Here is a 57,671-nt window from a genome sequence, read left to right on the forward strand (position 1 = left end):
TCAAGAAGGGCGTGGTCGTCAATATCGAATCGACCGTGCAGTCGATCCAGCGCGCAGTCGAGGAAGCCGAACTGATGGCAGGCTGCGAAATCAATTCCGTGTTCGCGGGCATCGCCGGCAGCCATGTGCGCAGCCTCAACTCGCATGGCGTGGTTGCGATCCGCGATCGCGAGGTGAGCGCCTGGGATGTGGATCACGTGATCGATGCCGCCAAGGCGGTCGCGATCCCGGCGGACCAGAAGATACTGCATGTGCTGCCGCAGGAATTCATCATCGATGGACAGGAGGGGATCCGCGATCCGATCGCGATGTCCGGCGTGCGACTCGAGGCCAAGGTGCATATCGTGACCGGCGCCGACAGCGCGGCCCAGAACATCGAGAAATGCATCCAGCGTTGCGGGCTTGCGGTCGAGGATGTGGTGCTCGAGCAGCTCGCCTCGAGCTTCGCCGTGCTGACCGACGATGAGAAAGAGCTTGGCGTCGCGCTGGTCGACATCGGCGGCGGCACGACCGACATCGCGGTCTTTGCGCAGGGAGCGATCCGCCACACGGCCGTGATTCCGATTGCCGGCGATCAGGTCACGAACGACATCGCCGTGTCGATGCGTACGCCGACGCAGTACGCCGAGGACATCAAGATCCGTTTCGCGTGCGCGCTGTCGAAGCTCGCCAATCCCGACGAGAGCATCGAAGTGCCGAGCGTCGGCGACCGGCCGGCGCGCCGGCTCGCGCGCCAGACGCTCGCGGAAATCGTCGAGCCACGCTACGAGGAATTGTTCAGCCTCGTGCAGGAGGAACTGCGGCGCAGTGGTTTCGAGGAAGTCATTGCCGCGGGCATCGTCCTGACAGGCGGCAGCGCGCGCATGGAAGGCGCGATCGAGCTCGCCGAAGAGGTATTTCACGTTCCCGTGCGGCTCGGCCTGCCGCAACACGTGCGCGGCCTCGCCGACGTGGCGCGCAATCCGATCTATTCGACTGGCGTGGGGCTCTTGCTCTACGCACGCGACAACGCTTTGCCTGGCGTGCGCACCGGCGCAATCGGTGCTGGCGCCAAGACCATGCTGGACCGCATGAAAAACTGGTTCCAGGGAAATTTCTGAGAAGCTGACAGACGACCTAAAGGAGCATGTATGTTTGAACTGATGGATGCCTACAGCCAGAGCGCTGTAATAAAAGTACTCGGTGTCGGAGGCGGCGGCGGGAACGCCGTCGCGCACATGGTTACCGCCGGCATCGAGGGCGTGGAATTCCTGTGCGTCAACACCGACGCGCAGGCGCTCAAGCACTCGAAGGTCAAGACGGCGTTGCAGATTGGCAGCAATATCACCAAGGGGCTCGGTGCGGGGGCCGATCCCGAGGTGGGCCGCCAATCGGCGCTCGAGGACCGTGATCGCATCATCGAGCTGATCGAAGGCTGCGACATGTTGTTCATCACCGCGGGCATGGGTGGCGGTACGGGAACGGGCGCCGCCCCGGTCGCGGCGCAGATTGCCAAGGAGCTCGGCATTCTGACCGTTGCCGTAGTGACGCGCCCCTTCGAGATGGAGGGCGGCAAACGCGCGCTGATCGCCGATCATGGCATCAACGAACTTTGCAAGCACGTCGATTCGCTGATCACCATCCCGAACCAGAAGCTGCTGACGGTGCTCGGGCCACAGACGACGCTGCTCGACGCCTTCAAGTCCGCCAACCAGGTGTTGCAGGGTGCCGTGCAGGGTATCGCCGAACTGATTACCCGACCGGGTCTCATCAACGTCGATTTTGCCGACGTGCGTACCGTGATGGGCGAGACCGGCATGGCGATGATGGGCTCGGGCTATGCGTCTGGCGAGAATCGCGCGCGCGAAGCCGCCGAGATGGCGGTTTCATCGCCCTTGCTCGAGGACACCAATCTCGCGGGCGCCCATGGCATTCTGGTGAATGTCACGGCGGGCATGGACCTGTCGATCGGCGAGTTCCAGGAAGTGGGCACGGTGGTCAAGCAGTTTGCTTCCGAGGATGCGACCGTCGTGGTCGGCACCGTCATCGATCCGGACCTGTCCAACCAGCTGCGCGTCACGGTGGTCGCAACCGGACTCGGCCGGCCGGTTGCCAAGCAGACGCTGCGCACGGCGCCGCATGCGGAGAGTGCGCGTCGCGACGCCGAGCCGCAGATGCGGGTCGTGCGGCGCACGCCCATGACCTCGAGCGACTATGCACAGCTCGACAAGCCGACGGTGCACCGCAAGCTTGCGGTGGGTGATGGCCTGCGCCCGGATATCGATGCCGACGATGTGCTCGATATTCCGGCTTTCCTGCGACGTCAGGCCGACTGAAGTCGCGGGCAGGCCGGCTGCCTCGGGACCGCGTCAGGGCGCGGTGTCGATGGTCGCTGAACTGGGCCTGTGATACGGTAGCGCCCGATGCGGGATGCGCTGGCGGATGGCGGCTTTGGCTTCGCGCCAAGGTTCATGCTCCTGCCGTGCCGCCGCTCCTGCGAGGGCGCTTTTTTCTGATGGTGCGGTGATGCTCGGCCAGAGAACTCTGAAGAACCCCATTCGTGCGACGGGCGTTGGGCTGCATACCGGCAAGCGCATCGCCATGGTCCTGAAGCCCGCCGCAGTCGACAGCGGCGTTGTGTTCTGTCGCGTCGATCTCGATGAGCCGGTGCAGATCGCGGCGCGCGCCGAGAACGTCGGCGAGACCACCCTCGGTACGACGCTGGTGAGCGATGGCGTCAAGGTCGCTACCGTCGAGCACCTGTTGTCGGCGCTCGCCGGGCTTGGCATCGACAATGTCTGCATCGAGGTCGATGCCGCGGAAGTGCCGATCATGGACGGCAGTGCCGGGCCATTCGTGTTTCTGGTGCAGTCGGCAGGCATCGCCGAACAGGACGTGCCCAAGCGATTCGTGCGCATCAGGCAACCGGTACGAGTCACGGATGGCGACAAGTGGGCGGAGTTCGTGCCGCATGATGGCTTTCGCGTCAATTTCGAGATCGAATTCGACCACCCGGTGTTCGAGCGCCGCTCACAGAGCGCGACCATGGATTTCTCCAGCACCACCTTCCTGCACGAAGTCTCACGCGCCCGTACCTTCGGCTTCATGCGCGACATCGAGGCTCTGCGCGCGCGTAATCTCGCACTGGGCGGCAACCTCGACAACGCAATCGTCCTCGATGACAGCGGCGTGCTGAACGCAGAAGGTCTGCGCTACCGCGACGAGTTCGTCAAACACAAGATTCTCGACGCCATCGGCGATCTGTACCTGTTGGGTCACAGCCTGATCGGCGAATTCAGCGGCTACAAGTCGGGCCACGCCCTGAACAATCGCCTGCTGCGCACCCTGCTGGCCACGCCCACCGCCTGGGAAGAGGTCCAGTTCGAGTCGCCCGACCAGGCGCCTATCTCCTACAGCCGCAATCAGACCGCACCAGCGGCCTGATGGCCGCCAAACTGAACGAAACCTGAACCACCCGTTAAGCTCCTGGTCAGGCAAAGCCCTGCATAGTGGACTCGTAGTCTGGGGTAGAGCCCCGATGAGGACGAGGAGAATTGAAATGAAACGCCTGATGACAATCGCACAGCTGGCCGCGCTCGGCGCTGCCTTGGTGATGGGGTCGGTCGCGATGGCGGACAGCCGTCTCGGTCGCGGTGACAACCGGCTGCATCCGGCCGATGCGCGCCATGGCGATCGTTCGAGCGACAACCGCTCGGGGCGCGAGCATCGCGACCGGCCGCAGTTGCGCAACGAACACCGTGACAACCGCCGGTGGGACGGGCAGCGGGGCAATTCGCGCCCGGACAGCAATCGCGACTGGCGTCGCGATGATCGGCGTCGGGACGACTGGCGTGGCGACGTCCGGCGTGGCGATGATCGGCGTCGGGACGACTGGCGTGACCGCAATAACTCGCGCATGGTGCCGCGCTATGGCTATTACCGCGATTCCGCGCCGCGCTACAACAGTTATTACTACGGTGGCCGATATGACGGTCCGCGGTATCGCGCGGGGCGCTACAACCCACCGCGGGGTTACTACTATCGTCAGTGGCGACGTGGTCAGTACCTGCCCTACGCCTATCGCCACAGCGGCTATTACGTCAATGACTACTACCGGTATGGCCTGTACGCGCCGCCGCGCGGGCACTGCTGGGTGCGCTACGGCAACGATATCTTGCTGACTGCGCTTGCAACGGGCCTCGTGCTCGATGCCATCTACGACTTTTACTACTATTGATTGGTAGGCCGTAGTACAGCGCGCCGGTGCCTTTGTCCGCCGGCGCGCTATTTTTTCCGGCCCCCGCCTGGCGCGATCCTCACCTGCCAGCGCTCGGCGGCGAATTCCCCAAGCAGCGCCTGATCGCTCTCGCCGAGGTCAAGCCGGAGCCTTGCGGCAAATGCTGCGCTGTCGCAATAGAGGGTAAGGCAGCGCTTGTCCAACCTGGCGCCGGTTACATGTGCGGCGAGCACCGGATCGATACGCGCACGGAAGCGTTGCAATAAGTCATTTTGCTTTGCGCCCTGCTGCGCAATTTCCCCCAGTGCGCCGCGCGCATGCGACAGAATGTCGGCGGCCGACGTCGCAACCCTGCGGCCGCGCGCATCCGGCTGCCCAATCTGAGCAGTGCGTTTCTTGTGTCCGGTTTTCAAGTTGTGCATAGTCACGCCGCTAGAGAGTAAAGGTAAACCCGTCGCGAGGCGGGGGCGCAAAACTTCCGGTCCCTTCCGGTCCTGTTACGGAGTGCTATGACAGCGGGGTTGCCGGATCAGGTTAACTACCTGATTCGTAAAGATAAACTCACAAATCCCGGGTGGCGTGCAGCCGCCTGTGCTTTGGCGTCCCGCCGATCTTCTGTTAAACTTCGGAAGTTTGCATCGCCGGAGCGGGCGGAATGAATCTGATCTTGTTTTCCGGCCGCGAAGGGCGGGCTCATCACCTCAACCTGGCGCATCCGCTGACGCTTGCGGCCATCATCCTGCTGGGTTGCGGCATCCTCGCGACCGCATTCCTCCTGGGCGCGCGCTTCGGCGCCGAACCGGGGGCCCTGGCCGCGAATGGCAGCGGCTTTGGCCGCGTCCTCGACGAGCAACGTGCCGAGATTTCAGCTCTTCGCTCCCAGCTCAAGGAGCGCGTCGATGCGCTCGCCGTGCGCATGGGCGAGGTCAATGCCCATATCATCCGCCTCGATGCGCTGGGTCGGCGCCTCACCGAAATGGCCTCCATCGATCCGCGCGAATTCAACTTCGACAGTACGCCACCATCGGGCGGTCCGGAGAGTGAAGATGGCGCCGGCGCTTCGGCCGAGATTCCAGACCTCACGCAAATGCTCGATGACCTCGAGTCGCGGGTGGACCTGCGCTATGCACAGATGTCGGCGCTGCAGAACGTGATTCTCGCGCGCAACCTCAAGGAACAGATCATGCCGGACGGCCGGCCGGTCACCAAGGGTTTCATCTCATCGTATTTCGGCGATCGCCAGGATCCTTTCAGCGGTCACCAGGCCTTCCACAAAGGTGTCGATTTTGCCGGCCAGATTGGTGATGAAGTCGTTGCAGTCGCGGCGGGCATCGTCAGCTGGAGCGGTGAGCGCGCAGGCTACGGCTGGCTCATCGAGATCAACCACGGCAGCGGCTACGTGACGCGCTATGCGCACAACCGACGCAGCCTGGTGACAGTCGGTCAGACCGTGACGCGCGGGCAGCCAATCGCCCTGATGGGCTCAACCGGCCGCTCCACCGGGCCGCACGTGCATTTCGAGGTCCTGAAGGACGGCCGCCAGGTCAATCCCATGACCTTCATAGGGCGCTGAACGATTTTCTAATCCCGCGCTCTATCCTTACAATAATACGTTTGTACACCTGCTCCCCGTGCCGGCGCTGCACCCGCCGGGAGCATGATGAGGCCTGCACCCCGTGTTTCAGTTCCTGACCAGGATTTTTGGTAGCCGTAACGACAGGCTCGTCAAGGGCTATCGCCGCCGGGCCCAGCAGTCGAATGCGCTGCAGGCGGCGACCGAGCGCCTTGCCGACGAGGAGCTGCGCGCCAAGACCGATGAGTTTCGTGCCCGGCTGAAGGAGGGCGCCACGGTCGAGGAGCTCCTGCCCGAGGCGTTCGCGGTTGTTCGTGAGGCGGCGCGACGTACCGTCGGCATGCGCCACTTCGATGTCCAGTTGATCGGCGGCATGGCGCTGCACGAGGGCAAGATCGCCGAGATGCGTACCGGCGAGGGCAAGACGCTGGTGGCGACCTTGCCCGCCTACCTCAATGCATTGGGCGGCGAGGGGGTGCACGTCGTTACCGTCAACGAATATCTCGCCCAGCGTGATGCCGACTGGATGGGACCGGTCTATCGATTCCTCGGCCTGAGTGTCGGTGTCATCCGCAATTCCCAGAACCCGAGCGAGAAGCGCGCCGCCTACGCCTGCGACATCACCTACGGCACCAATAACGAATTCGGTTTCGACTATCTGCGCGACAATCTGGCATTTCGTCTCGAAGACCGCGTGCAGCGAGGCCTCGCCTACGCCATTGTCGATGAAGTCGACTCCATCCTGATCGACGAAGCGCGCACGCCGCTCATCATCTCCGGCCCGGCGGAGGAGAGCACCGAACTCTACGTGCGCATCAACAAGCTCGTGCCGCGTCTTGATCGCCAGCAGCAGGAGGACGGTCCCGGCGATTTTTCGGTGGACGAAAAGCAGCGCCAGGTACACCTGACCGAGGCAGGGCACGAGCGGGTCGAGGCATTGATGCTCGAAGACGGACTGCTGCGCAGCGGCGAGAGCCTGTACGATCCGGCCAACATCCGCCTCATGCACCACCTGAATGCCGCGCTTCGCGCCCATGCGGTCTACAAGCGCGACGTCGAGTACATCGTGCGCAATGGCGAGGTGATCATCGTCGATGAATTCACCGGCCGCACCATGCCGGGCAGGCGCTGGTCCGATGGTCTGCACCAGGCCGTGGAAGCAAAGGAAGGCGTGCGGGTCCGCGAGGAGAACCAGACCGTCGCATCGATCACCTTCCAGAACTACTTCCGGCTCTATCGCAAGCTCTCGGGCATGACCGGCACGGCCGACACGGAAGCGCCGGAGTTCATGCAGATCTACGGACTCGAAGTGGTCGTGATCCCGACCCACAAGCCCATGATCCGCGCCGATCATTCCGACCTCGTGTACCTGACCCAGTCGGACAAGTTCAAGGCGATAGTCGAAGACATTCGCGAGTGCGTCGAACGCAAGCAACCGGTACTGGTCGGTACGACATCGATCGAGACCTCCGAGATGCTGGCGGAAGTCCTGCGCAAGGCGGAAATCGCGCATGAGGTCCTGAACGCGAAACAACATGAGCGCGAGGCGCTGGTCGTCGCACAGGCTGGCCGGCCGGGGGCCGTGACCATCGCCACCAACATGGCGGGTCGCGGCACCGACATCGTGCTCGGCGGCAACCTGGAGGCTGAACTCGCCGGCATCGATGCCGCCGACGATGCCGCGCGTGAGTCGACCCGCACCGCCTGGCAGGTGCGCCACGATGCGGTCATCGCGGCCGGTGGCCTGCACATCATCGGCACTGAGCGCCACGAGTCGCGGCGCATCGATAACCAGCTGCGCGGCCGCTCGGGCCGACAGGGTGATCCCGGCTCCAGCCGCTTCTATCTGTCGATGGAAGACAACCTGATGCGGATCTTCGGCGATCCGAACTTCACCAAGCGATTGCTGGCCATGGCCGGCATGAAAGAAGGCGAAGTGATCGAGAGCCGCATGCTCTCGGGTCGCATCGAAAAGGCGCAGCGCAAGGTCGAATCGCACAACTTCGATATCCGCAAGCAGCTCCTGCTGTTCGACGACGTCGCCAATGACCAGCGCAAGGTCATTTATCAGCAGCGCAGCGAAATCATGGGCAGGGAGGAGTTGTCCGATGCGGTCGCGGGGCTACGCGAGGACGTGCTCACGACGCTCATCGACCAGTATCTGCCGCGCACCGTGGCATCGGCCGACTGGAACCTCGCGGGTCTTGCCGAAGCCGTGCGCAACGACTTCAACGCCGAGGTCGATCCTGCGGGCTGGATCGATGCCGACCCCGAACTCGAGGAGTCGGCTTTGCGCGAGCGGATAATCGCTGCCGTCGCCGCCAGCTACGACCAGAAAGTCGAGCGTGCCGGCGCGCCAACCATGCGCCACATCGAAAAAGAAATCATGCTGCGCACGCTTGACCAGCACTGGCGCGAGCATCTCGGCGCGATGGACTATCTGCGCCAGGGCATACACCTGCGCGGCTATGCACAGAAGGACTATCGCTACGAGTACAAGCGCGAGGCATTCCAGTTGTTCGAGGCAATGCTCGAGCGCGTCAAGTTCGACACCGTCTCGCTCCTTGCGCGCCTCGAAGTGCGCACCGAAGCGGAGATCGAGCGCGAAGAGGCCGAGCGGCGCGACCGGCTGATGCGGGCGCTGCAGACCCGCCATGCCGATGCGCCATCGGCCCTGACGGCACAGCCGCCGGCCGCAGGCGGCGCAGGCGGGGAGCAGACGGCGCCGGAAGTTCCGCCGGCGATGGCCGCGAGTGTTGGCACCTTCGTGCGCGGTGAGCGCAAGGTCGGCCGTAACGAACCCTGTCCCTGCGGGTCAGGCAAAAAGTTCAAACACTGCCACGGCGCGCTGGCGGACACCGGTTGAGCATCGAGCCGGGGCGAGCCTCGCTGCGGGTGGTCGCGGCGGCAATCTTCGACGACAGCGGGCGGATACTCATCTCGCAACGCACGCCGGGCCGCGAACTGGCCGGGCGCTGGGAGTTCCCCGGCGGCAAGGTCGCGGCGGGCGAAAGCGATCCCACGGCCCTCGCCCGCGAACTCGCCGAGGAACTTGGCATCGAGTTGCGAAGCGCGCGCAAAGTGATGGAATTGACCCATCCGTACCCGGACAAGCAGGTGACGCTGGCGTTCTATTCGGTTGCCGACTATCGGGGCGAGGTGAGCGCCCGCGAAGGCCAGGCGCTGCGCTGGCTCGCACCCGCAGAGCTCGATGACTGGGATATCCTCGAGGCGGACCGCCCGTTTGTCCTCGCCTTGCAATCTGCCGCTGGCTCAGCATCATAGCGGGTCCCACGGAGGACTGCGGCGAGAGCATGGCGAACGAATACACCGGAGAGTCTTTTGCGGTGCGAAATCCGCGCAGCGGCGTCGCCGATTACCGCTTCTCGGCACCTGCGGTCGCTGAGCTGCATGTCATTGCCGATGGGCTACGCGCTGCCCAGGTCGAATGGGCAGCGCGACCAGTGGCGGAAAGAATGGCCGTCCTTGATGCCTGGCAAAAGGCGCTTGCGCAGCACGCCGATGCCATCGTGTCGGCGTTGGCGGCGGATACCGGGCGTGGGGCCATCTCGCGTTCGGAGTGCGCGTCGGTTGGCAGCACGATCGAACGCTGCCTGCGCACGGTGCGCGCCCTGCCCGAATTGCCTCAAGACCAGCCGAGCAGCGTGCCAGGCATCAGCTTCGGTGCGCAGCTGGTGCCTTACCCGCTCGTCGGCGTGATCAGTCCATGGAATTTTCCCCTTGCGCTTGCCGTGATCGATGCCATTCCTGCACTGCTCGCGGGCTGTGCCGTGCTCGTGAAGCCTTCGGAAGTCACGCCGCGCTTCGCCGAGCCGCTGATGGCAAGCATTCGTGCCGTGCCAGAACTCGCGGCGGTGCTGTTCGTGCAACCGGGCGGTCGGGAGATGGGCGAGACGCTGGTGGGACTTGCGGACATGATCTGCTTTACGGGCAGCGTGCGCACGGGCCGCATGGTCGCCGAGAATGCCGCGCGAAATTTCATTCCAGCCTGCCTCGAGCTCGGCGGCAATGATCCCGTGATCGTGACCGCGAGCGCCCATGTCGAGTCCGCATCCGACATCGTGCTGCGGGCGAGTTGCCTTGCGACGGGCCAGGCCTGCCAGTCCCTGGAGCGGGTCTACGTCGATCGCACTATCCACGACCAGTTCCTGCAACGGCTCATCGACAAGGCCCGGCAGATCGAAATCAACTGGCCCGATATGACGCGCGGCGTGCTGGGTCCCTTCATCTGGGAGCGCCAGGCAGCCATCGTCGCGGACCAGATTGCCGATGCGACCGGCAAGGGTGCGACCCTCCAATGCGGTGGCAGGATCATCGACCATGGCGGCAAATGGCTCGAACCCACTGTCCTCAGCGGCGTCAATCACAATATGCAGTTGATGCGCGAGGAAACCTTCGGGCCGGTCATGCCCGTAATGGCCTACGATCACATCGAGGAAGCGATCCGCCTCGCCAATGAGGGCAGTTACGGATTGTCGGCAGCCGTAATCGCTGGCAGCCTCGATGAGGCCGGACGGATCGGCCGGCAGATCGATGCCGGCGGCATCAGTCTGAACGATGGCGCGCTCACTGGATTCGTGCATGAAGCGGAGAAGAATTCCTTCAAGCTCTCTGGCCTCGGGCCTTCGCGCATGGGCGCTGCGGGCTATCTGCGCTTCTTTCGCCGCAAGGCCCTGCTGCGCCAACATGGCACCGCGATGTCGCTTGCCGCCATGGCCGAGCAGCCACCGCCGCCGGCATGAGCGCAAGCAGCTTTTTCCAATCACTCGAACGACCACGACGGAACGACGCAAATGGCACAACAACCCAACTTGCCGGATATCAAGATCGCAGCCGAGGATCTCTACCGCGAGGAAGTTTTCACCGACAGGCGTGCCGGGAGCCTGAGGCGCCTGACCCCCGTCAAGATCGACGGCTCGATCGATGCGGAGCGGGCCGTGCTGTTCTCCGGCCAGACTCAATTGCTGACGCCCGCGGGCATACTGCCGCTCGCCTTTGAAATCGACGCCAAGTCCCTCGACGAGGCGGTTCAGAAATTTCCGGCGGCGGTACACGCCGCCATCGAAGATGCCATGGAAGAAGCGCGCGAGATGCGCCGGGAAGCCGCTTCGCGCATCGTCGTGCCTGAAGTCGGCGCTGCCGGCATCGGCCCGGGACCGGGCCCGGCAGGCGGCGGCAAGATCAAGTTCCCGTAAGGCCGGCGCCGCGCCGCGCGGACGCTCTCACCATGGCAGCGTTGTCGCGACGCTGAAGAACAGCTTGCTCTCGGATGAGAACACATCGTCGGGAGTTCCATCGGCGATCGCCAGGTCGCTGCCGTCGATGTACTTGAGCGCGAGATCGAACTTGCCGAAGCTGCGGGCGATTCCGATCGAATAGTCCACGAATTCATCCGGCTGCCAGAACGAGCCGAAGTTGTAGCCGACATGCGCGGTCAATTTCGACTTGGATGTCGGTGCCCGTTCCGAAATCGACATTGCTGCCCCACAGGCTCGCATAGAAACCCGATTCCTGTGACCAGTCGAGGCTCGCCTGCAGCGCCGGGTCCAGCGCCGATTGCGTGATGCCGCGAAAATCGTAATCGCTCGCAAGTGTAAAAGTCGAACTGACTTCGGCCCGTGCTGCCGCGATGGCCAGCATTGCAAGCAGCGGCAACAATTGTCTCGGTTTCATGCAAGCGCTCCTTTGAGTGTTGAGCGCCAGGCAATGCAGTAATCGTGCCAGCGCTGAATCCGCGGGAAATTACGCTGGCGTGAGTGCCGAGTGCACAGCGATGAGGCAGCGCCGATCCCCGGCTGCAACATGGCGGTGCATGTATGCCGTGACGTTTGCCCAATATTGCTGCAAGTCGTTGATTGCACATGAGCTGCCAGTGACTGGCACGCAAGCTGCATAGCGTTGGTGGCAATCCTCGTAATCAACTCCTGCAGTGAGGGGCAATGAAACTCATCGTCGCAATCATCAAACCCTACAAGCTCGACGAATTGCGTGAAGCGCTCGGGCAAGTCGGTGTCACCGGCCTTACGGTCAGCGAGGTCAAGGGGTTCGGCCGTCAGCGCGGCCATACCGAGCTATACCGTGGCGCCGAGTATCAAGTCGACTTCGTGCCGAAGACCAAAGTGGAGATCGCCGTTGACGCGAGCGCGGCGGAGGCAGTGATCGAGGCGATCTGCAATGTCGCGCGGACCGGCAAGGTCGGTGACGGCAAGATTTTCGTCATCGATCTGCAGACCGTGGTGCGCATCCGCACCGGGGAGCAAGGTCGTGACGCACTCTGAAACAACATCGCAACCCATCGCAACTGGAACGCAAAAAATGAAATGTCTCAAGCGACTTCTCACCGTTTACCTGCTGCCCGCACTATCGGGTCTGGTGCTGGCAGGCGTTGCCCGCGCCGACGAGCCGGCGGTAATCGTCGACAAGGGCGACACCGCATGGATGATCGTCGCCACGGTGCTGGTGATCCTCATGACGATCCCGGGCCTTGCGCTCTTTTATGGCGGGATGGTCCGCGCGAAGAACATGCTGTCGGTGCTGATCCAGGTGTTCGTCGTGTTTTCGCTGATCTGCGTGCTTTGGGCCCTTTACGGATATAGCCTCGCTTTCACGGGCACCAATTCCCTGATTGGTTCCTTCGAAAAGATTTTCCTCGCAGGTGTCGGGCCGGCATCGCTCGCGGATACCTTTTCCGAGGGCGTGAAGATTCCGGAGTACATCTTCATCGTATTCCAGGCGACGTTCGCCGCGATCACCTGCGCGCTGATCGTCGGTGCATTCGCGGAGCGAATGAAATTCTGGGCCGTGATCCTGTTCTCGGTGCTGTGGTTCACGTTCAGCTATCTGCCGATCGCGCACATGGTCTGGTACGGCGAGGGCATGCTGTTCAAGCTCGGTGCACTCGACTTCGCCGGTGGCACGGTCGTGCATATCAATGCCGGCGTGGCCGGACTGGCTGGCGCTTATCTGGTCGGCAAACGAGTCGGCTTTGGCCGGGAACCCATGCCGCCGCACTCATTGACCATGACCATGATCGGCGCATCGCTCCTCTGGGTCGGCTGGTTCGGGTTCAATGCCGGCTCCAATCTCGAGGCGAACGCTGGCGCAGCACTCGCATTCATCAACACGCTGGTGGCAACCGGCGCCGCGGCCCTGTCGTGGTTGCTGGGCGAGCAGATTGCCAAGGGCAAGCCATCCATGCTGGGTGCCGCTTCCGGTGCGGTTGCAGGCCTCGTCGCAATCACTCCCGCCTGTGGCACGGTCGGGCCAATGGGCGCCATCGTGCTCGGTCTCGCGGCGGGCCTCGTCTGCCTATGGGGCGTCAATGGACTCAAGCGCCTGCTGGGTGCCGACGATGCGCTCGACGTCTTTGGTGTGCACGGACTCGGCGGCATTTTGGGCGCATTGCTCACCGGTGTGCTCACAGCGCCGTCTTTGGGCGGAACCGGTGGCGCGGATTTCTCGATCGCAGGCCAGTTGACGACCCAGGCGATCGCCGTCGGCGTCACCATACTCTGGAGCGGCGTCGTATCGCTGATCGCCTACAAGATCACCGATGCCATCGTAGGCCTCAGGGTCAGCCACGAAGCCGAGCGTGAGGGCCTCGATACGACCGAACATGGCGAGCGCGCGTACAGCTGACGCGCGAGCGGTGCCGCATGCCTGTCGTTCAGAGATTGCGATCGAAGAAATCGACAATACTGTGATAGGCATGCGGTCCGGTATCGGCGTGGCGCAGCAGACCATGCTTGCTGCCGGGGTAGGGCATGACGAGGAAGGCCTTGTCGAGCCGCTGTAGTTCGGACATCAGCGTCGTGCTGTGGGTGAACAGCACGTTGTCGTCGGCCATGCCGTGCATCAGCAACAGCCGGCCCCGCAGGTTGTTCGCAAAGCTGAGTACATTGCTGTCGCGGTAGCCGTCGGGATTGCCGGCGGGCGTGCCCATGTAGCGCTCGGTGTAGTGCGTGTCGTAGAGCCTCCAGTCGGTGACTGGCGCACCCGCGGCGCCCGCCGCAAACGTATCGGGCGCCTGCATCAGGCACATGAGGGTCATGTAACCGCCGTAACTCCAGCCGAACACGCCGATGCGCTTCGGGTCGACGAAATCCAGGCTGCTCAGAAACTCTGCACCACGCACCTGATCGCGTACTTCGACAGACCCCAGGTGATGAAAACCCGCGGCTTCGAACCGGGTGCCGCGAAAGCCGCTGCCGCGATTGTCGAGCGTGAATACGACATAGCCATGCTGGGCGAGAATCTGGCGGAAGTAGCCTTCGTTGCTGCGCGGGTAGCCGCCCCAGGCGCGACGCACGCGCTGGTAGCCGGGTCCGCCATAGACATCGATGATCGCCGGATAGCGCTTGCCCGGCTGCATGTCGGCCGGTGTCAGCATTTGATAGTGGAGCGTCTGCCCGTCTTCGGCAGTGAGCGTGCCGAACTCGGTCGGTCGGTGGGCATCGGCATAGGGCGCGTAGGGATGCGCGGCATCGAGTTTGTTCTCGATCAATACCGCGAGCTCCCTGCCATCGGCGCGGCGAAGTGCGACGCGGGGCGGCTGGTCGGGGGTGGAAAAGGTATCGAGGAACAGCCCGGCGTTCGGCGACATGGTGACATCGTGCCAGCCGCCTTCCGCAGTGACCCGCCGTGGTTCGGCATCCGGCGTGGCGATGTCGAGTGCGTACAGGTGGCGCTCGACGACGGTGTCCTTGTTGGCCGTGAAATAGATCGTCCGCTCAGCCTGATCGATGCCGCGTATGGTACCGTCCCGGCCGCCGTCGATGACCGTCCACTCGCCACCGGTCAAAGGGCGCAGCAGTTGGCCGCTGTAATCGAACAGGTAAAGATGCTGGAAGCCACTGCGGCTCGAGGCCAGGATGAACTGCCGTCGTCCGGGCAGCAGGGTGAGACTGCGGGTGAGCGGCACCCAGCTGTCGCTGTGCTCGATGAACAGGGTGCGCGCGCGACCATCGCTTGCGCTCACATGCTGCAGTTCGAGTTGACGCTGGTCGCGCGACTGGGTCTGCACGATAAGCCCGCTGCTGTCAGGCAGCCAGTCGACTCTCGCCAGGTATTCGAATGAGGACAGCGCGACGGGCCGCTGTTCGCCGCCATCGATCGCGATCAGTTGCAAAGTCACCGCGGCGTTGGCGGTACCGGCGTAGGGATAGCGTTGCCTGACCACCTTTACGCCATCGGCCATGATCTCGAAGCGCTCGGCTTCCTGCACGGGGCTGTCATCGACGCGGGCGACCGCGATTGTTCGCTCATCAGGTGACCACCAGTAGCCCGTGTCGCGATCCATCTCCTCCTGGGCGATGAACTCGGCCATCCCGAAACTGATGAGGCCGCCGCCGGCGCTGGTGAGCGCCTGCTCCCGTCCTGTCGCCAGGTCGATGATGTACAGGTTCTGCTCACGGATGAAGCTCACGAACCTGCCATGGGGAGAGAAACGCGCGTCGGTTTCGTAGGCTGTCGTGTTGGTGAGCCGGCGCACGGCGCTCGCGGCGGGCCTCGTCAAATCGTACAGATAGAGGTCGCCATTTTGCGGCACAAGCAGCCGCTTGCCATCGGCCGCGAAACTGTAGTCGACAATGCCCGAGAGCGACGATGTCCGCTGGCGCTCGCGACGCTCTGCCTCTTCGGCAGACAACGGAATCGCGGCACCGAAACGATCGGCATCGACCAGCAGCCGATGCCGTCGGCTGGCAATGTCATAAGCCCACAGGTCATAGCGGTCCTTGTCGAGTGCCTTGCCTTTGAGATAGGTGACGAGCCGATTGTCCGGTGAGAAGCGCGCACTGCGCAGGCTCTCACCCGCGAGATCGGGCGCCGCGAACATGCGCGCGATATCGAGTCCCGTTGCGCTCGCGCAGGCGGGAATCAACAACAGGCAGAGCAACTTTGGCAGGTCTTTCATGCGGGCACCTTGGTAAAATCGCGGCGGTGGTAAGCCGCGACAGCGGTCCGGGAGTGTAAAAGATGATTCAGCGCATTCGCCAGTTTGCCGTATGCATGAGTTTCACGCTGCTCGTCGCCGCGGGTTGCGCGAGCCTGCCGCGCACGCGCGGCCTCGACTATCCGCAAACCGCCACCGTCGATCAGTCCGACGACTATCACGGCACCCGGATCAGCGATCCCTATCGCTGGCTCGAGGAACTCCATTCGCCGCAGACTACGGCCTGGGTCAAGGCGCAGAACGCGTTGTCGCAGCCCTGGCTCGAGGCCTTGCCGCAGCGGGCCGCGATCAAGTCGAGCCTCGAGAAGCTCTGGCGATACGAGCGCTACGGCGTGCCGCGCAAGGCGGGCGGCCGCTATTTCTATACCTTCAACGACGGGCACCAGGATCAGGCCGTGCTGTACGTTGCAGACAGCCTCGCTGCGACGCCGCGAGTTCTCTACGACCCGAACAAGGCGCGCGACGATGCCACGATCGCAATCGCGCGTTTCGTGCCGAGTGCAGATGGCCGGATCGTAGCCTATTCCACGTCGGACGGCGGTACCGACTGGGACCTGTGGCATTTCGTTGCGACCGATGATGCCGTGCCCCTGCCGGATGTGCTGCGACAAACCAAGTTCTGGAATCTTTCCTTCGCCGCCGACGGTTCGGGTGTCTACTACAGCCGTTATCCGGCGCTGCCCGACGGGCGCGGCGACGATGGCGGTCGACCGGCCATTTATTTTCACCGCCTGGGGACGGAGCAGTCGAGCGACCGGCTGGTCTATGAGATCACCGATCATCCGACCCGAGTGCCTGACGGGCTGGTTACCGACGATGGACGCTACCTGATCATCAGCGAATTCGACGGCTATGAAACCAATGCCGTGAAGCTGCTGAAGCTTGCGGACGCCAATGCCGCGATCGAGCCGCTCATGAACGACTGGGATGCCTTGTACACCGTGCTCGGTAATGTCGGCGATACGTTCTTCGTGCTGACGACGAACGCTGCGCCGCGGGGCCGCGTCGTCGCCGTGGACGCGGACCGCACCGAGCCGGCGCGATGGCACGCTATCGTTCCTGAAAGCGCCGACAGCATCGAGTCGGCGAGTCTCGTGGGTGGACGGATCATCGTGACCTATGTCCATGATGCCCACAGCGTGGTTCGGGTGTACGACCCGGGTGGAGGCGAGAGCACGGAAGTGGCCCTGCCGGGCCTCGGTTCGGTCGGCGGCTTCAATGGACGCGCGGACGATACGGAAACCTTTTTCTCCTTCGTCGATCATCTGCGCCCCGCCGAAGTGCTGCGTTACGACATCGCAGGCAATACCGTCCTGCCCTATCGCGAACCGCGGCAGATCCTGGACCCTACTCAGTACCAGACGCGCCAGGTGTTCTACGCGAGCCGGGACGGGACCCGGGTGCCGATGTTCATAGTCGAGAAGCGCGGCACCGCAAGTCCTGGCCCGCGTCCGACGCTGCTCTATGGCTATGGCGGATTCAATGTCTCGCTCACCCCCGCCTACAAGCCCTATGTCCTTGCCTGGCTCGAGATGGGCGGCGTCTATGCCGAGGCGAATCTGCGCGGCGGTGGCGAATATGGCGAGGCCTGGCACCAGGCCGGTACGCGCGAGCACAAGCAGAACGTATTCGACGATTTCATCGCTGCGGCCGAGTATCTGCAGCGCGAGAAGATCACCGATCCCCGGCATCTTGCCATCATGGGCCGCAGCAACGGCGGTCTGCTGATCGGCGCCGTTATGCTGCAACGGCCCGAGTTGTTTGCGGCGGCCCTGCCCGGTGTCGGTGTGCTCGACATGTTGCGCTACCAGCTGGCAAGCGCGAATGCCCGCCAATGGTCGAGCGACTTCGGGCTATCGGAAAATCCGGGCGATTTTGGCTATCTGCGCGCCTATTCGCCGCTGCACAATGTCGTTCGCGGTCGCTGCTACCCCGCCACGCTGATCACCACCGCGGATCGTGATGATCGTGTCGTGCCCTGGCACAGCTACAAATTCGCGGCCACATTGCAGCAGGCGCAGGGTTGCAGCCAGCCGGTGTTGATTCGCATCGAAACGCGTGCCGGTCATGGCGCCGGCAAGCCGTTGTGGATGCAGATCGATGACTTCGCCGACCAGCTCGCTTTTGCTGCGCAGGCAACTCACCTCGGTGCGCCACCGGCGCCCTAGCCGCGAATCAGGTAGGTCGTTTCGGCAAGAGAGCTGACGCCGCGCGCCGCAAAGCGCGCTGCGTCGGCGACCTCGGTATCGCGTTCGAGGCGGGTGACTTCGCCGCGTCCGCCGTAGCGGGCCATGATTTCATCCTCGAGCACGGAAAACGGCGGGCCCTGCATCTGCGACTGCTCGTATTCGAGCGTCACCACGAGTCCTGCAAAACCCGGGGCCAGCAATCTCCAGAGGTGCTCGACGTACATGCCGCGCATGTCGGCAGGCAGCGCTATCAGCGCTGCGCGATCGAAAATCGCGGCGACACCCTGCAGCTGCTCGCGTCGCAGGCGAAAGAAGTCGCCCTGCCAGAGTTCGATCTGATTGGCGCGATAGCAGGTCATGTCGCGATCGGCGCGTCGTGTCGGTTGCAGGTTGTTTTCCTCGAAGAACGCGCGCACGGCGATGTCCGAGAGTTCGATGCCGATGACGTGAAAGCCCGCGGCGGCGAGCCACACCATGTCGAGGCTCTTGCCGGCGAGCGGCACGAAAACCTTCGCTCCGGCAGGCAAGGCGAGGCGCGACCAATGTCGTTGCAATGCTGCATGCGGCATGGCCTGGTGAAAACCGATTTCGTTCTGCTGCCACTTGCGCAGCCAGAATTGCGCGTCCATGCAGGTCTAGCCTTCGCTTTCCGGCTCGCCCGCGAAGTCCTCGTTCGCCTCGCCGCTGATGGCGCGCTCTTCGGCGAACCATGCGCCGAGATCGACGAGGCGGCAGCGTTCGCTACAGAACGGCCGCTGCGGGAAGGCATCGCTCCAGGTGATGACCCGGCCGCAATTGGGGCAGGTCAGCTGCACGAGATCAGCCGGAAGCGTACATCGCCCTGGTATTGTCTGGAGCGCTCGCCAAGGCCCTGCCAACACATGAAGCGGATGCTGCATCGGTAGTGGCTGCCGCTCACTTCCGGAAAGAGGCCGAGCTCGCGCGGCACCGCGATGCGAAGCAGCTGCAGGTTGGCGTCGCGGTCGAGATTGATATGAATGACACCTTCGTTGGCGAGCTCCTCGCGCGCGCGGCCATTCTGGCGCACGATCCAGAGCACTTCGGCAATGGCATCGAACAGCGGTCGCAGCAGCGCCAGCCAAGCGCTGAAATCGCGGACACGCTCCTTGGCGGGCTGGTTGAGCCAGAAGTAGTAATCCGGCAAATCGAATTCGCAGGTGCCGCCCGGGATCGCGCTGCGGTGCTTGATCGCCGCGAGGAACTCCGACTCCTTCAGCGGTTGCATGAAATTGGCGCCGAGTTCCAGGAGTTCGTTGCGGATGCGCATGAGATTGGACATCACATCGCGCAATCGCGCGACGTCGACACCTTTCTTGCGCTGATACTCGTTCAGAATCGCGAGCTGACGTTCGAGTTCTTTCATGACATCGGCGCGCGTGTCGCCGCGCGCCGTGATGGCGAGGATTTCCAGAAGCGCGGCGACGGCGGCGCGGCTCGCCCAGTGGCTGTCCTGGCTGTTGTGATGCAGCGCCTGGTTGTAGAGGAAATCGAGCCGCAGGAAGGTGCGATAGCGCTCGTTGAGCGGTTGCTCGAAGATGAAGTCCGATTCGTCCTGGGTCACGTCGCTATTGTGCGTGACAGATGCTGCGCGAGTAAACCTCGTGCTTCAGATCGACGCGTCGCGTTTTGCCGACGCCAGTTGCAGGTATCGCGCATGCAGTTCGGCCACGGCATCGCGTAGCGGCGCAAGCTCGCCGTCATTGACGATCACGTCGTCGGCCAGCGCCAGCCGTTGTTCGCGGCTGGCCTGGGCCGCAAGTATGGCCCTTGCCTGCGGCTCGCTGCTGCCATCGCGCGCCATCAGCCGCCGCAGCTGCAGCTCCTCCGGGCAATCGACTACGAGCACACGATCGGCCTCGCGTCGCCCGCCGGTTTCAGCCAGGAGGGGTATGGCCAGTATGGTGTAGGGAGATTCGGCCGCGGTGAGGCGCGTTCGCATCAATTGCCGGATGGCCGGGTGCGTGATCCTCTCGAGGTCGGCCCGCGCGTTGCTGTCGGCGAAAACGATTGCGCGCAAACGCGGGCGATCGAGAGCGCCGTCGCTGTCGAGAATCCCGCTCCCGAAACGTTTGACGATCGCTGCGAGGGCGGGCTCACCCGGTGCCACGACTTCGCGCGCCAGTTCATCGCTGTCGATGATGACGATACCGAGCGCGGCAAACAGGCGCGATACCGTGGTCTTGCCGCTCGCGATGCCGCCGGTGAGGATGACCGTGTACGGCAAGCCCATCGCAGGGAGGTCAGTGCGCCTGGCCGAAGAGGCCCAGGTACCGGCTGACGAGCTGCGGCCCCACCAGCATGACGATCCAGCCGGCGCCCGCCAGGTAGGGCCCGAAGGCGATCGGCGTACTCTTCTCGCGGCCCTGCACGGCGAGCAGGATGCTGCCGGTGACGGCGCCGACCGCGGCCGAGGCGAGAATGATGGGCAGCAGCATCTGCCAACCCATCCACGCGCCGAGTGCGGCCAGCAGCTTGAAGTCGCCGTAGCCCATCCCCTCCTTGCCAGTGAGCAATTTGAAGAGCTGGTACACGCTCCAGAGCGAGAGGTAACCGGCCGCTGCGCCCATCAGGGCATCGCGCGGCGCGACCGGTATGGCAAAACCACTGCCGGTCAGCGGCCCGATCAGGCTCGCCAGCAGGCCAAGCCACATCAGCGGCAGCGTGAGACTGTCCGGTAGCAGCTGCGTGTCGATATCGATGGCGGTGAGGGCGATCAGGAATGCGCTTACCACCATGGCGGCCATGGCGATCCAGTTGAAGCCGAAGCGCCATGCGACGATCGCGAAGGCCAGTCCCGTGACCAGCTCGATCAGAAAATAGCGCCGACCGATGGCCTTGCCGCACTGGGCGCAGCGCCCGCGCAGCCACAGGTAGCTGAGGAGCGGCACATTATGTACAGCCTTGATGGGCGCCTGGCAGGCCGGGCAGGCTGAGCGCGGCACGATCAGGTTATACGGAGCCGCCGCCTCGGCGGCCTCGGTGCCGCCCATGATCTCCACGCACTGCGCCTTCCAGGCCCGCTCCAGCATGCGCGGCAGGCGGTGGATGACCACGTTCAGGAAACTGCCGATGAGGCAGCCGATCAGCGCGGCCGATGCGACATAAATCCAAGGCGCCGACGCGAACGTGTCCGCGATGCCCAAGGCGTCGTCCTTCGGGTCAGACGACGGCGCCGAGCTTGAAGATCGGCAGGTACATCGCGATCACGAGGCCGCCGACCAGCACGCCCAGGATGGCCATGATCAAAGGCTCCAGGAGGCTCGACATGCTGTCCACGGCATTGTCGACATCCTGTTCGTAGAAGGTCGCGACCTTGCCGGTCATTTCATCGAGCGCGCCCGACTCCTCGCCCACGGCCACCATCTGGATGACCATGTTGGGAAAGAGCGTGGTGTTTTCCATGGCGCGCTGCAATCGCGTACCGGTGGCGACTTCGTCGCGCATCTTGAGCACCGCCGTCTCATAGACGATGTTGCCCGTGGCGCCGGCCACGGACTGCAGGGCTTCGACGAGCGGCACGCCGGCTGCGAACATGGTCGACAGCGTTCGCGCAAAACGCGCGATGGCGGCCTTGTTCAGAATGGGGCCGATGATCGGCACTTTGAGCGCAGCGCGGTCCATGAATTCGCGCATGGCGCGCGACCGTTTCTTGAAATAGAAGAATGCGTATACCGCGCCGCCTGCAACGATTGCAATATAGACGCCGCTGTCTTGCACGAATCGCGAAAGATTGATTACAAACTGTGTGAATGCGGGCAAATCTGCGCCAAATCCTTTGAACAGCGATTCGAACTGGGGAATAACGAATATGAGCAGGATAAGCGTGACGATAATGGCTACGACCATGACCGCTGCAGGATAGAAAAGTGCCTTCTTCACTTTCTTCTTTAGGGCTTCGGTCTTTTCTTTGTAGGTTGCAATCTTGTCGAGCAGGCTTTCCAATGCGCCAGCCTGCTCACCCGCCTCAACGAGATTCACATACAGGTCGTCGAAATAAAGTGGGTGCTTGGCCAGCGCTTCGTGCAACGAGGTGCCCGATTCGACATCGGCTTTCACATCCAGAATGAGCTTCTGCATCGAGGGTTTCTCGACGCCATTGCCTACGATGTCGAAAGCCTGCACGAGTGGAATACCCGCCGCGAGCATGGTTGCGAGCTGGCGGCTGAAGACGGCGATGTCCTCGGGTTTGACCTTTCCGCCCGCTTTGAGTGCCTGTGACTGTTTCTTGATCTTGCTCGGCGCAATGCCCTGGCGCCGAAGGTCCGCACGGAGGGCGGCTTCATCGGGCGCGAGGCTCTTGCCCTTGACGCGATTGCCGCGCTTGTCCATGCCCTCCCAGGTGAAGGGCGTGTCGCGTTTGACGCCGCGGCTTGCAATTGCTGTTGCCATAAATCGCTAGTCCCTATTCGATCGTGACGCTGTTGACTTCATCGAGGCTGGTGACACCGGCCTTCACTTTCTCGAGGCCTGAACGACGCAGATCCCACACGCCCATCTTCGCCGAGGCATCGCTGATGTCGATGGCATTGCCGCCCTGCATGATGATGCGGCCGACGTCCTCGGTGACCGGCATGACCTGATAAAGCCCAGTGCGGCCCTTGTAGCCATCGGTGCAGTTGCCACAGCCCTTGGGGCCGAAGATGCGAAGACCCGCGTCGACGTCTTCCTTGCGGAATCCTTCCTTGATGAGCGCATCGGGCGGGATGTCCATGGGCTGCTTGCAACTGTTGCAGAGGCGCCGTGCCAGACGCTGGGCGATGATGAGGCTGACCGAGGTCGCGATCGCATAGGGTTTGACGCCCATGTCGATCAGGCGCGTGAGTGTCTGCGGCGCATCGTTGGTATGCAAGGTAGACATCACGAGGTGGCCGGTCTGCGCGGCCTTGATGGCGATTTCCGCCGTCTCGAGGTCGCGGATTTCGCCGACCATCACCACGTCCGGGTCCTGGCGCAGGAAGGCGCGCAGCGCCGAGGCAAAGGTGAGGCCCACCTTGGGATTCACATTCACCTGGTTGACGCCGGGCAGCATGATTTCCGCCGGGTCCTCGGCGGTCGAAATATTGGTGTCCTCGCGATTGAGGATATTGAGTCCGGTATAGAGCGAGACCGTCTTGCCGCTACCCGTGGGCCCCGTGACCAGGATCATGCCCTGGGGCTTGTCGAGGTAGCGCAGATAAAGCTCTTTCTGCTGCGGCTCGTAGCCCAGTGAGTCGATGCCCATCATGGCCTGCGAGGCATCGAGGATACGCAGCACGATCTTCTCGCCGAACAGTGTCGGGCAGGTGCTGACGCGAAAATCGATGGACCGGTTTTTCGACAGGCGCATCTTGATGCGCCCGTCCTGCGGGATGCGGCGCTCAGCGATATCGAGACGTGACATGACCTTGAGGCGCGCGGAGATCTTCTGCGTGAGCTGCACCGGTGGCTGGGCGATTTCCTTCAGCACGCCGTCCATGCGAAAGCGCACGCGGAAGCTTTTTTCGTATGGCTCGAAATGTATGTCCGAAGCACCGCGGCGAATGGCATCGAGCAGCACCTTGTTGACGAAGCGGACAATGGGTGCATCTTCGACGTCGTCGCGGCTGACGCCGCCCTCGTCGAGTTGTTCATCGCCTGCCGAGACTTCGAGGCTTTCGAGGTCGATGCCTTCCTCGTCGGAGAGGTTCGGCATCTGCGTGTCGACCTGCTCCAGTGCCTTGTCGAGTGCCTGCTGCAGCTTGTCGTCTTCTACGACAATGGTCTCGACCGCAAAGCCGGTGGCGAATTTGATTTCGTCAATGGCCTGCAGGTTGGTGGGATCCGCCACCGCGACATAGAGCCGCTTGCCGCGACGATAGAGCGGCATCACGCGGTGCTTGGTGAGTAGCTTGTCGCTCACCGAACGCACCACGTCGAGATCCGTCTGGATGGCTTCGAGGTCCATCAGCGGCACGCCGAACTCGGTCGAGGCGGCAATGGCGATGTCGCGCGCTTCGGCGGCGCCGCGCGAGACCAGCTGGGTCACGATGGAGGTACGGCGATCCCTGGCATCATTGATGGCAGCCAGCATGGCGGATTCCTCCACCAGGCCGTCCTGCACCAGGCGCTGCGGCAGGCCGCCGAGCCCTGCGCGCGGCGTCGATAGTGCCAAAGATGCGTTATCGTTCATAGAGTTACGGAAGACAAGCGACCCCGCGGGAACCTCATAGTCTACCCGAGCGCGACCCGTGAGCAATTGTCAAATCTAACGGCTGATGGTCGCATGAAGGCCTGCCTGCCTGCGTGACTCGACTCCCAAAAAACAAAGCCCCTCCAGGGGAGGGGCTTTGGCTCGAAGAATCGAGAGATTCGTCGAATTACGGACGGCAGTTGGCCGGCAGGTACTTGTTTGCAACGGTCGTTGCATTCGCACCCGAGGCACCGGTGGCGGCTTCAACGACACCTGCGCCCGGGGCCGCACGGTTACCGCAGACCCAGACGACGTCGAGGTTCGGGCTGACCAGGGGCTTCAGCGACAGGATCGCGCCGTTGATCGCGGCATTGGCCTGCTTGCCGGCTGCGCTCGCGTACGTGATGTTGATCGTGCCATTGACTACAGCGAGACCGCTGACATATTTGCCTTCGGGCACTTCACCGGCCGCGTGGCCGAGGGTGCCGGCGCCACCGACTATCGCTGTCGGCCAGGTGCCGTTCTGCGCAAAAAACTCGCCAACCTCAGCCTTCATGGACGAGGCAAGGTTCAAGCCTTCAGTAACCTGCGAGCGGATGGTGTAATCCTGGTAGGCCGGAATCGCGATGGCCGCGAGGATGCCGATGATCGCCACGACGATCATCAGTTCGATCAGGGTAAAACCCTTCTGGATGGACTTCATTGACTCACTCCTGAGTGAAAGTTTCAAAAACACAAGCGGCGGTTCGACGCCGGCCCCCAGACTTGAGCAAGTGCCGTGCCAACCGGGTGGCATTTTCGTAACATGTTGATTCAAAAGAACTAAATTAATGACCAAACCGGCATTTGACCTAAAGTCGTGTGCGTCACACGACGTCGCTGACCGTGGCAGGTCAGAAAGTGACCTGCGAGGTCACTCGATGCCGAGCTTCTTGATGCGATAGCGCAGGGCGCGAAAGGTAATGCCGAGCTTCCTGGCCGCCGCCGTCTTGTTGTACCGCGTCTCCTCGAGCGCCCGCACGATGGCATCGCGCTCCATGCTCTCGAGCTGATCGCCGAGTGCGCCTGTGGTTGCGCCGTTGTTGGGGCCACTGTCCTTGGGTGCCGACGGTGTCGCGCCGATGGAAGGCGGCGCCGGTTCGACGGTCTGCGCAGGACGCGGTGCGGCGCGCATCTGGATGTCGCGCGCGTCGATGAAGCCGCCGCTCGCCAGGGTCAGGGCCCGCTCGAGCACGTTCTCCAGTTCGCGCACATTACCCGGGTAAGCGTGCTCAGTGAGGAGCTGCAAAGCCGCCGCGGTCAATTGCGGCGGCTCGACCTCGAGCCGGCGGCATAGCTTCGCGAGTAGCGAGCGGGCGAGTTCGGGTATGTCTTCGCGTCGCTCGCGCAGGGCCGGCACCGCGAGCTCGATGACGTTGATGCGGTAATAAAGGTCTTCGCGGAATCTCCCGGCCGCCACCAGCTCCCCGAGGTGGCGGTGGGTCGCGGACAAGAGGCGCACGTCGATCGGCGTCTCGGTGGTCTCGCCGACCGGCCGCACGGATTTCTCCTGGATGACCCGAAGCAACTTGACCTGCATGTTGAGCGGCAGGTCCGCGACCTCATCGAGAAACAGCGTGCCGCCTTCGGCGCTCTGGATGAGGCCCTTCTTGTCGGTCACGGCGCCGGTAAAACTGCCGCGCTTGTGGCCGAAGAGCTCGCTTTCCATCAGCTCGGAGGGGATGGCGCCGCAGTTGACGGCGATGAACGGCGCCTGGCTGCGTGCGCCCGATTCGTGAATGAGACGCGCGACGAGTTCCTTGCCGGTACCGGACTCGCCGCTGATGTGCACCGGCGCCTGGCTGCGCGCGACGCGCGCGATCATCTCGCGCAGGCGCTGCATCACCGCCGACTGGCCGGTGAGGCGCGGCGCATTGAAGCTGCCGCTGCTGTCGCTCGCCCCACTCAGGCGCAGCGCCGCCGATACCATGCGTCGCAGCGCACCGAGATCGAGCGGCTTGGCGACGAAGTCGAAGGCGCCGGCTTTCAGGGCGCGGACGGCCGTCTCGACATTGCCGTGTGCGGTAATGACGGCAACCGGCACCTGTGGCTGGTGGGTGTCGATCCACTCGACCAGATCGAGTCCGTCGCCGTCGGGCAGGCGCATGTCGGTGAGGCACAGCGCGATGCCCTGGCCCGCAGCGAGCTTCGCCTTGGCGCTGGTGATATCGCCCGCCGCCACCGAGCGGATATTCATGCGCGTCAGCGTGAGCTGTACCAGTTCGACCAGATCGGGCTCGTCGTCTACGACCAGAACGCTGGGGTTTTGCACGGTTGGCTTGGCCTTATCGCGACCAGCGCGACGGATCGGGGAAGACTAGCCGGAACGTGCTGCCGCCGCCACCGCGAGGTTCGTAGAGCAGGGTCGCGCCATTGACCTCGGCGAGCTCACGCGCGATGAACAGGCCGAGACCGGAGCTCTTGGTGCCGCTTGAGAAGAAAGGCTCGAAAATGCGCTCCAGTAGGTCGCCCGCGATGCCTGGCCCGCGATCGCTCACTTCGACAAAGACCCGCGCCGAGCCGCTCACGTAGCCATAGCGCAGATCGAAGGCCGCCTGGCCGCTGCGGTCGACGCCGTACTTCAGGGCATTCTCACCAAGGTTCCAGAGGATCTGGCGCAGCTGCCCAGGATCGGTGCGCAGCTCGATGTCGGCGCTCGGCGTGGTCTCGGGGCCGACCAGCGCGATCTGCGCTGCATCGCATTGCATGGTCTCGGCGAACTCGTTGCGAAAGTCGTTGAGCCACAAGCGCAGCGTGATGCTCTCGGTGGCCGGGAGATTGCGCCGCGACAGGGACAGCACGTTGTCGATGATGTCGCTGACGCGCATGCAGTTGTGCACGACGATGTCGGCGAGGCGGCGGTCACCGTCCGGCAGATCGGGTGATTCGGCGAGCAGCTGGGCCGCGTGTCCGATGGCGCCGACGGGATTGCGGATTTCGTGGGCGATGCTCGCGCTCAGGCGACCCAGCGAGGCAAGCTTCGACTGCTGCACGCGGGTCGCGAGGAGGCTCGTGTCCTCCAGGAACACGATCACCGGACTCGGCCGCTCGCTCCCGAGCGCCGCGAAATGCGGTTCGACGATACGAGCGCCATCGGCGGCAACGAAGGTGCCGGCCGTTTCCTGCGCGGCGCTCTCGCCCGCGCGCCAGGTCGACAGCAGGTACAGCAACTTGGGTGAGGCCTCGCCGAGCAGTGCGCCGGGAAAGGCGTTGCTGTCCCCGAGGATCTGCGCGGCCGACTCGTTGATGAGGCGAATTCGATCTTCGTGGTCGACCACCAGGATGCTCTCGCGCAGGCGTTGCACGATGTACTGCGACAATTGCGCGAGATTCGCGAGGTCCACTTCGCGTTTGCGGACCAGCGCTTCGCTTTGCCGTAGCCGATTGGAGATCGGCCAGACGCTGACGCTGATGAGAAACAGCACGGCGCCGAGCACGCCGGCCGTCGGGTAATCGTGCGAATCGGCGCTGCCCGTCAGCTGGCAGTAGATCTGCTGCAACAGGATCGCCACGGCGGCGATTGCGGCGATGAACAACGCATCGCGCTCGGCAGCGAGCAGCACGGTGGCGCCGATGGGCACCACCAGCAGGATGCCGAGGCCACTTGCGACACCGCCCGAGGCGAACATGATGATCGCGATGGCAATCGAATCGATGCTCGCATGCAGGAACGCGAGTGCGCGCAGGCTCAGCCAGGCACGACCCTTGAGCAGCACCAGGGCAACCCCCACGGCGAAATAGACGGCGAGGGTGGCGACGAACAATCGCGGGTGGGTGTCGCCTACCGTCGGTTGCGGGGAGGTAAACCAGTAGATGGCGTAGAGCGCCGGCGGGATGAGCAGGCGAAACAGATTCAGAAGACCAATAACGCGCCAGGCAAGATCGCTGGGTGCGACTTGCTCGGGATCGGCCATGCGCGTGCGTTTGCTTTGGACCTGCATCAATTGGCGATTTTAGCGGCAGAGCGCGCCGTTTCAGTGGCGCAATCCCGAAGTTTCCGCGAAAATGCCCGGTCTTTATTCGAACGGCGTCACAACGATGAACCTGCACGAGTACCAGTCGAAAGAGATCTTTGCGCGCTACGGTATTCCCGTACCCGCTGGTCGCGTCGCGCGCAGCGAGGCCGAGGCCGGGGATGCCGCCCGCGAACTCGGCGGTTCGCGCTGGGTGGTCAAGGCGCAGGTCCATGCAGGTGGTCGCGGCAAGGCCGGTGGCGTCAAGCTCGCCACGAGTGTCGCCGAAGTCGCCGCGGCAGCGCGCGGCATGCTGGGCGAGCGGCTGGTGACGAAACAGACGGGGGCAGCCGGGCTTCCCATCGATTCGGTCTATGTCGAGAGCGCTTCCGCCATTGCGCGCGAGATCTACCTGTCGCTCACCCTCAACCGCGATCGCAGTCGCATTGCGTTCATTGCATCCGCCGCGGGCGGCATGGACATCGAGGAGGTCGCCGCCAAGTCGCCGCAGCAGATCATCACCATCAATGTGCATCCGGCAGCCGGCCTGCAGGCCTACCAGTGCCGCGACATGGCCTTTGCGCTCGGCTTCACGGCGGCGCAGCAAAAACAGTTCCAGAAAATCGCCATGGCTCTGTATCGCCTCTACCTCGAGTGCGATGCCTCGCTGGTCGAGATCAACCCGCTCATCGTCACGAAGGCGGGCGATGTCATCGCCCTCGATGCCAAGATCAATGTCGATGCCAATGCCATCTTCCGGCAAAAAACCCTCGAAACGCTGCGCGACGTCAACCAGGAAGACCCCATGGAGCGCGAGGCGAGCGAGCACGATCTCAACTACGTATCGCTCGATGGTGACATTGCCTGCATGGTCAATGGCGCGGGTCTTGCCATGGCCACCATGGACCTGATCAAACTGCATGGGGGCGAACCCGCGAATTTCCTCGACGTCGGCGGCGGTGCGACGGCCGAGCGGGTGACCGCGGCGTTCAAGCTCATTCTCTCCAACAGGAAAGTCCGCGCCATCCTGGTCAATATCTTCGGCGGCATCGTGCGCTGCGATCTCATCGCTGCCGGTGTCATCGAAGCGGTCAAGCTGGTGGGTGTTGCCGTACCGGTGGTGGTGCGGCTCGAGGGCACCAATGCCGAGGAAGCGCGCCGCATGCTCAAATCGAGCGGGCTCGCTGTCATGCCTGCAAGTGATCTCACCGATGCCGCGCGCAAAGTCGTCAACGCGGCCAAGCCCTGATTGGACCTGCCATGAGCATACTAGTCGACAAGAAAACCCGCGTCATCTGCCAGGGATTCACCGGCAAGCAGGGCACGTTCCACTCCGAACAATGCATTGCCTACGGCACGCGCCTGGTGGGCGGCGTGACGCCGGGCCGCGGCGGCGAGAAACATCTCGGCGTGCCGGTGTTCGATACCGTGCGTGCGGCAGTTACCGAAACCGGCGCCACAGTGAGCATGATCTACGTGCCCGCGGCCTATGCGGCTGATGCCATCCTGGAGGCGATCGATGGCGGCATCGAACTCGTCGTGTGCATCACCGAGGGCATACCGGTCAACGACATGGTGCGCGTCAAGGCCGTGCTCAATGACTCGCGCGCGCGCCTGATCGGCCCCAATTGCCCCGGCATCATCACGCCGGGCGCCTGCAAGATCGGCATCATGCCGGGCTTCATCCACAAGCCCGGGCGCGTCGGCATCGTCTCGCGCTCCGGTACGCTCACCTATGAAGCGGTCTATCAGACCACGCAGATCGGTCTTGGCCAGAGCACCTGCGTCGGCATCGGTGGCGATCCGGTGCGCGGCATGAATTTCATCGACGTGCTCGAACTGTTCGAAGCCGACGCCGGCACCGACGGCATCATCATGGTCGGCGAGATCGGCGGCGGCGATGAAGAAGCCGCGGCGGCGTTCATCAAGCGCAATGTCAGCAAGCCCGTGGTCGCCTATATCGCAGGCGTCACCGCGCCACCCGGCAAGCGCATGGGCCATGCCGGCGCCATCGTGGCGGGCGGCAAGGGCACGGCCGATGACAAATATCGCGCGCTGAAGGCGGCGGGCGTCAAGACCGTGCGCTCGCCGGCCGAGCTCGGCAGCGCCATGTCGGAGCTGCTCGCGCGGCGGCGCAAGTCGCGCACCAAAGCGAAGACCAGGAACAAGACTCGGGCAAAATCGCGGGCCCGGCCCAGCCCTAAGGTCAAATCAGCCGGCCGCAAGCGCGCGCGCACAGCAGCAACCAGCAAGGGGCGGGCGCGGCGGCGCAGATGAACATCGTCCTGGCGCAATTCGACTTCCTGGTCGGAGATGTGCGCGGCAATGTCGAGAAGATACTTGAGCTTGCGCAACAGGCGCGCGCCCTGCATCGGGCCGACCTCGTCGTCTTCCCCGAGCTCGCTGTTTCGGGCTACCCGCCCGAGGATCTGGTCTTTCATTCGGGATTTCGCCGCCAGGTCGACGAGGGGTTGGCGCGTCTGCGCGCGTCGGCCGGCGACCTGGCCTTGCTGGTGGGCTATCCCGAGTACAGCGGCGAACGCATCTATAACTCCGCGGCACTGATCTACGACGGCGCGATCCAGGCCAATCACCGCAAGTCGCGCCTGCCCAATTACAAGGTGTTCGACGAGGAACGCTACTTCGAAGCGGGCGCGCAACCGACGGTCGTCGATTTTCGCGGCGTGCGTTTGGGCATCCTCATCTGCGAGGACATCTGGGAGCGCGAGCCGGCTCAGCTGGCCTGCGCCGACGGTGCGGAGATCCTGCTGGTCATCAATGCATCCCCCTACGAGATGCGCAAGCAGGCGATGCGCGAAGAGGCCGTGCGCAAGCGTATTGCCGATGTTGGCCGGCCGGTCATCTACCTCAATATGGTGGCGGGCCAGGATGAGCTCATCTTCGATGGCAATTCCTTCGCCATGGATGCTGGAGGCGAGCTCCTGATGCGTGCGCCAGCCTATGCCGAGGGGTTCCATCTGCTGCAGCTCGCACGTCTGTCCGACGGCGTGCAGTTGCGCGCCGGCGTCGTAACGCCCTTGCTGGACGATGTCGCGAGCGTCTACGGCGCTCTCGTGCTCGGTGTGCGCGATTACGTGAACAAGCACGGATTTCCCGGCGTGGTGATGGGATTGTCGGGCGGCATCGACTCGGCGCTGGTGCTCGCGATCGCGGTCGACGCGCTCGGCGCCGAGCGCGTGCATGCCGTGATGATGCCGTCGCGCTACACCGCGGATATCAGCCGCGACGATGCAGCCGCGGAGGCCGAGCGCCTCGGGGTGAAGTACAGCGTGATCGCCATCGAGGGCATGTTCAACGCGACGCTCGAGGCGCTACGCGATGAGTTCGCCGGGCGGGCGCCCGATACCACCGAGGAGAACATCCAGTCGCGTTGCCGCATGCTGATCCTCATGGGCATTTCCAACAAAACCGGCAAGATGCTGCTCACCACGGGCAACAAGAGCGAGATGGCGGTCGGTTACGCCACGCTCTATGGCGACATGGCGGGCGGTTTCGCGCCCATCAAGGACTGCAGCAAACTCCTCGTGTACCGCCTGGCGCGCTACCGCAACACCCTGGGCGAGGTCATTCCACGGCGCGTCATCGACCGGCCGCCGAGCGCCGAGCTGCGTCCCGACCAGAAAGACACCGACTCGTTGCCGCCCTACGAAGTGCTGGATCCCATCCTCGAGGCGTTCATCGAAGAGGATCTGTCGGTCGATGAGATCGGGTCGCGCGGTTTCGAGCGCGCAACCGTCGGGCGGATACTGGATCTGGTCAAGCGCAACGAATACAAGCGTCGCCAGGCACCGCCGGGGGTGCGTGTCAGCCGGCGTGCATTCGGCCGTGACTGGCGCTATCCGATCACCAACGGCTACCGACGCTCGTCGTAATTGCCGCGGCGACCTGGCCTATTGCCAGGGCTTCCACCAGCGTTTTTTCTGCTTGGCCGCGCCGTGCGACTCGAGGCTCTGCTCCCCGAAATTCTCGACATAGACATGTCGGGTCTGTTCGGCGAGCTCGCTGAGGTTCAGCTTCTCGTAGCTTGCAACCAGCACCGCGAGTGCATCCGGTACCGACGGCGCGCCGTCGTAGCGTTCGACCACCTGCTTCGAGCGCTGCGCCGCGGCGACATACGCGCCGCGTTTGAAGTAATACCGCGCGACGTTCAGTTCGTAATCGGCCAGCCGGTTGCGAAGGTAGATCATGCGCTGGCGTGAATCGGCCGCATAGGCGCTGCGGGGGTAGCGTTCGAGTACGGTGCGGAATGCCGCGAAGGCGCGTTCGGCGGTCTGCGGCGGGCGGTTGTTGAGATCGGCGCGGAACAGCCTCTCGAGCGCATTCGGCGTGCGCTCGAAATCGACCAGGCCCTTGATGTACCACGCGTAATCGACACGTGGATGGGTCGGGTTCTCGCGGATGAACTGATCGGCCGCATCGGTGGCGGATTCGCGTTCGTGGCCGCGGTAGTAGGCGTAGATGAGATCGAGCCGCGCCTGGCGCGATTGCGGCGCAAACGGGTAACGTGCCGTGAGCGCCTCATAGATACGGATCGCGTTGTTGAAATCCTGGGAATCGAGCGAACTCTTGGCGCGCGCATAGAGGATCTCGGGGCCGGAGCGCTCCACGGCGTCGGGTGCGCTGCGGCAGGCGGCGAGCGTGAGGGCGGCGAGGCCAATGAGCGCGAGCGTGCGCCAGGCGGGGCTGATCGAAGTCATCTTGCTGACAGGGCTTCCGTTGTAATCTGGCGCGACTCGCGGTCGAATTATACCCAAAGCGCTTATCCAGCATTAGGTCGCAAAGTGACAGAGGAGTTCCCCATTCAGAATGTCGTCACGGTCGGACCGGAGGAGGCCGGCCGACGGCTGGACCAGGTCGCGACGGAGCTGCTGCGGGACTACTCACGCGCACGCGTGCAGGGCTGGATCGACAGCGGCGAATTGACGGTCGACGGCGCAAGCGCAAATCGCAGGCTGCGCCTGCGCGGTGGCGAGGTCCTGCGGCTCGCGGCGCGCTTGCCGGAGGAGGGCGGCGTCGAACCCGAGCGCATGGCCATCGAGGTGCTCTACCAGGACGAGGACCTCATGGTGATCAACAAGGCACCGGGCGTAGTGGTCCACCCGGGCGCCGGCAATCGCCATGGCACCCTGCAGCATGGCCTGCTCGCGCTCGATGCAAAACTCGGCGCCGTGCCGCGCTGTGGCATCGTGCACCGGCTCGACAAGGACACGAGCGGCGTCATGGTGATTGCCCGCAACCTCGCGAGCCACACCGCGCTGGTCGCCGCCCTCGCCGAGCGCGAAATCGAGCGCGAGTATGTCGCGCTGGTGATGGGCGAGCCCACCGCCGGCGGTACGGTCGATGCCGCCATCGCGCGCCACCGCAGCCAGCGCACGCGCATGGCCGTGCGCAGCGACGGCCGCGCCGCCGTGACCCATTTTCGTATCGCCGAGCGTTTCAGGGGATATACCTTGCTGCAGCTGCGGCTCGAGACCGGGCGCACGCACCAGATCCGTGTGCACATGGCGCATATCGGCCATCCGATCATCGGCGATCCGCAATACGGCGGCCGGCGGCGTCTGGCGGCGGGTCTCAGTGCGGCAACGCGCGCGGCGCTTGCCGCTTTCCCGCGCCAGGCCTTGCATGCCGCGCGCATCGCGCTCGCGCAACCGCGCAGCGCCCAGCCGATCGAAGTCACGGCGCCTGTGCCCGCCGACCTTGCGCAACTGCTGCGTCAGCTGCGACGTGAAGCGAATGCAATCGCATGAGCACGGCGCTGCAGTTGCTCACCCCGGACTGGCCACTGCCCAATAACGTGCGGGCCGTCGTGACTGGACGCGAGGGTGGCGTGAGCACGGGCCGCTATGCCTCGCTCAACCTCGGCATGCATGTGGGCGATGAGCCCGCAGCGGTCGCGAGCAATCGCATGCGGCTGCTCGAGCAACTGGGCAGTGGCGTTCGGCCCGTATGGCTCCAGCAGGTCCATGGCCGCAGGGTCGTCACCCTGACCTCGCGCACCGATACGGTCGAGGCCGATGCCGCGGTGAGCTTCGAATCGGGCCTCGCCTGCACGATCATGGTGGCGGACTGTCTGCCGGTATTGTTCGCAACGCGTGACGGCCGCGCGGTCGGCGCGGCCCACGCCGGTTGGCGCGGCCTTGCGGCCGGCGTGATCGAGGCCACGGTCGATGCGATGCGCGCCGATCCGTCGCAGCTCCTCGCCTGGCTCGGCCCCTGCATCTCGGTTGCGCACTTCGAGGTGGGCGAGGAGGTGCGCGCGGCCTTCGTCGGTCGGGACGCGGCCGCCGCAACTGCATTTGTACGCAATGCGCGCGGCCGCTGGCAGTGCGACCTGGCGTCGCTTGCGCGACAGCGGCTCGCGGGACTTGGTATCCTCTCGACAGGCGATGCGGGCCTGTGCAATTACTCGCTGGCTGCGCGTTTTTATTCCCACCGACGTGAGCAACCCACGGGACGCTTTGCTGCCCTCATCTGGCGCACCGACTGAGCCGACAAGATCATGAATACTCTCGGCTGGATCGTTCTCCTGACCGGCGCCGGCGGCGTGGCAAGCGTGCTGCTGGCCGGCGCATTCCTGCTTGCCCCGCACAAGGTGCGCGACCATCTGCTGCCGCATCTGATCAGTTTTGCGACTGGGAGCCTGCTCGGCGCCGCGCTGCTCGGCCTGCTGCCGCATGCCATGATCGCTGCGGGCCAGGGAGCTGCGCACGAAGTCGGCGCCGCCGTACTCGGTGGCTTTGCGCTGTTCTTCGTGCTCGAAAAAATGGTGCTCTGGCGCCATTGCCACATGGATGAGTGCGAATCGCATGGCCCGACGCACGAGCACCGCGCCAAAGCCTCCGGCACGCTGATCCTGGTGGGCGATGGCATCCACAATGCGCTCGATGGCGTGCTGATCGCCGCTGCCTTCCTCACCGATTGGCACCTGGGGCTCGTGACGGCGATCGCCGTGATGACGCACGAGATTCCGCAGGAGGTGGGCGATTTCGCCATCCTGCTGCGCTCGGGCATGTCGCGCACCCGCGCGCTCACCCTGAACGCCCTGAGCGGCCTGACTTCGGTATTGGGTGCCGTCATCGCCTACTACGCGCTCGCCGATGCGCTCCACGTCCTGCCCTATGCCCTGGCAGTCGCCGCCGCGAGCTTCCTCTACGTTGCCGTGGCGGACCTCATCCCGGGACTGCACCGGCATGTCGATCTGCGCTCGAGCAGCGCCCAGGTCGTGCTGATCGCCGCCGGCGTCGCGGTCATATTGTTCGCGGAGCATTACGCCCACGGTTGAGCCCGCGGCGGCTTGATTTTCCGCTCCTCGGGCCCCATGTAGGCTCGAGTCACCTGTGCGCAAGAGCGAAAACCTGCCATGCGACCCGACAAACTGACCAACAAGTTCCAGACGGCGCTGGCCGATGCGCAATCGCTTGCGGTAGGTCGCGACCACCAGTTCATCGAACCGGCCCATGTGCTGGTCGCATTGCTCGACCAGCAGGGTGGCGCCGTACGACCCTTGCTTGCCAATGCAGGCGCCAACGTCGCCAAGCTGCGCACCGAACTCGGCGAGATCCTCGAGCGATTGCCGTCGGTCGGCGGCGGGTCGGCCGGCGAGGTGCATGTCTCGAACGACCTGTCGCGGTTGCTCAATGTCACCGACAAGTTGGCGCAACAGCGCGGCGACCAGTTCATTTCGAGCGAATTGTTCGTGCTCGCGGCCTTCGAGGATCGCGGCAATCTGGCGCGCGTCCTCAAGGACTGCGGCGCGGCCCGTGCCGCCGTCGACAAGGCAATCGAGGCCCTGCGCGGTGGCGAGAAAGTCACCGACAGCAATGCCGAAGAGAATCGGCAGGCGCTCGAGAAATACACCATCGACCTGACCGCACGCGCAAGCTCCGGCAAGCTCGACCCCGTGATCGGTCGCGACGACGAGATTCGCCGCACCGTGCAGGTCCTGCAGCGGCGCACAAAGAACAACCCGGTGTTGATCGGCGAGCCCGGCGTCGGCAAGACCGCCATCGTCGAGGGGCTCGCGCAACGCATCGTGAACGGCGAGGTGCCCGAGGGGCTCAAGAACAAGCGCATCCTTGCGCTCGACATGGGCGCGCTGATTGCCGGCGCGAAGTATCGCGGCGAGTTCGAAGAGCGCCTCAAGGGTGTGCTGAATGATCTCGCCAAGCAGGAAGGGCAGGTCATCCTCTTCGTCGACGAGCTGCATACCATGGTCGGCGCCGGCAAGGCCGAAGGTGCGATGGATGCCGGCAACATGCTGAAGCCTGCGCTGGCGCGCGGCGAACTGCATTGCGTCGGCGCGACGACACTCGACGAATATCGCAAGTACATCGAAAAGGACGCCGCGCTCGAGCGCCGGTTCCAGAAGGTGCTGGTCGACGAGCCTTCGGTCGAGGACACCATCGCCATCCTCCGCGGTTTGCAGGAGCGCTACGAAGTCCATCACGGCGTCGACATCACCGATCCGGCCATCGTTGCGGCGGCCACGCTCTCGCACCGCTACATCTCCGACCGCCAGTTGCCCGACAAGGCCATCGACCTGATCGACGAGGCCGCGGCGCGCATTCGCATGGAGATCGATTCCAAGCCCGAGGCGCTCGATAAGCTCGAGCGGCGCATCATCCAGTTGAAGATCGAGCAGGAGGCGCTCAAGAAGGAGCAGGACGACGCCTCGCGCAAGCGGCTGGCGGCGCTGCGCGAGCAGCTCGAAAACGCAGAGAAGGAATATGCCGATCTCGAGGAGATCTGGAAATCCGAGAAAGCCGCGCTGCAGGGCGCGACGTCGGTCAAGGAGGAACTCGAGAAGGTCAAGCTGGAGCTCGACGCGGCGCGCCGCGCAAGCGACCTGACCAGGATGGCGGAACTTCAATACGGGCGCATTCCCGAACTCGAAAAGCGGCTGGCAGAGGCGCAGGCCGCGGAGCAGCGCGAGACTCAGCTCGTGCGCAACAAGGTGACAGACGAGGAAATCGCCGAAGTCGTCTCCAAATGGACGGGAATACCCGTTTCGAAAATGCTGGAGGGCGAGAAGGACAAGCTCCTGCGCATGGAGGAGGCGCTGGGCCGTCGCGTCGTTGGCCAGAGCGAAGCCCTGCGCATCGTCGCCAATGCGATTCGCCGCAGCCGCGCCGGTCTTGCCGACCCGCGTCGCCCGAATGGCTCCTTCCTGTTCCTGGGCCCGACGGGCGTGGGCAAGACCGAGCTGTGCAAGGCGCTGGCGGAGTTCCTGTTCGATACCGAGGACGCCATGGTCCGCATCGACATGTCCGAGTTCATGGAGAAGCATTCGGTAGCGCGCCTCATCGGCGCACCGCCGGGCTATGTCGGCTATGAGGAAGGCGGCTATCTGACCGAAGCCGTACGCCGCCGCCCCTATGCCGTGATCCTGCTCGATGAAGTCGAGAAGGCACATCCGGATGTGTTCAACGTATTGCTGCAGGTTCTCGACGACGGGCGCCTGACCGATGGCCAGGGCCGCACGGTCGATTTTCGCAATGCCGTCGTCATCATGACCTCGAACCTGGGTTCGCAGGTCATCCAGGAGTATGCCGGCGAGAAAAACTACCAGCGCATGAAAACCGCCGTGATGGAAATCGTGCAGCAGACCTTCCGGCCGGAATTCATCAACCGGATCGACGACGTGGTTGTCTTCCATCCGCTGGGTACTGGCGAGATCCGCCGCATCGTCGACATCCAGCTCGGTGGTCTGCGCAAGCGGCTGCTCGAGCGGGGCATAGAACTCGACCTGAGCGAAGCGGCTCGCGACCTGTTGGGCGATGCCGGCTTCGATCCGGTCTATGGCGCGCGACCGCTGAAGCGGGCGATCCAGCAGCAGGTCGAGAATCCGCTCGCCGAGCAAATCCTGGGCGGGGTATTCGGACCGGGCGATCGTATACACGTGGATGCCAGCGGGGGCGAACTCGGGTTTTCCAAAGTAGCGGCCTCGGCGCGTATATAATTGTTCGTCCCCCGGATGGATTCGCCATGCCGTTCTACGAATACGAGTGCTCGAGTTGCAGGTTTTATTCGGAAATCATGCAGAAGATTTCCGATGCGCCACTGCGCAAATGTCCCTCCTGCGGGCGCAATACCTTCAGGAAGCTCATTTCCGCGCCGTTCTTCCGCTTGAAGGGCTCGGGCTGGTACGAAACCGATTTCAAATCGGACAAGGAACAGAAGCGCAATCTCATCGATCGCGATACCGAGCCCGCTACGAGCGAAGCCAAGTCGAGCGACACCAAGGACGCCGCCTCCAAGGACAAGGCCGACGCCGGTGCGGCCAAGAAAGAATCTCCACCGCCGGCCAAGCCGGAAGCCGCCAAAGCGCGGCCATCGCGTTCGCGCGGCAAGGCAGCGAGCCCACCGCGTCGCGCCGCGGCGAAGAAGTCCCGTCCGGCCGGCCGCGCCAAGCGGAGCAAGGCCCGGCGCTGAGTCGCGTCGCCCGACGCCATGCGCAATATCCGACGCTACCTCGTTGCCGGCGTGCTGGTCTGGCTGCCGATCATTGCCACCGTGCTCGTGATCCGCTTCCTGATCGGCCTGATGGACCGCAGCCTCGTGCTCCTGCCCGCGAGCTGGCGGCCCGAGGTTGCGCTCGGCTTTGCCATCCCCGGGCTCGGCGCGGTGCTTGCCTTCGTCGTACTGCTCGTGACCGGCGTGCTGGCAACCAATCTGCTGGGCCGGCGGCTGGTGAAGGGCTGGGAGGATTTCCTGCAGCGCATCCCCCTCGTCCGGTCGATCTACGGCGGCGTCAAGGGATTCGCCGAGACACTGTTCTCCAAGCAGGGCAGCTCGTTCAAGAAGGCCATGCTGGTGCAGTATCCGCGCCCTGGCATCTGGAGCCTTGGCTTCATGACAGCTGCGAAGGTGCCGGAACCGAGCGAGCGCACCGCGCGCGACCTCATCTGCGTATTCGTGCCGACCACGCCGAATCCCACGTCCGGGTTCATCGTGCTGGTGCCGCGCGAAGAGGCCATCGAGCTCGACATGAGCGTCGATGCCGCCATGAAAATGATCTTCACCCTGGGCGTGGTGGTGCCAGGCACCGACAACCCGCCAGCCTCCGGGCAGCCGGCGTAATTGACTCACTTGCGCGCCGGCTGCGCGCCTTCGTACCATCCATGAAACCCCGCCGACTCCAACCAACCCAAGGACGTCAAGCAGCGCATGCGTAGCCACTATTGCGGTCAGGTCAACGAAAAACTGGTCGGCCAGAGTGTCACCGTAGCCGGTTGGGTGCATCGCAGGCGCGATCATGGCGGTGTCATTTTCGTCGACCTGCGTGATCGCGAGGGCCTCCTGCAGATCGTGTTCGATCCTGACGATGCCGCGCTTTTCGCGCAGGCAGAGAAACTGCGCAACGAATTCGTTCTCAAGGTCAAGGGCCGCGTGCGCGAACGGCCGACGGGAACGGTCAACACCAACCTTGCCTCCGGCCGGGTCGAGTTGCTCGCGACCGAACTCGAGATACTCAATCGCTCCGAAGCCTTGCCATTCCAGCTCGACGAACACGAGAAGGTTTCCGAGGAAGTACGGCTGCGCTTCCGCTATCTCGATCTGCGCCGCGAAGCGATGAACTCGCGCCTGCGCCTGCGCCACCGTGTGACGCGCGCAATGCGCGAATTCCTCGACGGCGAGGGCTTCATCGACCTCGAAACCCCCATGCTCACCAAGGCGACACCGGAAGGCGCCCGCGACTATCTTGTGCCCTCGCGCACCCACCCCGGTGCGTTCTTCGCGCTGCCGCAGTCGCCGCAGATCTTCAAGCAGCTGCTGATGGTCGCGGGCTTCGATCGCTACTACCAGATCGTGCGCTGCTTTCGTGACGAGGACCTGCGCGCGGATCGCCAGCCCGAATTCACCCAGCTCGATGTCGAGACTTCATTCCTCGATCAGCAGAGCATCATGGCGCTCATGGAGCAACTGATCCGCCATGTGTTCAGGAGCGTGGACGGGGGTGCGCTGCCCGATCCCTTCCCGCGGTTGACCTATGCGGAAGCGATGCGGCGTTTCGGTTCTGACAAGCCGGATCTGCGCATTGCCCTCGAACTCTGCGACATCGCCGACCTGGTTGCCGATTGCGATTTCAAAGTATTCGCGGGCCCGGCGAAGAGTGCCGATGGCCGTGTGGCCTGCCTGCGCGTGCCGGGCGGCGGCAAGCTCAGCCGCAAGGAAATCGACGATTACACGGCGTTCGTCTCTCGCTACGGCGCCAAAGGTCTCGCCTACGTCAAGGTCAATGATCGCGCGCGTGGCCGCGATGGCCTCGCCTCGCCGATCATCAAGTTCCTCGGTGATGCGGCGATCAGCGGCATACTCGAGCGCAGCGGCGCCGCCGACGGCGACCTGTTGTTCTTCGGTGCCGACCAGGCGCGCATCGTCAACGACGCGCTCGGCGCGCTGCGTGTGCGTGTGGGCACCGATCTTGGTCTCGTGGCCGCCGGATGGCAGCCGCTGTGGGTCACGGATTTTCCGATGTTCGAATGGGACGGCAATGCCAGGCGTCACGTCGCCATGCATCACCCTTTTACCGCGCCGGTAGATCCCGATCCGGCGGCACTCAGTGCCGAGCCGGCCGCTGCGCTTGCCCGCGCCTACGACATGGTGCTGAACGGCTCGGAAATTGGCGGCGGGTCCGTGCGTATCCATCGCCAGGAAATGCAATCCGCCGTGTTCACACTGCTCGGCATCGATGCCGAGGAGGCGAGGCGCAAGTTCGGATTCCTCCTCGATGCGTTGCAGTACGGCGCACCGCCGCATGGTGGCATTGCCTTCGGCCTCGATCGCCTGGTCATGTTGCTTGCGGGCGCCGACAGCATTCGCGATGTCATCGCTTTTCCGAAGACCCAGACCGCCGCCTGCCCGCTCACCGACGCGCCGACGCCGGTTACCGAAGCGCAGCTTGCGGAGTTGCATATCCGGCTGCGCCAGATCCCGAAGAGCGAATGAAAAAAACGGCCGGCGCGAGCGACACCCTGGTCGTCTACGTGCATGGCCTGTGGCTGAATGGCAGCGAGTCGCTGATCCTCCGGCAACGCCTGGCGCGATTGACCGGCTGGCCGAGCGTGTCGTTCCGGTATCGCAGCGTTACGCAGCCGCTTGCGCAAATCGTCGCGGCTCTTGGGCAATTCGTCGCCTCCCAATCTGCGCGCACGGTGCACCTGATCGGCCATAGTCTCGGCGGACTGGTCATTTATCGCCTGCTCGAAGCCGAGGAGCCGGCCCAGCCCGGTGCGGTGGTCTGGCTGGGTACGCCGGCGGTCAAAAGCGGCACCGCCCTGCAGTTGGGCAGCCGGCGCTGGGCGGCGCCCCTGCTCGGTTCGGCCGTTGCCGAGGAGTTGCTGGCACCGCGCCAACGCCATTGGCGCTCTGGCCGGGCGCTGGGCATCATCGCCGGAACCCATGCCGTAGGCCTTGGCCGTTTGTTCTCGCGCATCGAGGAGCCGAGCGATGGCACCGTCGCCGTGAGTGAGACGCGCCTGCCCGGCGCGACCGATCACCTGACCCTGCCGGTCAGTCACACCGGCATGCTGCTATCGGCGCGGGTCGCCGAGCAGACCGCGGCCTTTCTGCGCGAGGGTCACTTTTCGTTGCGACCCTGAGCGAGCGCTTTCAAGGCATACAGCCACTGCAGTGCATCGCGCGGCGTCAGCTGATCGGGTTCGATGCCGGCGAGTTTTTCGAGCACGGCGCCGGATGCCGGATCGGCCGCCACGAACAGCGGCAAGGCCGCCTGGCGCGGGTCTCCGGGCGGCGCGGCGCGCTCGCGCTCGAGTTCATCGAGATAACCCTTCGCCGAATCGATGACCTGCCAGGGAACGCCGGCCAGGCGCGCTACCGCGAGTCCGTAACTGCGATTCGCGGGTCCTTCGCGCACGCTGTGCATGAAAACGATGCCGTCGCGGTGTTCGGTCGCATCGAGATGCACATTGACACAGTTGTCGAGTTCGCCGGCCAGCGAAGTGAGTTCGAAATAGTGGGTGGCGAATAACGTGAACGCCCGCAGCTCGCGTGCCACATGCCGCGCGCTTGCCCAGGCGAGCGAGAGACCGTCGAAGGTACTGGTGCCGCGACCGATTTCATCCATCAGCACCAGCGAGCGTGCGGTGGCGTTATTCAGGATGTTGGCGGTTTCGGTCATTTCGACCATGAAAGTGGAGCGCCCGCCCGCGAGATCATCCGCGGCACCGATACGCGAGAAGATCCGGTCGAAGGGCCCGAGCCGGGCGCGACGGGCCGGCACGAAACTGCCGACATGCGCGAGGATCACGATGAGCGCGGTCTGGCGCATGTAGGTCGATTTGCCGCCCATGTTCGGGCCGGTGATGATCAGCATGCGTCTGCGGTCATTGAGATCGACGTCATTGGCGACGAACTCGACATCGCTGAACCGTTCCACGACCGGATGTCGCCCCGCATCGATGCCGAGGCAGGGTTCGCCAATCAGCTCGGGCGCACACCAGTTGAGCCGATGGGCGCGCTCGGCGAATGCCGCGAGCGTATCGATCGCGGCGATTGCAGCCGCCCCTTGCTGCAGGGCCGCGAGATCGGCAGCGAGATCGGCGAGTACCTGCTGGTAGAGCACAGCTTCACGCGCCTGGGCCCGTTCCCTGGCGCCGAGCACCCGGTCCTCGAAGGATTTCAGCTCCGGCGTGATGAACCGCTCGGCGGAGCGCACCGTCTGGCGCCGCTGGTAGTCCTGCGGTACCTCGTCGGCCTGCGTGCGTGATACTTCTATATAGAAACCCTGCACGCGGTTATAGCCTAGCTTCAGGCTGGACAGTCCGCTGCGTTCGCGCTCGCGCTTCTCGAGATCCATGAGATAGCTGTCGGTGTCACCGGCGAGCCGCCGTGCCTCGTCGAGTTCGGCATCGAAACCTTCCGCGATCACCTGCCCGTCGCGCAATTGCGCGGAAGGCTCCGGTGCGATCGCGGTTCGCAGGAGTTCGAGTTGCGCCCGGTGGTGGCCGGCATCGTTCGCAAGCCGCGTGAGCAAGGGCGAGTCGAGAGTCGCGAGCGCCGCGTGCAGGGCAGGGAGCGTTTCGAGCGCATGGCGCAACTGGGTCAGGTCGCGTGGACGCGCGCTGCCGAGGGCGACTCGCGCCAGAATCCGCTCGATATCGCCGATTTCCTGCAGGGCGTTGCCGAGTTCCGGGTCCGTGATGACGCGTTGCAACTCGCCGATCGCCTGGTAGCGCTCGCGCAGCAGGCGCTGGTCGGTCAATGGCCGGTTGAGCCAGCGCCGCAGGTTGCGCGAACCCATCGCCGTGCGCGTCGCATCCAGGATGGCGAACAACGTGGCGTCCTCATTGCCCGACAGGCTCGCGTCGATTTCGAGGTTGCGCCGTGTTGTGGCATCGATCTCGAGCGCATCGCTGCGCTCCTCGACCTGCAGCGCGCGAATGTGCGGAACGGCAGCCTTCTGGGTGTCGCGGACGTATTGCAGCAACGCGCCGGCGGCGGACACCGCGAGGCGCAGCTCATCGGCGCCGAAGCCCTGCAGGTCACGTGCCTGCAGCTGCTCGCTCAACATGCGCGATGCGCTCGCAAAATCGAAATGCCACGGCGGCCGCTGGCGGACCACGCAATCGCGCGGGCCGACGCTCTCGAGCCCATTGCCCTCGGCAACCAGCATCTCCGCCGGGCGCAAACGCTCGAGTTCCGCCGCGAGTGACCCGGGGCCACTGTGCTCGAGTACCGTGAACCGTCCGGCGGCGAGGTCGAGCCAGGCGAGGCCGAAGCGCTCGCCGTCGCGACACAAGGCCATGAGCAGCGCCTCGCGGCGCTCCTCGAGTAATGCGGCGTCGGTGAGGGTGCCTGGCGTCACGACGCGTACCACCCGCCGTTCGACCGGGCCCTTGCCCTTGCCGACTTCGCCGACTTGTTCGCAGATGGCTGCCGACTGGCCCTTGCGCACGAGGCGCGCCAGATAGCTCTCGAGCGCCTGCACCGGCACGCCGGCCATCGGGATGGCCTCGCCAGCGGACTGGCCGCGCCTCGTCAGCGTGATATCGAGGAGCCGCGCCGCTTGGCGGGCGTCATCGTAAAATAGTTCGTAGAAGTCGCCCATCCGATACAACAGCAGCGTGTCCGGGAATTGTGCCTTGATGCGCAGGTACTGCTGCATCATGGGCGTGTGTGAGGCGAGGGCCTTGTCGTCCATTTCACTCGGGATTATGAGATAGGTTCCATGGCCTTGCCGCAGGAATTTCACGATGCCGCGAGCCGCCACCAATGGAGAAGGCGACATGGCAGATGAGCGAAAGCTTGCCGGGGCAGTGCAGGAACTGGCAGCGCGGTTGCGCGCGCGCGGAGCCAGGCTGGTTACTGCCGAATCCTGCACCGGCGGCTGGATCGCCAAGGCCTGTACCGACCTCGCCGGTAGCTCGCAATGGTTCGAGTGCGGCTACGTCACCTATTCCAACGCCGCCAAGACGCGTGATCTCGGCGTGGCCGCAGAAATCCTCGCGCAACACGGCGCCGTCAGCGGCGCGGTCGTCGACGCCATGCTCGCCGGCGCGCTCAGCCGCAGTGGCGCGGCCGTCGGCATTGCCGTCAGTGGCGTCGCCGGACCCGACGGCGGCAGCGCAGACAAACCGGTCGGTACGGTCTGGTTCGCGGTGGGCGGTGCAGGCGACATCGTGGCGAGTCATGAACAATTGCCGGGCGATCGGGAGGCGATCCGCCGACGCACCGTCGAGCTCGGAGTGCGCAAGCTCGTCGAATGGCTCGATCAGCACCGGCGCTGAGCACTTTATACAGTGTCGCTGTTTGCGGCCCACTGTATACGAGCGTGCAATGTGAATTTTTTGTTCATCGAAGCAGCAATGCGCTGCTCGCCAGGCACATAGATATGAAATAATTCCTCCGCCATCACCCGGAGGATTCATCAACATGCAGGACAATCGCAAGAAGGCGCTGGTCGCCGCGCTAGGGCAAATCGAAAAGCAGTTCGGCAAGGGCAGCGTCATGCGCCTGGGTGATGCCTCGGCCGCTTACGACATCGACTCCGTGCCAACCGGTTCGCTCGCGCTCGATGTCGCCCTCGGCATCGGTGGCCTGCCACGTGGCCGGGTCGTCGAAATCTTCGGACCGGAGTCCTCGGGCAAGACCACACTCACCCTGCAGGTCGTGGCCCAGGTGCAGCGTGCCGGCGGCACGGCTGCCTTCGTCGATGCCGAGCATGCACTCGATCCGAGCTATGCGCAGAAGCTCGGTGTCAATGTCGACGATCTGCTCGTGTCCCAGCCCGATACGGGCGAGCAGGCCCTGGAAATCACCGACATGCTGGTCCGCTCCGCCGCCGTCGATCTGGTGGTCGTCGACTCCGTGGCCGCTCTTACGCCCAAGGCCGAGATCGAAGGCGAAATGGGCGATGCCCACGTCGGCCTGCAAGCACGTCTCATGTCACAGGCATTGCGCAAACTCACCGCCAACATCAAGCGCTCCAACTGCATCGTCATCTTCATCAACCAGATCCGCATGAAGATCGGCGTCATGTTCGGCAATCCGGAAACCACCACCGGCGGCAATGCCCTCAAGTTCTATTCCTCCGTGCGCCTCGATATTCGCCGCATCGGCGCGCTCAAGAACGGCGACGAAGTCGTCGGCAACATGACGCGTGTCAAGGTCGTCAAGAACAAGGTCGCGCCGCCGTTTCGCGAGGCCGAATTCGAAATCATGTACGGCAGCGGCATTTCCCGTGAAGGCGAACTCATCGAAATGGGCGTCATTCACGGCTACATCGAAAAATCCGGCTCCTGGTACAGCTATGGCGGTGAGCGTATCGGTCAGGGCAAGGACAACGTGCGCGAGTTCCTCAAGCAGCATCCGGAAATCGCCGACGGCATCGAGCAGCAGCTGCGCGCCAAGTTGCTGCCGGCCAAGGCACCGCGCGAGGCAGCGGCTGCGGCGGACACCGCCTGATCGGCCCGCACCGTCGTGCAAACGCCCGTGGCAACGAGGCGAGGCCGCCGGCAAATCGAAGCTGACAGCCCGGCCGCGGCGGAACACGCCGCCGTGGCCATGCTCGCAAGGCGCGACCTGTCCATGGCAGACCTGGGCCGGCGCCTGCGGCGGCGCGGCTACCACCCCGCTGCAATCCAGCAGGCGCTCGAGCAGCTCGGCGGGCGGGGTTTGCTGGACGATGCGCGCTTTGCGGCCAACTTCGTCGCCTACCAGACCCGCCGTGCCCAGGGTCCGAACAAGATCCGCAAGCTCCTCCAGGAGTCGGGTGTCAGCTCCGACATCATCGATGCTGCCCTGGACGGCGCCGGCGCCGGTGACTTTGCCGAGCAGGCCGCCAGGCTGCGCGAGCGGCGTTTTGGCCCCCAACTGCCGAACGACTGGCGCGAGAAAGGTCGGCAGGCGCGCTACCTGGCGGCACGCGGATTTTCCAATAACCAGATACGCGCCGTGTTGGGCGCGCGCGACTTGCCCGAGGACTGACGCGCTCGCCCGGGCAGGCTTGCGGCGGTTTCGCTAGACTAATCAACTGTATCGGTCGAGCCTGACCCGCGACTGCCTGGTTCCAACACGATGACGGTCAAAACACCGCCCAAGATGAGCGCTGCCGACGTGCGCCGCGCATTTCTCGAATTCTTCCGCGACCGGGGCCATGAAGTCGTGCCGTCCTCGAGCCTGGTGCCGGGCAACGACCCGACGCTGCTGTTCACCAATGCGGGCATGGTGCAGTTCAAGGACCTGTTTCTCGGCAAGGAGCAGCGCAGCTACCGCCGCGCCGCCTCCAGCCAGCGCTGCGTTCGCGCGGGCGGCAAACACAACGATCTCGAGAACGTCGGCTACACGGCGCGGCACCACACCTTTTTCGAGATGCTGGGCAATTTCTCCTTTGGCGACTATTTCAAGCGCGAGGCCATCGAGTACGCCTGGGGATTTGTCACCGAGGTCCTCAAGCTCGATCCGGCGAGGCTGTGGGTCACGGTTTTCGAGGAAGATGACGAGGCCGCGGACCTGTGGCTGAATCACATCGGGGTCGACGACGCGCGATTCACTCGCCTCGGCGAGAAGTCGAACTTCTGGGCCATGGGTGATACCGGCCCCTGCGGACCCTGCAGCGAAATCTTCTATGACCACGGCCCCGACATTCCCGGTGGTCCGCCGGGTTCGCCGGACGAGGACGGCGACCGCTATGTCGAGATCTGGAACCTCGTGTTCATGCAATTCGACCGCTCGAGCGATGGCCAGCTCACTCCGCTGCCGCGGCCGTCCGTCGACACCGGCGCAGGCCTCGAGCGCCTCGCCGCGGTGATGCAGGGCGTGCACAACAACTACGACATCGACCTGTTCCGCAATTTGATCGAAGCGGCCGCGAAACTCGCGGGTACGACGGATCGCAGTCACAATTCACTGCGCGTGATCGCAGATCACATTCGCGCCACGAGTTTCCTCATGGTCGACGGTGTCATGCCCGCGAACGAAGGGCGCGGTTATGTCCTACGCCGCATCATGCGACGCGCCATCCGTCATGGCTACAAGCTCGGAATTCGCGAGCCTTTTTTTCACCGGCTGGTGGCGCCGCTCGCCAGGGAAATGAGCGGTGCCTATCCGGAACTCGCGCGGGCGCAATCGCGCGTCTCCGAATGGATCCTGCTCGAGGAGCAGCGCTTCGCGGAGACACTCGCCAACGGCATGTCCCTGCTCGAGGGGGCGATCGCCTCGCTCGGTGAGCGTCGCGAGATCGATGGCGCGACTGTTTTTCGCCTCTACGATACCTTCGGATTCCCGGTCGATCTCACGGCTGACATCGCCCGCGAGCGCGGCCTTGCCATCGACCAGGCCGGCTTCGACGCGGCCATGCAGGAGCAGCGAGATCGCGCCCGCGCCGCTTCGCGTTTTGCGGTCGACCAGCAGGCTGTGCCCCAGACCGACGTTGCGAGCGAATTCACAGGCTATGCAACGGTCGCCGGCGAGGCCCGGGTGGCAGCGATTTTCGTCGACGGCAAGCCGGTGTCCGCGGTCGTTGCGCCGCAGAAGGCCGAGGTCATACTCGATCGTACGCCGTTCTACGCGGAATCAGGCGGACAGGTCGGCGATCGGGGCGTGCTGATGGCCGGCGATTCGCGCTTCGTCGTCGACGATACGCAGAAGCGTGGCCGCGCGCATAGTCATATTGGTGAGCTGGCCGCCGGACGACTCGCCGTCGGCGAGCGCGTCAGTGCAGAGGTTGCCGCCGATCAGCGCGAAGCGACTGTGCTCAACCATTCCGCGACCCACTTGCTGCACGCGGCGCTGCGCCAGGTGCTCGGTACCCATGTCGAGCAAAAGGGCTCGCTGGTGGAGGCGGCACGTCTGCGTTTCGATTTCTCTCACTTCAAACCGCTCACTGACGACGAGCTGAACGCGGTCGAACGGCTGGTCAACCGGCAGATCCGCGACAATGCAGCCGCCACGGCGGAAGTGATGGCCTACGACGATGCGATCGCAGGCGGCGCCATGGCATTGTTCGGCGAGAAATACGACAGCCGGGTCAGGGTTCTGCGCATCGGCGAGTTCTCGACCGAGCTCTGCGGCGGCACGCACGTCGCACGCGCCGGCGACATCGGCTTGTTCAAGATTACGGGCGAGAGCGGGGTCGCGGCAGGTGTGCGGCGCATCGAGGCCGTGACCGGCGAAGCCGCCTGGCAGTATGTCGCGCATTCCGAATCGCTGCTCAACACAGCGGCAAGCCAGTTGCGCACGACGCGGGATGAACTCACATCGCGCGTGCAGGACACACTCGAACGTGTGAAGCAGCTCGAGCGCGAGTTGCGTGCGGCGCGCGACAAGCTGGCGAGCGGGGCGGGCCAGGACCTCGCTGCCGCGGCGGTGCAGGTGGGTCCGGCGCGCCTGCTCGCCAAGGTCATCGACGATGCCGATGCGGCGGCGCTTCGAAATGCCGTCGATGGCCTCAAGTCGCGCCTCGGCACGGCGGTCATCGTGCTCGCCTCGGTGCAGGCGGCCGATCGGCTGACGATCGTCGCCGGAGTCACTGACGATCTGACCGGACGAATACGCGCCGGTGATGTCGCCAATCACGTGGCGCGCCAGGTCGGTGGCCGCGGCGGCGGCCGCGCCGATTTCGCCCAGGCGGGAGGCAAGGACGCGGCCGCTTTGCCGGGCGCGTTGGCCGGAGTTCGTGACTTCGTCGCGGCCGGCCTCGGCCTCGCCTGACGCAGTCGGCCGGGCGCCAACGCGCGCAATACGTGTCCAGGCTGGTCCAGAAATTCGGTGGCACATCCGTCGGCAGCCCGCAGCTGATCCGCCAGGTCGCCGAGCGCATAGCGCGCACCTGCGCCGCCCGGCACGAAGTAGCGGTCGTGGTGTCCGCGATGGGGGACAGTACCGATCGCCTGATCGATCTCGCGCGCCAGGTCGTACAGCGGCCGATGCCACGCGAGCTCGATGCACTGCTCGCCACGGGCGAGCAGGTGTCCACCTCGCTCCTCGCCATGGCGCTCAACGCGCTCGGTGTCGAGGCGAAGTCGTTCAGTGGCTGGCAGTTGCCGATTCAAACGAGCGCCGTGCACGGGCGAGCACGCATCGAGGCAGTTGCGACGACGGGTCTGCGAAGTGCCATGGCGCAAGGCATCGTGCCGGTGGTCGCGGGATTCCAGGGCGTGGATACCGCCGGCAACGTAACTACCATCGGTCGCGGTGGTTCAGATACCTCCGCCGTCGCGCTGGCGGTTGCCCTCGAGGCGTCCGAGTGCCAGATTCTGACCGACGTCGACGGCGTATTCACCACCGACCCGCGCCTGGTACCTGGCGCGCGCCTGATCCCGAAACTGAGTTTCGAGGAAATGCTGGAACTTGCCGGCCAGGGCTCGCGCGTCCTGCACGCGAGGTCGGTCGAGTTCGCAACCAAATACAACATGCCGATACGCGTCGCGTCGACACATGGGTTCGGCGACGGCACACTGATTTCCCGGGAGGAAGCCAACATGGAAGCGCCACTCGTTTCAGGTATTGCCTTCAACCGCGACGAAGCGCAGTTGACCGTGACGGGATTGCCCATCGCCCGGGATATCGTTCATCGCGTCCTGCAACCGTTTGCGGCTGCGCACATCGAGATCGACATGATTGCGTTGACGCAAGCTCGCAACGCCACAACCGAAATCTCGTTCACGGTGGATCGCGAGCATTACGCCGTCGCATTGGAGCTGGTGCGGGCGGCTGTATCGGGTGTCCCCGGAGCAGCCGTGGAGGGCGACGCCAGGGTTGCAAAAATCGCAGTTGTCGGTGTCGGCATGCGCTCACATGCCGGTGTGGCGGCAAAAATGTTTGAGACACTGTCAAATATCGACGTTCCAGTTCGCCTGATTTCGACTTCGGAGATAAAAATTGCAGCTCTTGTGCCGGAAAAAACATTAGAATTGGCGGTCAAGGAACTACACGCCGCTTTTGGTCTGGACGGCCTCAAGGAGGTGAGCGGCACACGATAAGCAAGTAATGGCCAGAAACGTGGCTCGCGCAGGATGGCGCGTGGCCACACGCTAGGCCAAGGTTGAAACAGAATGAGGCCATCTCAATGCTCATTTTGACTAGAAGAGTGGGCGAGACCGTCATGATCGGCGGCGAAATCACCGTTACCGTACTCGGGGTCAAGGGAAATCAGGTTCGCATCGGCATCAATGCTCCCAAGGACGTGTCCGTGCACCGAGAAGAAATCTACGAACGCATCAAGCGCGAAGTAGGCGATGTCATTGCCGATGACGAAACCGACAGCGATGAGCCGGGGACTCCGGGCAAGAAATCACCCGATCGCGCGGAATTCGCATTTGTCTAGGGCGCTCTAGGTCGCGCGGAACAATCGAGCTCCTTGCATGCGCTCAGGCGGTGGCGGCCTGTGCTGGTTGCTTTACGCCAAAGAGTCGCGCCAGTATCATGAGCCCGCGGCGCGCCGGGCGGGACGCCGCGTTTCCCCAAGCGACTGAAATGACAGGATTTACTCTGCCCGGAGAGATGGCCGAGTGGTCGAAGGCGCACCCCTGCTAAGGGTGTAAGGGTCAAAAGCCCTTCGAGGGTTCGAATCCCTCTCTCTCCGCCAGTTTCATGCGCCGACGGTTCAGGATTCGAACCCTCGAAATCGATCAAGCCCGGGTTCGAGCGAGCCGAAGCGGCAGCGCAGGCGAGCGACGCCGGAGCGCGCGAGCGCGACGGCGGTCCCGAGCGTAAGCGAGGGACGAGGGCGCGCAGCGCCCGAGCCATCCCTCTCTCTCCGCCAGTTTCATGCGCCGACGGTTCAGGATTCGAACCCTCGAAATCGATCAAGCCCGGGTTCGAGCGAGCCGAAGCGGCAGCGCAGGCGAGCGACGCCGGAGCGCGCGAGCGCGACGGCGGTCCCGAGCGTAAGCGAGGGACGAGGGCGCGCAGCGCCCGAGCCATCCCTCTCTCTCCGCCAGTTTCATGCGCCGACGGTTCAGGATTCGAACCCTCGAAATCGATCAAGCCCGGGTTTTGCGTTGCGGCTTGGCCGCCAGGAACTGCCTGATACGCAGGCCCCGTCGCGAGTCCAGGATCAGTTGTTGCAAGCGACCTTGGCGCGTCGCCTCACGTTTGGCGCTGATGACCCACCAGATGGCTGCGCGCCGATACGATGGGACTTGCGAAGTGAAGAATTCGAATGCGACGCTGTCGCGCCGCAATTCGGCTTTGTAGGGCGCCGGCAGATCGGCCGGTCGCGTCTCGTAGGAATAGACGCCACTGCGGTTCTCGCGCCGAGCCGCGAATGCGGTCCTGCCTGCGACAGTCATTCGCCCCTGCTTGAGAAGTCCAAGCGCGCGCTCGGTATTGGCCCGACTCCAGGTGCTGCCCGCATTGCGCGGGCTGAAGCGTATCTTGTACCGGCCCTGATCCACGCGCTTGCGTATCCCGTCGATCCAGCCGAAGCACAATGCTTCGTCGACCGATTGCTGCCAGCTGAGATGGTCCTTGCCCGTAGCGACCTTGTAATAGCCGACCCACAATGAACGCCGCGAGCGCGCGTTGATTTGGAACCAACGGCGCAGCTGTGCTGCTGACTTGAAATACGCCGGATTCGCTTCGGTACCGTTCACGGTTGCAGCCTTGACTTGCTTGCGGCTAACAAGGTAGTGTCCCGGCACAATGCCGAGGCATTGCCAATGGCCGTAGCGCATAGTCTAAACATCTTCCTGCTGCTGGCCGTCGCGGCCTCGGGCATTACGCTCGGCGCGGAGCCAGCGAGCCAGTCCACACCGGCAACCGCCGGAAAGGTCGCCTTCGAACACTATTGCGTCGAGTGCCACCACGTCACCTTGCGTGGGACAGGCCATGGACCTGCGCTCGATGGCGATCAGTTTCGGACTCACTGGCGTACCAGGAGTGCGAGCGAACTCGCCACCTATATACGAACGGCGATGGCGTCGGCCATGCCCTCGTCGGTCGACGCTCAGGTATTCGCCGACCTCGCGAGTTATCTGCGCGAACACAATGGCATCCATCCACCGGGCGGCGATGCCAAAGCAGTGGACGCCGAGGAATCCCAGAAATGGCAAGGCGCGCGCGGCATAGCGGAGGCCGCCGCCCGCGCCGGGCAATGGACCAATCGGGAAACCGGGCCGCTCACTTCGGTCACTGACGACATGCTGCGCAATCCACCGGCGGCCGATTGGCTCAGCTGGCGCCGCACACAGGACGGGCAGGGGTTCTCGCCACTCTCGCAGGTCAATCGCAATACTGTCGGTCGATTGCGCCTCGCCTGGGCCATGACCATGCGCGAGGGCAGCAACCAGGTCACGCCGCTCGTGCACGATGGCATCATGTTCCTGATCCATCCGGGGAACGTCGTGCAGGCGATCGACGCCGCAACGGGTTCGCTCATCTGGGAATACGCCTATCCCCATCCCGCCGAGTCACGCACGCTCGGCGGACCGACTCGAAATATCGCCATCTACAAGGATCGCCTCATCGTCGCGACCTATGACGCGGCGCTGATAGCGATCGAGGCGCGTACGGGCAGGCTCATCTGGCGAACGCAACAGGCCGATTACACATTGGGCTACACGCACACGTCGGGACCATTGATTGCCGATGGTGTCGTGGTCAGCGGCATCAATGGCTGTGAGCGCTTCAAGAAGGAAGGCTGCTTCATCACGGGCCACGATCCCGAGACCGGGCGGGAGTTGTGGCGCACCTCGACGATTGCCTTGCCCGGTGATCCCAACGACGCGTCCTGGGCCGGCGTACCGGTGCCATTGCGCGGTGGCGGCGACAACTGGATCACAGGCAGTTATGACCCCGATCTGAAACTGGTGATCCTCGGAACCTCCCAGGCCAAGCCCTGGGTTGCGGCGAGTCGCGGCATGACGCCGAAGGCGGCGGCGCTCTACACCAACTCGACGCTGGCCCTCGACCCGCATACCGGCAAGATTCGCTGGTACTTCCAGCATGTCGGTGGCGAATCGCTCGATATGGAAACCGGCTTCGAGCGCGTGCTGGTGGATGACGACGGGAGGAAGCTGGCCGTGACGGTTGGCAAGGATGGCATCCTCTGGAAACTCGACCGCCGCAACGGCAGGTTCGTGGATTTCGCCGAAATGTTGCCGCAGAACATCTTCGAGCCGCTCGACAAGCGCACCGGCAAATTGAAATATCGCGCGGATATCCTCGAAGCGCGCATCGGCACGACCGTGTCGGTCTGCCCGAGCCTCTACGGCGGCCATAACTGGCAGGCGAGTGCCTACAACCCGGCAACGCGCGCACTCGTCGTGCCGCTGCACCAGCTCTGTGCCGAATTCACGGGCGAAGCCGTGGACATGCGCGAGGGCGGCGGTGGCTATGGTGGCCAGTCGACGGTCATGCCCATGCCGGGAACCGATGGCCTGCTCGGCCGCCTGACAGCCATCGATGTGCGCAGTCTGAAGCCGCTATGGAGCCACACGCAGCGGGCATTGTTCCTGACCGGCGTGCTTAATACCGCGGGAGGATTGAGTTTTGTCGGCGACCTCGATCGCTATTTCAAGGCCTTCGATGTCGATACCGGCGAGGTCCTCTGGCAAACGCGCCTCGGCGCACCACTGCACGGCTACCCAATCACCTATTCGGTTGGCGAGAAACAATTCATCGCCGTGCCGACTGGCATGGGCGTATTCAAACTGATGACGGCTCGCGAGTCGCCCGATATCTATCAACCTCAAGGCGGCAATGAACTCTACGTTTTCGAGCTGTCACCGCCGTAGCACTCAGTGGGCGATCCAGACCAATCCCGGCGCGCTGCGCGTGTAGATCAACGGGCGGGTCCGCTGCGCGGCCTCAAGGTCGTGGAGCTGGCGGGCATCGGTCCGGGTCCCTATGCCGGCATGCTGCTCGGCGACCTGGGGGCGGAGGTCACACGGGTCGGCCGCGCCGGCAAGGACGACTCCGGCAGCGCGGATCCGACACTGCGCAACCGGCGCTCGATAACGCTCGATCTGAAAAACCGCGAAGCCGTGCAAGTGCTTCTGCGCCTGGTTGATCGCAGTGACGTATTGCTCGAAGGGTTTCGGCCGGGTGTTGCCGAGCGGCTGGGTGTCGGACCCGATGAGTGCTGCGGGCGCAACCCGCGTCTCATTTATGCACGCATCACCGGCTGGGGCCAGTCGGGTCCATTGGCGAAAACCGCTGGTCACGATATCAACTACATTGCTCTCAGCGGACTGCTGCATCAGATTGGAACCAGCAGCGGCAAGCCGGTGGCGCCGCTCAACGTCGTAGGTGACTATGGCGGCGGCGGCCTGATGGCTGCATTCGGCATCCTGGCGGCGCTTTACGAGCGCGAGCGCTCGGGGCGCGGTCAGGTGGTGGACACCGCGATGATCGACAGTTCGGTATCTTTCCTGGCTGCCATGATGGGTTTGCATCAACAGGGGCTATGGCGCGATGCCACGGGCGGCAATTTCCTGAGCGGTGCTGCGCATTTCTATGACACCTACCGAACTCGCGATGGCAAATGGCTGGCCGTCGGCGCGATCGAGCCGCAGTTTCATGCAGTTGTGGTCAGAAAACTGAATCTCGATCCGGTCGAGTTCGCAGGCGGGGTCGGTTTCATGGGTGCGCCCTATGATGAACTGGTCGACGACGTCTGGCCCGCCTTGAAGGTGAAACTTGCCGAGGCCATCGGTCGCTACACCCGCGATGAACTCGAACAATTGTTTGCCGGCACCGATGCCTGCGTGACGCCGGTGCTCAGCATGGAGGAGGCGGCTCGCCATCCCCACAACATTGCCCGTTCGGTCTTCGTCGAAGTGGGTGGCGCGATGCAGAATGCACCCGTGCCGCGCTTCAGCCGCAGCAAGCCCGACGAACCCCGTGTTCCGCGCCGACCCGGTGCGGATGGCACCGCAATACTCGAGGAACTTGGCTACAGCGCGCAGGACATTGCCGCGCTGACGAGAAGCGGCGCGTTGCCGGGATAGCAGTGCCTGCCGTATCGCCCGGAACATGCCCGGAAAACGTGGCTTGCCGCGACCTGGAGTCGGGTGACTCGAGATCGGCGCTAATGGCCTGAGATCGTTGCCACGTCGAACTCACCGGCAGCGAATCTGCGCCGCAACTCTTTCTTGTCGATCTTGCCGACACTGGTGCGCGGGAGCTCCGCAACGGTTGACCAGTATTCGGGTACCGCGTAGCGCGCCACATGCGGGCGCACGAACTCACGAAGTTCAGCCGGGTTCGCCGACACACCCGGACGATTGACGATGAGCGCTAGCGGTCGCTCTTCCCAACGCGGATCGGGAATGCCAATCACGGCAACTTCGAACACATCTGGATGGCGAGCGATGGCATTCTCGAGTTCTACGGACGATACCCATTCGCCGCCTGATTTGATCACATCCTTGGTGCGATCGGTGATACGCACATAGCCCCCGGCATCGATGCTGCCCACATCGCCGGTGCGCAGCCAGCCATCCGTGGTGAACGATTCCGGTGTTGCCTGCCGATGATACGAACCCGTCACCCACGGACCATGCAGCTGCAATTCACCTACGGCCACACCGTCGTTCGCGAGCAATTTGCCCGCGGCATCGACGATGCGTACTTCCATGCCCGGTACAGGCCGGCCGCTCATTGCCCGCCATTCGCCTTCTGCCGCGGGCGCACAGCCACGTGGCGGGATGGACAAACAGCACATCGGGCTGGTCTCGGTCATGCCCCAGCCCTGCAGAACCGGCACGCCCCAACGCTCGCGGACGGCGTCAATCAACGCCGGCGATACTGCCGAGCCGCCGGATACGATGACCCGAAAGCTGCTCATGTCGAGCGGATCGCTGCGGTCCGACTGGAGCAGGTCATTGATGAGCGTAGGGACGACGGCCGTAAACGTCGGACGTTCCAGTCCGATCATGGTCCGCAAGTGTTCCGGTTTCAGGTGCACAGCGGGCAGGAGCAGATCGCTGCCCGCGAACCATGCCGAGAACGGCAGACCCCAGGCATTGGCATGGAACATCGAGGGCATCAACAGGATTCGATCTGCCTGACAGATGCCGAAGGTATCGTGCCCGAGCGTCCCGAGTGTGTGCAAAAAAATGGATCGGTGGCTGTACACGACCCCCTTGGGATCGCCGGTCGTGCCACTCGTGTAGCAGACCACCGCGGGGTCGCGTTCATCGAGCGCGGGCCATGCGAATTGCGCGCTCGCTCCTGCGATCAGCGGGTCATAATCATGCACGTGGAAGCGGCTGCGTTCTGCTTCATCTTTCCCGATCGCGCTGTCCCCGCCGACGACGATGACGTGCTTCAGGCCAGGTAAGGCTGCGAGCGCGGGTCGCAGTTGGCCCCACAGCGATGCGTCAATGATCAATGCGCGATCGTCGGCGTGGGCCATGATGGCGGCGATCTGCTCTGGCAACAAACGCACGTTGAGCGTGTGCAGGACGGCTCCCATTGCCGGCACGGCAAGATAGGCTTCGAGATGCGCTTGATGGTTCCAGCAGTAGCTTGCGACCCGCTCGCCACGCGCGATTCCCAGGGCGCGAAGCGCAGCGGCGAGCCTTACTGCGCGTGACGCGACCTGCGAGAAACTGCTGAACCGGAAGCCCGCACCGTCGAAAGTGCCAACACGGCTGTTGGCGTGCACCCGCATGCCGTGGCGCAGGATCATCTGCGTCGACAACGGCAGGTCCATCATGGTTGATTTCATGCGCCAGTCCCCAGTCCGGCAATGCGCGCAGCTTCTTCGAGCAACGCGGGGACGTCATATTCAAGACGTCGCGAGTAGTCGTCGGCGACCTTGCCCGTTCGATATAGCACGTAGGCGCCTTCGACGATGGCAGCCAGTCGCCACAATGCAAAGACCCGATAGTACTCGAAATCGTCGAGCGCGAGCCCGGTGTGGCGCGACCAGCGAAGTGCCAGTGCATCGCGATCGATGCACTGCGGAAATTCGCGCGTCACGTGCTGGACGAATGCGAATCCCGGCGGCGTTACCTGACGCTCTCCCCAGAATGCGAGTGCGAGCGCAAGGTCGGCATAGGGATTGCCTATGCTCGCCAGTTCCCAGTCGATTATCGCCGCGAGTTGCGGTCGATCGCGTCGGAACAG

General features: G+C 64.0%; 49 protein-coding genes, 1 tRNA gene, 1 pseudogene and 1 riboswitch (2 of these 52 running past the window's edge). Of the genes and pseudogenes, 32 read left to right on the forward strand and 19 right to left on the reverse strand.

What is annotated here, in order from left to right; translation table 11 throughout:
• The 4 genes from ftsA to R3E77_03985 form a co-directional block, all read left to right on the forward strand.
• On the forward strand, nucleotides 1-1,100 hold the 3' portion of the coding sequence (gene ftsA / locus R3E77_03970; GenBank protein ID MEZ5498573.1) for a cell division protein FtsA. Its footprint begins 136 nt before the window's first position; only the last 1,100 of its 1,236 coding nucleotides appear in the window; its start codon lies beyond the left edge, outside the window; its stop codon occupies nucleotides 1,098-1,100.
• Nucleotides 1,101-1,130: 30 nt separating this feature from the next.
• Complete coding sequence (ftsZ, locus tag R3E77_03975; GenBank protein MEZ5498574.1) at nucleotides 1,131-2,315, forward strand: cell division protein FtsZ; 1,185 nt, start codon at nucleotides 1,131-1,133, stop codon at nucleotides 2,313-2,315.
• 190 nt (nucleotides 2,316-2,505) lie between these two features.
• Nucleotides 2,506-3,423 (forward strand): UDP-3-O-acyl-N-acetylglucosamine deacetylase, encoded by a 918-nt coding sequence (lpxC, locus tag R3E77_03980; protein MEZ5498575.1) that lies wholly within the window; start codon nucleotides 2,506-2,508, stop codon nucleotides 3,421-3,423.
• A gap of 115 nt (nucleotides 3,424-3,538) precedes the next feature.
• Nucleotides 3,539-4,216, forward strand: coding sequence for an RcnB family protein (locus tag R3E77_03985; GenBank protein MEZ5498576.1), 678 nt, complete (start codon nucleotides 3,539-3,541; stop codon nucleotides 4,214-4,216).
• A 47-nt stretch (nucleotides 4,217-4,263) separates the two neighbouring features.
• Here R3E77_03985 and R3E77_03990 read toward each other — a convergent pair whose 3' ends face one another.
• Nucleotides 4,264-4,689, reverse strand: a complete 426-nt coding sequence (locus R3E77_03990; GenBank protein MEZ5498577.1) for a DciA family protein — start codon at nucleotides 4,687-4,689, stop codon at nucleotides 4,264-4,266.
• Nucleotides 4,651-4,745, forward strand: a riboswitch (cyclic di-GMP riboswitch). It overlaps the preceding gene by 39 nt.
• A gap of 126 nt (nucleotides 4,746-4,871) precedes the next feature.
• Here R3E77_03990 and R3E77_03995 point away from each other — a divergent pair.
• From R3E77_03995 to R3E77_04015, 5 genes are all read left to right on the forward strand, one after another.
• Nucleotides 4,872-5,789, forward strand: a complete 918-nt coding sequence (locus R3E77_03995) for a M23 family metallopeptidase (protein ID MEZ5498578.1) — start codon at nucleotides 4,872-4,874, stop codon at nucleotides 5,787-5,789.
• Nucleotides 5,790-5,892: 103 nt separating this feature from the next.
• Complete coding sequence (gene secA / locus R3E77_04000) at nucleotides 5,893-8,655, forward strand: preprotein translocase subunit SecA (protein ID MEZ5498579.1); 2,763 nt, start codon at nucleotides 5,893-5,895, stop codon at nucleotides 8,653-8,655.
• The gene (locus R3E77_04005; GenBank protein ID MEZ5498580.1) at nucleotides 8,652-9,074 is read left to right on the forward strand and encodes a (deoxy)nucleoside triphosphate pyrophosphohydrolase; all 423 of its coding nucleotides are present in this window, start codon (nucleotides 8,652-8,654) and stop codon (nucleotides 9,072-9,074) included. The genes secA and R3E77_04005 overlap by 4 nt, the downstream gene beginning before the upstream one ends.
• A 29-nt stretch (nucleotides 9,075-9,103) precedes the next feature.
• Entirely contained in the window at nucleotides 9,104-10,552 is a 1,449-nt protein-coding gene (locus tag R3E77_04010) for an aldehyde dehydrogenase family protein (protein MEZ5498581.1), read from the forward strand.
• Nucleotides 10,553-10,603: 51 nt separating this feature from the next.
• Nucleotides 10,604-11,005 carry a hypothetical protein gene (locus R3E77_04015; GenBank protein ID MEZ5498582.1) on the forward strand — a complete coding sequence of 134 codons (402 nt, stop codon included), beginning with the start codon at nucleotides 10,604-10,606 and terminating at the stop codon, nucleotides 11,003-11,005.
• A 27-nt stretch (nucleotides 11,006-11,032) separates the two neighbouring features.
• Here the strand turns inward: R3E77_04015 and R3E77_04020 are convergent, their stop codons facing one another.
• Entirely contained in the window at nucleotides 11,033-11,194 is a 162-nt protein-coding gene (locus tag R3E77_04020; GenBank protein MEZ5498583.1) for a hypothetical protein, read from the reverse strand.
• Nucleotides 11,195-11,198: 4 nt separating this feature from the next.
• Complete coding sequence (locus R3E77_04025) at nucleotides 11,199-11,483, reverse strand: TorF family putative porin (protein ID MEZ5498584.1); 285 nt, start codon at nucleotides 11,481-11,483, stop codon at nucleotides 11,199-11,201.
• Between the two features lie 266 nt (nucleotides 11,484-11,749).
• Between R3E77_04025 and R3E77_04030 the strand changes: the two genes are divergently transcribed.
• A complete protein-coding gene (locus R3E77_04030; GenBank protein MEZ5498585.1) occupies nucleotides 11,750-12,088 on the forward strand; it encodes a P-II family nitrogen regulator in 339 nt (112 codons plus the stop codon).
• A gap of 37 nt (nucleotides 12,089-12,125) precedes the next feature.
• Entirely contained in the window at nucleotides 12,126-13,448 is a 1,323-nt protein-coding gene (locus R3E77_04035; protein ID MEZ5498586.1) for an ammonium transporter, read from the forward strand.
• A 28-nt stretch (nucleotides 13,449-13,476) separates the two neighbouring features.
• On the opposite strand, the gene R3E77_04040 is transcribed toward R3E77_04035, so the two are convergent.
• Nucleotides 13,477-15,723, reverse strand: a complete 2,247-nt coding sequence (locus tag R3E77_04040; protein ID MEZ5498587.1) for a S9 family peptidase — start codon at nucleotides 15,721-15,723, stop codon at nucleotides 13,477-13,479.
• Nucleotides 15,724-15,785: 62 nt separating this feature from the next.
• Between R3E77_04040 and R3E77_04045 the strand changes: the two genes are divergently transcribed.
• Nucleotides 15,786-17,930 carry a prolyl oligopeptidase family serine peptidase gene (locus tag R3E77_04045; GenBank protein MEZ5498588.1) on the forward strand — a complete coding sequence of 715 codons (2,145 nt, stop codon included), beginning with the start codon at nucleotides 15,786-15,788 and terminating at the stop codon, nucleotides 17,928-17,930.
• Here the strand turns inward: R3E77_04045 and R3E77_04050 are convergent.
• The 10 genes from R3E77_04050 to R3E77_04095 form a co-directional block, all read right to left on the reverse strand.
• Entirely contained in the window at nucleotides 17,927-18,580 is a 654-nt protein-coding gene (locus R3E77_04050) for a thiopurine S-methyltransferase (GenBank protein ID MEZ5498589.1), read from the reverse strand. The two genes, R3E77_04045 and R3E77_04050, sit on opposite strands and share 4 nt — an antisense overlap.
• 6 nt (nucleotides 18,581-18,586) lie before the next feature.
• Complete coding sequence (locus tag R3E77_04055; protein MEZ5498590.1) at nucleotides 18,587-18,760, reverse strand: DNA gyrase inhibitor YacG; 174 nt, start codon at nucleotides 18,758-18,760, stop codon at nucleotides 18,587-18,589.
• Nucleotides 18,757-19,533, reverse strand: a complete 777-nt coding sequence (zapD, locus tag R3E77_04060; GenBank protein ID MEZ5498591.1) for a cell division protein ZapD — start codon at nucleotides 19,531-19,533, stop codon at nucleotides 18,757-18,759. The genes R3E77_04055 and zapD overlap by 4 nt, the downstream gene beginning before the upstream one ends.
• 45 nt (nucleotides 19,534-19,578) lie before the next feature.
• On the reverse strand, nucleotides 19,579-20,202 hold the full coding sequence (gene coaE / locus R3E77_04065) for a dephospho-CoA kinase (protein ID MEZ5498592.1): 624 nt from the start codon (nucleotides 20,200-20,202) through the stop codon (nucleotides 19,579-19,581).
• A 10-nt stretch (nucleotides 20,203-20,212) separates the two neighbouring features.
• Nucleotides 20,213-21,115: an A24 family peptidase gene (locus R3E77_04070; protein ID MEZ5498593.1), complete on the reverse strand. Its 903-nt coding sequence runs from the start codon at nucleotides 21,113-21,115 to the stop codon at nucleotides 20,213-20,215.
• Between the two features lie 16 nt (nucleotides 21,116-21,131).
• A complete protein-coding gene (locus tag R3E77_04075) occupies nucleotides 21,132-22,361 on the reverse strand; it encodes a type II secretion system F family protein (GenBank protein ID MEZ5498594.1) in 1,230 nt (409 codons plus the stop codon).
• Nucleotides 22,362-22,374: 13 nt separating this feature from the next.
• Nucleotides 22,375-24,120 (reverse strand): type IV-A pilus assembly ATPase PilB, encoded by a 1,746-nt coding sequence (pilB, locus tag R3E77_04080; GenBank protein MEZ5498595.1) that lies wholly within the window; start codon nucleotides 24,118-24,120, stop codon nucleotides 22,375-22,377.
• A gap of 187 nt (nucleotides 24,121-24,307) precedes the next feature.
• Nucleotides 24,308-24,823, reverse strand: a complete 516-nt coding sequence (locus R3E77_04085; GenBank protein MEZ5498596.1) for a pilin — start codon at nucleotides 24,821-24,823, stop codon at nucleotides 24,308-24,310.
• A gap of 210 nt (nucleotides 24,824-25,033) precedes the next feature.
• Nucleotides 25,034-26,431 carry a sigma-54 dependent transcriptional regulator gene (locus R3E77_04090; GenBank protein ID MEZ5498597.1) on the reverse strand — a complete coding sequence of 466 codons (1,398 nt, stop codon included), beginning with the start codon at nucleotides 26,429-26,431 and terminating at the stop codon, nucleotides 25,034-25,036.
• 13 nt (nucleotides 26,432-26,444) lie between these two features.
• Nucleotides 26,445-28,100, reverse strand: a complete 1,656-nt coding sequence (locus tag R3E77_04095) for an ATP-binding protein (protein ID MEZ5498598.1) — start codon at nucleotides 28,098-28,100, stop codon at nucleotides 26,445-26,447.
• Nucleotides 28,101-28,197: 97 nt separating this feature from the next.
• Between R3E77_04095 and sucC the strand changes: the two genes are divergently transcribed.
• The 3 genes and pseudogenes from sucC (at nucleotide 28,198) to R3E77_04110 (ending at nucleotide 32,005) form a co-directional block, all read left to right on the forward strand.
• The gene (gene sucC, locus R3E77_04100; GenBank protein MEZ5498599.1) at nucleotides 28,198-29,361 is read left to right on the forward strand and encodes an ADP-forming succinate--CoA ligase subunit beta; all 1,164 of its coding nucleotides are present in this window, start codon (nucleotides 28,198-28,200) and stop codon (nucleotides 29,359-29,361) included.
• Nucleotides 29,362-29,372: 11 nt separating this feature from the next.
• Nucleotides 29,373-30,233, forward strand: a pseudogene (gene sucD / locus R3E77_04105) (succinate--CoA ligase subunit alpha).
• Nucleotides 30,234-30,385: 152 nt separating this feature from the next.
• The gene (locus R3E77_04110; protein ID MEZ5498600.1) at nucleotides 30,386-32,005 is read left to right on the forward strand and encodes an NAD+ synthase; all 1,620 of its coding nucleotides are present in this window, start codon (nucleotides 30,386-30,388) and stop codon (nucleotides 32,003-32,005) included.
• Between the two features lie 18 nt (nucleotides 32,006-32,023).
• Here R3E77_04110 and R3E77_04115 read toward each other — a convergent pair whose 3' ends face one another.
• A complete protein-coding gene (locus R3E77_04115; GenBank protein ID MEZ5498601.1) occupies nucleotides 32,024-32,830 on the reverse strand; it encodes an outer membrane protein assembly factor BamD in 807 nt (268 codons plus the stop codon).
• Nucleotides 32,831-32,914: 84 nt separating this feature from the next.
• Between R3E77_04115 and rluD the strand changes: the two genes are divergently transcribed.
• The 8 genes from rluD to R3E77_04155 all read left to right on the forward strand — a co-directional run bounded on the left by rluD (nucleotide 32,915) and on the right by R3E77_04155 (nucleotide 41,734).
• Nucleotides 32,915-33,880 carry a 23S rRNA pseudouridine(1911/1915/1917) synthase RluD gene (gene rluD / locus R3E77_04120; protein ID MEZ5498602.1) on the forward strand — a complete coding sequence of 322 codons (966 nt, stop codon included), beginning with the start codon at nucleotides 32,915-32,917 and terminating at the stop codon, nucleotides 33,878-33,880.
• Nucleotides 33,877-34,620: a peptidoglycan editing factor PgeF gene (pgeF, locus tag R3E77_04125; GenBank protein MEZ5498603.1), complete on the forward strand. Its 744-nt coding sequence runs from the start codon at nucleotides 33,877-33,879 to the stop codon at nucleotides 34,618-34,620. The genes rluD and pgeF overlap by 4 nt, the downstream gene beginning before the upstream one ends.
• Before the next feature lie 12 nt (nucleotides 34,621-34,632).
• Nucleotides 34,633-35,415, forward strand: coding sequence for a ZIP family metal transporter (locus R3E77_04130; GenBank protein MEZ5498604.1), 783 nt, complete (start codon nucleotides 34,633-34,635; stop codon nucleotides 35,413-35,415).
• A gap of 78 nt (nucleotides 35,416-35,493) precedes the next feature.
• Nucleotides 35,494-38,091, forward strand: coding sequence for an ATP-dependent chaperone ClpB (clpB, locus tag R3E77_04135; GenBank protein ID MEZ5498605.1), 2,598 nt, complete (start codon nucleotides 35,494-35,496; stop codon nucleotides 38,089-38,091).
• A gap of 26 nt (nucleotides 38,092-38,117) precedes the next feature.
• Nucleotides 38,118-38,564, forward strand: a complete 447-nt coding sequence (locus R3E77_04140) for an FmdB family zinc ribbon protein (protein ID MEZ5498606.1) — start codon at nucleotides 38,118-38,120, stop codon at nucleotides 38,562-38,564.
• 18 nt (nucleotides 38,565-38,582) lie between these two features.
• Nucleotides 38,583-39,212, forward strand: coding sequence for a DUF502 domain-containing protein (locus R3E77_04145; GenBank protein MEZ5498607.1), 630 nt, complete (start codon nucleotides 38,583-38,585; stop codon nucleotides 39,210-39,212).
• 87 nt (nucleotides 39,213-39,299) lie between these two features.
• Complete coding sequence (gene aspS, locus R3E77_04150) at nucleotides 39,300-41,081, forward strand: aspartate--tRNA ligase (GenBank protein MEZ5498608.1); 1,782 nt, start codon at nucleotides 39,300-39,302, stop codon at nucleotides 41,079-41,081.
• Nucleotides 41,078-41,734 carry a hypothetical protein gene (locus R3E77_04155; protein ID MEZ5498609.1) on the forward strand — a complete coding sequence of 219 codons (657 nt, stop codon included), beginning with the start codon at nucleotides 41,078-41,080 and terminating at the stop codon, nucleotides 41,732-41,734. The genes aspS and R3E77_04155 overlap by 4 nt, the downstream gene beginning before the upstream one ends.
• On the opposite strand, the gene mutS is transcribed toward R3E77_04155, so the two are convergent.
• Nucleotides 41,713-44,295, reverse strand: coding sequence for a DNA mismatch repair protein MutS (gene mutS / locus R3E77_04160; protein ID MEZ5498610.1), 2,583 nt, complete (start codon nucleotides 44,293-44,295; stop codon nucleotides 41,713-41,715). The two genes, R3E77_04155 and mutS, sit on opposite strands and share 22 nt — an antisense overlap.
• Before the next feature lie 85 nt (nucleotides 44,296-44,380).
• Here mutS and R3E77_04165 point away from each other — a divergent pair, with 85 nt between their 5' ends.
• From R3E77_04165 to R3E77_04195, 7 genes are all read left to right on the forward strand, one after another.
• Nucleotides 44,381-44,881, forward strand: coding sequence for a nicotinamide-nucleotide amidohydrolase family protein (locus R3E77_04165; GenBank protein ID MEZ5498611.1), 501 nt, complete (start codon nucleotides 44,381-44,383; stop codon nucleotides 44,879-44,881).
• Nucleotides 44,882-45,026: 145 nt separating this feature from the next.
• Complete coding sequence (gene recA, locus R3E77_04170) at nucleotides 45,027-46,058, forward strand: recombinase RecA (protein ID MEZ5498612.1); 1,032 nt, start codon at nucleotides 45,027-45,029, stop codon at nucleotides 46,056-46,058.
• A 27-nt stretch (nucleotides 46,059-46,085) separates the two neighbouring features.
• Nucleotides 46,086-46,580, forward strand: a complete 495-nt coding sequence (locus tag R3E77_04175; GenBank protein ID MEZ5498613.1) for a regulatory protein RecX — start codon at nucleotides 46,086-46,088, stop codon at nucleotides 46,578-46,580.
• A 90-nt stretch (nucleotides 46,581-46,670) separates the two neighbouring features.
• Nucleotides 46,671-49,304 carry an alanine--tRNA ligase gene (gene alaS, locus R3E77_04180; GenBank protein ID MEZ5498614.1) on the forward strand — a complete coding sequence of 878 codons (2,634 nt, stop codon included), beginning with the start codon at nucleotides 46,671-46,673 and terminating at the stop codon, nucleotides 49,302-49,304.
• A gap of 32 nt (nucleotides 49,305-49,336) precedes the next feature.
• Nucleotides 49,337-50,575: an aspartate kinase gene (locus R3E77_04185; protein MEZ5498615.1), complete on the forward strand. Its 1,239-nt coding sequence runs from the start codon at nucleotides 49,337-49,339 to the stop codon at nucleotides 50,573-50,575.
• 86 nt (nucleotides 50,576-50,661) lie between these two features.
• Nucleotides 50,662-50,919 (forward strand): carbon storage regulator CsrA, encoded by a 258-nt coding sequence (csrA, locus tag R3E77_04190; protein MEZ5498616.1) that lies wholly within the window; start codon nucleotides 50,662-50,664, stop codon nucleotides 50,917-50,919.
• A 170-nt stretch (nucleotides 50,920-51,089) separates the two neighbouring features.
• Nucleotides 51,090-51,180 (forward strand) — tRNA-Ser (locus R3E77_04195).
• Nucleotides 51,181-51,577: 397 nt separating this feature from the next.
• On the opposite strand, the gene R3E77_04200 is transcribed toward R3E77_04195, so the two are convergent.
• Nucleotides 51,578-52,189, reverse strand: a complete 612-nt coding sequence (locus tag R3E77_04200) for a YdeI/OmpD-associated family protein (protein ID MEZ5498617.1) — start codon at nucleotides 52,187-52,189, stop codon at nucleotides 51,578-51,580.
• Between the two features lie 66 nt (nucleotides 52,190-52,255).
• Between R3E77_04200 and R3E77_04205 the strand changes: the two genes are divergently transcribed.
• Nucleotides 52,256-54,331 (forward strand): PQQ-binding-like beta-propeller repeat protein, encoded by a 2,076-nt coding sequence (locus R3E77_04205; GenBank protein MEZ5498618.1) that lies wholly within the window; start codon nucleotides 52,256-52,258, stop codon nucleotides 54,329-54,331.
• Nucleotides 54,332-54,337: 6 nt separating this feature from the next.
• On the forward strand, nucleotides 54,338-55,546 hold the full coding sequence (locus tag R3E77_04210) for a CaiB/BaiF CoA-transferase family protein (protein MEZ5498619.1): 1,209 nt from the start codon (nucleotides 54,338-54,340) through the stop codon (nucleotides 55,544-55,546).
• 80 nt (nucleotides 55,547-55,626) lie between these two features.
• Here R3E77_04210 and R3E77_04215 read toward each other — a convergent pair whose 3' ends face one another.
• Nucleotides 55,627-57,270: a long-chain-fatty-acid--CoA ligase gene (locus tag R3E77_04215; GenBank protein ID MEZ5498620.1), complete on the reverse strand. Its 1,644-nt coding sequence runs from the start codon at nucleotides 57,268-57,270 to the stop codon at nucleotides 55,627-55,629.
• Nucleotides 57,267-57,671 carry the end of a phosphotransferase family protein gene (locus R3E77_04220; protein MEZ5498621.1) on the reverse strand. It continues 588 nt past the right edge of the window, so the window shows 405 of its 993 coding nt (coding positions 589-993); its start codon lies beyond the right edge, outside the window — the gene reads right to left on this strand; it ends in the stop codon at nucleotides 57,267-57,269. Before R3E77_04220 ends, R3E77_04215 begins: the two co-directional genes overlap by 4 nt.

This window comes from Steroidobacteraceae bacterium (genome assembly GCA_041395505.1).
In the GTDB taxonomy this organism is placed as follows: domain Bacteria; phylum Pseudomonadota; class Gammaproteobacteria; order Steroidobacterales; family Steroidobacteraceae; genus JAWLAG01.

What these genes read in the sequence shown, in the direction of transcription:
- R3E77_04010 (MEZ5498581.1), top strand. Translation starts at nt 9,104, where the DNA reads ATGGCGAACGAATACACCGGAGAGTCTTTTGCGGTGCGAAATCCGCGC.
- R3E77_04040 (MEZ5498587.1), bottom strand. Translation starts at nt 15,723, where the DNA reads ATGAAAGACCTGCCAAAGTTGCTCTGCCTGTTGTTGATTCCCGCCTGC.
- coaE (MEZ5498592.1), bottom strand. Translation starts at nt 20,202, where the DNA reads ATGGGCTTGCCGTACACGGTCATCCTCACCGGCGGCATCGCGAGCGGC.
- R3E77_04115 (MEZ5498601.1), bottom strand. Translation starts at nt 32,830, where the DNA reads ATGACTTCGATCAGCCCCGCCTGGCGCACGCTCGCGCTCATTGGCCTC.
- R3E77_04145 (MEZ5498607.1), top strand. Translation starts at nt 38,583, where the DNA reads ATGCGCAATATCCGACGCTACCTCGTTGCCGGCGTGCTGGTCTGGCTG.
- R3E77_03985 (MEZ5498576.1), top strand. Translation starts at nt 3,539, where the DNA reads ATGAAACGCCTGATGACAATCGCACAGCTGGCCGCGCTCGGCGCTGCC.
- R3E77_04205 (MEZ5498618.1), top strand. Translation starts at nt 52,256, where the DNA reads ATGGCCGTAGCGCATAGTCTAAACATCTTCCTGCTGCTGGCCGTCGCG.
- R3E77_04215 (MEZ5498620.1), bottom strand. Translation starts at nt 57,270, where the DNA reads ATGAAATCAACCATGATGGACCTGCCGTTGTCGACGCAGATGATCCTG.
- ftsZ (MEZ5498574.1), top strand. Translation starts at nt 1,131, where the DNA reads ATGTTTGAACTGATGGATGCCTACAGCCAGAGCGCTGTAATAAAAGTA.
- R3E77_04155 (MEZ5498609.1), top strand. Translation starts at nt 41,078, where the DNA reads ATGAAAAAAACGGCCGGCGCGAGCGACACCCTGGTCGTCTACGTGCAT.
- R3E77_04025 (MEZ5498584.1), bottom strand. Translation starts at nt 11,483, where the DNA reads ATGAAACCGAGACAATTGTTGCCGCTGCTTGCAATGCTGGCCATCGCG.
- R3E77_04030 (MEZ5498585.1), top strand. Translation starts at nt 11,750, where the DNA reads ATGAAACTCATCGTCGCAATCATCAAACCCTACAAGCTCGACGAATTG.
- clpB (MEZ5498605.1), top strand. Translation starts at nt 35,494, where the DNA reads ATGCGACCCGACAAACTGACCAACAAGTTCCAGACGGCGCTGGCCGAT.
- csrA (MEZ5498616.1), top strand. Translation starts at nt 50,662, where the DNA reads ATGCTCATTTTGACTAGAAGAGTGGGCGAGACCGTCATGATCGGCGGC.
- mutS (MEZ5498610.1), bottom strand. Translation starts at nt 44,295, where the DNA reads ATGGACGACAAGGCCCTCGCCTCACACACGCCCATGATGCAGCAGTAC.
- R3E77_03995 (MEZ5498578.1), top strand. Translation starts at nt 4,872, where the DNA reads ATGAATCTGATCTTGTTTTCCGGCCGCGAAGGGCGGGCTCATCACCTC.
- R3E77_04015 (MEZ5498582.1), top strand. Translation starts at nt 10,604, where the DNA reads ATGGCACAACAACCCAACTTGCCGGATATCAAGATCGCAGCCGAGGAT.
- R3E77_04165 (MEZ5498611.1), top strand. Translation starts at nt 44,381, where the DNA reads ATGGCAGATGAGCGAAAGCTTGCCGGGGCAGTGCAGGAACTGGCAGCG.
- recA (MEZ5498612.1), top strand. Translation starts at nt 45,027, where the DNA reads ATGCAGGACAATCGCAAGAAGGCGCTGGTCGCCGCGCTAGGGCAAATC.
- alaS (MEZ5498614.1), top strand. Translation starts at nt 46,671, where the DNA reads ATGACGGTCAAAACACCGCCCAAGATGAGCGCTGCCGACGTGCGCCGC.
- aspS (MEZ5498608.1), top strand. Translation starts at nt 39,300, where the DNA reads ATGCGTAGCCACTATTGCGGTCAGGTCAACGAAAAACTGGTCGGCCAG.
- R3E77_04035 (MEZ5498586.1), top strand. Translation starts at nt 12,126, where the DNA reads ATGAAATGTCTCAAGCGACTTCTCACCGTTTACCTGCTGCCCGCACTA.
- R3E77_04140 (MEZ5498606.1), top strand. Translation starts at nt 38,118, where the DNA reads ATGCCGTTCTACGAATACGAGTGCTCGAGTTGCAGGTTTTATTCGGAA.
- pilB (MEZ5498595.1), bottom strand. Translation starts at nt 24,120, where the DNA reads ATGAACGATAACGCATCTTTGGCACTATCGACGCCGCGCGCAGGGCTC.
- R3E77_04095 (MEZ5498598.1), bottom strand. Translation starts at nt 28,100, where the DNA reads ATGCAGGTCCAAAGCAAACGCACGCGCATGGCCGATCCCGAGCAAGTC.
- R3E77_04110 (MEZ5498600.1), top strand. Translation starts at nt 30,386, where the DNA reads ATGAACATCGTCCTGGCGCAATTCGACTTCCTGGTCGGAGATGTGCGC.
- sucC (MEZ5498599.1), top strand. Translation starts at nt 28,198, where the DNA reads ATGAACCTGCACGAGTACCAGTCGAAAGAGATCTTTGCGCGCTACGGT.
- lpxC (MEZ5498575.1), top strand. Translation starts at nt 2,506, where the DNA reads ATGCTCGGCCAGAGAACTCTGAAGAACCCCATTCGTGCGACGGGCGTT.
- R3E77_04045 (MEZ5498588.1), top strand. Translation starts at nt 15,786, where the DNA reads ATGATTCAGCGCATTCGCCAGTTTGCCGTATGCATGAGTTTCACGCTG.
- R3E77_04085 (MEZ5498596.1), bottom strand. Translation starts at nt 24,823, where the DNA reads ATGAAGTCCATCCAGAAGGGTTTTACCCTGATCGAACTGATGATCGTC.
- R3E77_04050 (MEZ5498589.1), bottom strand. Translation starts at nt 18,580, where the DNA reads ATGGACGCGCAATTCTGGCTGCGCAAGTGGCAGCAGAACGAAATCGGT.
- R3E77_04130 (MEZ5498604.1), top strand. Translation starts at nt 34,633, where the DNA reads ATGAATACTCTCGGCTGGATCGTTCTCCTGACCGGCGCCGGCGGCGTG.
- pgeF (MEZ5498603.1), top strand. Translation starts at nt 33,877, where the DNA reads ATGAGCACGGCGCTGCAGTTGCTCACCCCGGACTGGCCACTGCCCAAT.
- R3E77_04075 (MEZ5498594.1), bottom strand. Translation starts at nt 22,361, where the DNA reads ATGGCAACAGCAATTGCAAGCCGCGGCGTCAAACGCGACACGCCCTTC.